The organism is Pseudomonas sp. NPDC090755, assembly GCF_044769005.1.
GTDB lineage: Bacteria > Pseudomonadota > Gammaproteobacteria > Pseudomonadales > Pseudomonadaceae > Aquipseudomonas.
The window spans coordinates 39,743-95,514 of record NZ_JBIVXC010000018.1 but is presented as its reverse complement, the minus strand read 5'-3'; the positions used below and the strand labels follow the sequence as shown (position 1 = coordinate 95,514).

Here is a 55,772-nt window from a genome sequence, read left to right as displayed (position 1 = left end):
CCAGGCCAGGCTTGAAGACTTCCAGGTGATATTCCGCCAGCAGCCCAAGCTATCGGTGGGCAATCACTTCGGTTCACGCCTGGTGTTCGACCGTGATGGCTACCTGTTCATCGCCCTGGGCGAGAACGATCAGCGGCCCACCTCCCAGGACCTGGACAAGCTGCAGGGCAAGGTGGTGCGCATCCTGCCGGATGGCACGGTGCCCAAGGACAACCCCTTCGTCGGGCGACCCAATGTGCGCCCGGAAATCTGGTCTTTCGGTCATCGCAACCAGCAGGGCGCGGCGCTCAACCCCTGGACGGGCGAGCTGTGGACCCACGAGCACGGCCCCCGCGGTGGTGATGAAATCAACATTCCCAAGCCCGGCAAGAACTATGGCTGGCCGATAGCGACCCATGGCATCAACTATTCGCTGTTGCCGATTCCCGAGGCCAGGGGGGAACACATGGATGGCATGGTCGACCCGCACCATGTCTGGGAGAAGTCGCCGGCCATCAGTGGCATGGCCTTCTACGACAACCCGCGCTTCAAACCCTGGGAGCACAACCTGTTCATCGGTGCCCTGGCCGGCCAGGAACTGATCCGCCTGGAGCTGGACGGCGACAAGGTGGTCCATGAAGAGCGCCTGCTGGGCGAGCTCAAGGCGCGGATCCGTGATGTGCGGGTGGGACCGGATGGCTACCTCTATCTGCTCACCGATGACGCCGACGGGGCATTGCTCAAGGTAGGCCTGGTTTTGTAGGTGAACCTGTGGGAGCTGGCGAAGCCTGCGATGCAGACGCCGCGTACAGCCTGGCTGCGCACCGATCCGATCGCCGGCTACGCCGGCTCCCACATCGCGGGCTTGCCCCGCGATGCTGTTGAGCGCCAGAATGGATCCCTTTTCGACAGGCGCTCTTCATGACCTGTTTCACCGAACAGTCCCCCCTGCGGCTGTACCAGCAGGCCATCGAGCGTGATGGCTTTGTCAGTGACCCTGCCCAGTTGCAGGCTGCCACCGCCCTGCAACGCTGCTTCGAAACCCTGCAACAGGGTGAGCTGGCGCAGGGCGTCTACCTCTGGGGACCGGTAGGGCGCGGCAAGACCTGGCTGATGGACCAGTTCCACCAGTGCCTGCAGGTGCCCGCCCGGCGTCAGCATTTCCACCACTTCATGCGCTGGGTGCATCAGCGCCTGTTCCAGCTCAACGGTACCGCCGACCCGTTGCAGGCCCTGGCCTTGTCCCTGGCCGAAGAGATCCGGGTGCTGTGTTTCGATGAGCTGTTCGTCAACGACATCGGTGATGCGATCATTCTCGGGCGTCTGTTCCAGGTGCTGTTCGAGGCCGGTGTGGTGATCGTCGCCACGTCCAACCAGCCACCCGACCAACTCTATCGCGATGGCTTCAACCGCGAGCGCTTCCTGCCGGCCATTATCGCCATCGAGCAGCATATGCAGGTGCTGGCCGTGGCCGGCGAGCAGGACCATCGCTTGCACCCCGGGGCTGCACAGCAGCGCTACTGGGTGCAGGATCCGAACGCGCTGTCTGGCGTGTTCGCCGAACTGGGCAGCGGCCTGCCCGCCACCGATGCACCGCTGCTGATCGGTTCCCGCCCACTGGGCGTGGTGCAGCGCTGCGACAAGGTCATCTGGTGCCGCTACACCGACCTGTGCGAGCAACCCTTCGCCGCCATGGATTTCATGAGCCTGTGCGACGACTTCCAGGCGATCCTGCTGGGCGAGGTACCGGCCCTGGGCGCACGCCAGCGCCCGGCCAAAATTGCCCGGGGCACTGAAGACGCTGCCAGCCGGGTGCTGGCTGGGGACCGGGAGTTGCCGCAGTTGTCGGTGTTCGACGACAGCGTGCGGCGCTTCATCGCGTTGGTCGATGAATGCTACGACCGTCGGATCGCCCTGTACCTTGAAGCCGAGGTCGCCCTCGAAGCGCTCTACACTCAAGGGTATCTGGAGTTCCCGTTCCGACGTACCCTGAGTCGTTTGCGGGAGATGCAACTGCAACGCTTCTGTTGAAGGAGTCGATCATGCAGCCGCTATCGCACCATTTGCTGACCATGGCCTACCACAACGGCTGGGCCAACCACAGGCTCTACAAGGCCTGCCTGCAACTGACCCAGGACGAGTTCGTGGCCCCGCGTTGCAGCTTCTTCGGCTCGATCAAGGCCACGCTCAACCATATCCTCACGGTGGACTGGTACTACCTCAATGCCTTGGAGGCCGAGCAGCGCGGCGAGGCGCCGCAGGCCGACAGCGAGTGCTTTTTCGAACCCCAGGAGCCGTTTGCCAACTGTAGCGATCTCATGGAAGAGCAGGCCCAGGCCGATCATCGGTTGATCGCCTATTGCAGCCAGCTGAGCGACGACCAGTTGCAGCGTTATGTGAGTATCGTGCGGCCCGACTGGGTACAGCGTGAACAGCGCTTGCGTCTGCTTTCGCACCTGTTCGAGCACCAGATCCACCATCGCGGGCAGGTGCATGCGATGCTCAGCGACACCGAGGTGCGACCACCGCAGCTGGACGAGTTCTTCTGTGAGGAGGAAGCGCACCTGCGTGCCCAGGATTTTGCCGAGCTGGGCTGGACCGAAGCGCAGATATGGGGGCGCTAGGGGTCAGTGCTGCAGCCAGCCCAGGGTCACCAGGGCCAGCACGGCATAACGCCCGGCCTTGGCCAGGGTGACCAGCAGCACGAAGCGCCAGAAGGGTTCGCGCATGATGCCGGCGATCAGGGTCAGCGGGTCGCCGATCACCGGCATCCAGCTCAGCAGCAATGACCACTGGCCGTAGCGTTGGTAGCGTTGCTGGGCCTTGTCGAGCTGGGTCGGGGTGAAGGGAAACCAGCGCCGCTCACGCAGGTGTTCGATGCCGCGGCCCAGCACCCAGTTGACGATCGAACCCAGCACATTGCCGGCGGTGGCGATCAGCAACAGGCTCCAGACCGACTCGGGGGCACGCACCAGCAAGCCGACCAGCACGGCTTCCGATTGCAGCGGCAACAGCGTCGCTGCGCCAAAGGCGCTGAAGAACAGCGCCCATTCACTCAACATCGAGGGCTGATCAGTACGTGGCGACCACTTCGTCGCGCCCGTCGCGGGTCAAGCCGATGACGTCATAGGCATCCTTGTGATCGCCCATTTCCATGCCCGGCGAACCCATGGGCATACCCGGCACGGCCAGGCCGCGCAGGTCACTGCGCTTGGCCAGCAGCTTGACCTGCTCGGCCGGTACGTGGCCTTCGACGAACTTGCCGTCGATCACGCCGGTGTGGCAGGACGCCAGGCGTGGAGCAACGCCCAGGCGCTGCTTGACCGCGCTCATGTTCGGCTCGACATGGTCGTTGACGGTGAAACCGTTGTCGCGCAGGTGGCTGATCCACTCCTTGCAGCAGCCGCAGTTGGGGTCGCGGTAAACGTCGATGGTCTGGCCGGCCTGGGCCAGGGTGCTCAGGGCCAGCAGGCCGAAGGCGACGATTTTCTTGCTCAGCATGGTGATTCTCCGATTCTAGAAACGCAGGCGCACACCGGCGACCAGGCGGGTCTGGCCGATATCGCCGTCGTCATCGCGCAGCTGCTCGGCGGCATTGCCGTAACTGCGGTTGAAACTGACGCCCAGGTACGGGGCGAAGCCGCGGGTGATCTCGTAGCGCAGGCGCAGGCCGATCTCGCTGTCGGCAAGGCCGCTGCCCTGATCGCGGCTCGCATCATTGCGGCCAAAGAAGTTGGCCTCCAGGGACGGCTCGAGTATCCAGCGGTTGGTCAGCAGGATAGCGTAACTGCTCTCCAGCCGCAGCGCGGTTTGTTGTCGCTCGCCAACATACGCGGTGGCCTCCAGCTCCAGGCCATACAGCGGCGTGCCCTGGATACCGAACGCGGCCCAGGCCTGGCCACTGGCCGGTTTGAAATCCTGGCGCAGCCCGCCGACCAGCTCCCACCAGGGGCTGATGGCGTGTCCCCAGAGCGCCTGCAGTTCGGCCTTGTGGGTGATGCCTTCTTCGCGTTCGCCTTCGGTGCGCAGCCAGAGGCGGTCGATGTCGCCGCCGATCCAGGCATTGGCATTCCAGTTCAGGACGCTGGTGTCCTCGAAGTTCTGGTATTCAAGCTGTTCGACGATGACCGCCCAGTTGACCTGCCGATCATGGACCTGATGCCCGGGCAGGGGCGGGAAGGCGGCCTGGCGGTCCGCCTCGGTGATCGGGCGCAGGGCTGTGCGCGGTGCCTGTGTGGCCGGGCCGTGGCCCATGGCACTGTGGTCCATGACCTGACCGTGGCCCATGGCACTGTGATCCATGCCTGAAGGGTTCATGCTGCCATGACCCATCGCGCCGTGATCCATCGCCTGTGCCCGGACCTCTTCGCTGGCCAGCAGGGCCAGCAGGGCCAGGCTGCCCAGCAGTGGACGATTGAAGACTTCATTCATCGACGCGTACCTCGCGGAACATGCCCATCTCCATGTGGTAGAGCAGGTGGCAGTGATAGGCCCAGCGGCCCAGGGCATCGGCGCTGACCCGATAGCTGCGGCGGCTGCCCGGCGGGATATCGACGGTGTGCTTGCGGACCAGAAAGCGGCCCTGTTCATCCTCCAGGTCGCTCCACAGCCCGTGAAGGTGGATCGGGTGGGCCATCATGGTGTCGTTGACCAGGGTGATGCGCAGGCGCTCGCCGTAGGTCAGGCGCAAGGGCTGGGCGTCGGAGAACTTGATGCCGTTGAACGACCAGGCGAAGCGTTCCATATGGCCGGTCAGGTGCAGTTCGATTTCCCGCGACGGTTCACGGCCATCCGGGTCGGCGAAGGTGCTGCGCAGGTCGGCATAGGTCAGCACCCGGCGGCCGTTGTTGCGCAGGCCGATGCCGGGGTCGGCCAGGTTGGGCTTGGGGCTCATGGTCTGCATGTCGACCAGCGGGTTGCCGGTTTCGCTGGCCGGATGGGTCTGCATGCCGGTCATCGCCGCGTGGTCCATGCCTTCCATCCCCGCCATCTGGCTGTGGTCCATGTTGCCCATCTGGCTGTGATCCATGCCCCCCATGGCGTCCATGCCACCGTGGCCCATGTCGGCCATGGTCAGGATCGGTCGTGGGTCGGGCGCAGGCACCGGGGCGCTGAGGCCGGCGCTGCGGGCCAGGGTGCCGCGTGCATAGCCGGTGCGGTCCATGCTCTGGGCATACAGGGTGTAGGCGGGCAGGTCGCCGGTCTGCACCAGCACGTCATAGGTTTCGGCCACGGCAATGCGCAGTTCATCGACGCTGACCGGTTGCACCGGCTGGCCGTCAGCAGCGATCACCGTCAGCTTCAGGCCCGGGATGCGAAAGTCGAAGTAGCTCATGGCCGAGCCGTTGATCAGGCGCAGGCGCACGGTTTCGCCCGGCTGGAACAGGCAGGTGAAGTTGCCGTCCGGTGGCTGGCCGTTGAGCAGGTAGGTGTAGGTCGCTGCGCTGATGTCGGCAAGGTCGGTGGGGCTCATGCGCATCTGGGCCCAGGTCTTGCGCTCGGCCAGGGTTTTCGACCAACCCTGTTCGGCCACGTCATCGATGAAGTCACCGACCGTGCGCTTGTGGTAGTTGAAGGCGTCGGACTGTTTCTTCAGGGTCGCCATCAGCGCCTCGGGCGTCTGGTCGCTCCAGTCACTCAATAGCAGCACGTAGTCACGCTGGTAGCGGTGAGGTTCGGGCGTCTTCGGCTCGATGACGATCGCCCCGTACACACCGGCCTGCTCCTGCAAGCCGGAGTGGCTGTGGTACCAGTAGGTGCCGTTCTGCTCCAGGGTGAAGCGGTAGAGGTAGTCGCCACCGGGCTCGATGCCGGCAAAACTCAGGCCCGGCACGCCGTCCATGTTGGCCGGCAGGATGATGCCGTGCCAGTGCAGCGAGGTCGGCTCGGCCAGGCGATTGCGCACCCGCAGGGTCACGGTGTCGCCTTCGCGCCAGCGCAGCACCGGGCCGGGCAGGCTGTTGTTGATGGTCAGGGCCGTGCGCGGCTTGCCGGTGATGTTGACCGGCGTCTGGCCGATGAACAGCTCGAAGTCGCGGCCGCTCAATTCATTGCCCAGGGGCGCGCCAGCCGCAAAGGCAGGCAGGCGCCACAGGCCCAGGCCGGCCAGGGCGCTGCCGGCGGCGAAGCCTTTGACGAAGGTACGACGGGTCGGGTTTCGCAGCATGTCGTTGCCAGTCCAGTGACGAAGATGGACTCGACATTAGCCAGCGACGACTGTCAGCAAACTGAGCTGCAGATTACAGATTTGTCAGCCGGTGGGCGCTTTTCGCCTGCCCCCTTCCTGCGTTAGCCTTGGGAGATACAGGCCATCGAGGGCGAGCTAGGAGTAACCATGGACAAAGTCATCGTGATCACGGGTGCCAGCCGCGGCATCGGCGCCGCCACCGCACGCCTGGCGGCCCACGAAGGGTATCGCATCTGCATCAACTACCTCAGTGACGACGAGGCGGCCCAGCGGGTGCTGGCCGAGGTCCGCGAGCTGGGTGCCGAAGCCATAGCGGTCAAGGCCGACGTCAGTGTCGAGGACGAGATCGTTCGTCTGTTCCAGCGGGTCGACGCCGAGCTGGGCCCGATCACCGCCCTGGTCAACAATGCCGGGACCATCGGCCACAAGAGCCGGGTCGAGGAAATGTCGGAGTTTCGCCTGCTCAAGTTGATGAAAACCAACGTGGTCGGGCCGATGCTGTGCGCCAAGCACGCACTGCAGCGCATGTCGACCCGTCATGGCGGGCGCGGTGGCAGCATCGTCAACGTGTCGTCGGTCGCCGCCCGGCTCGGCTCGCCCAACGAGTATGTCGACTATGCCGCCTCCAAAGGTGCGCTGGACACCTTCACCCTGGGGCTGGCCAAGGAGGTCGCCGCCGAAGGCGTGCGGGTCAATGCGGTGCGGCCGGGCTACATCTTCACCGATTTTCATGCCCTGAGCGGTGATGCCGAACGCGTCAGCAAGCTCGAACCGGGCATTCCCATGGGCCGTGGCGGACAGGCCGAAGAAGTCGCCGAGGCTATCCTCTGGTTGCTGTCCGACAAGGCATCCTATTCCACTGGCAGCTTCGTCGATCTGGGCGGCGGGCGTTAGGCCTGCTGCGGCTGCGACCCTTCGAGCATTTGCGCGATCCGTTCGGTGAGGGTGTCGAAGCCAAAGGGCTTGGTCAGCACCCGGGTCGAGGCGTCGAACTGGATGTTGCCGAATATCGAGTGTTCGGCGTAACCGGTGATGAACAGCACTTTGAGATCCGGTCGCAGTTTGCGGCCGGCGCTGACCAACTGATTGCCGTTCATCCCTCCCGGCATGCCGACATCGCTGATCAGCAGGTCGACCACCCGGTCTTCCTGCAACGCCTGCAGGGCGCTATGGCCATCGCCGAACACCAGGGTGGTGTAGCCCAGGTCGTTGAGGACTTCGCCGACCAGCAGGCGAATGGTCGAATCATCATCCACCAGCATCACGGTCCTGCCCTGCAGTGCGCGCGGTATGTGGGGGATAGGGGAGGACATCTCCGCCAGCATGGCTGCAAGGTTCATGCGCGGCAGGTACAGGTGCACAGCCGTACCTTGGCCCGGTTCCGACTTGATGCGTACCTGTCCACCAGACTGACGAACGAAACCATAGGCCATCGACAGCCCCAGGCCCGTCCCCTGTCCGGGCGGTTTGGTGGTGAAAAATGGATCGAATGCCCGCGCCTGCACCTCGGCAGACATGCCGGTGCCGTTGTCCGAGACACTCAGGCACAGGTACTGTCCAGGCGCCATATCCAGTGACGTCGCACCCTGTTCGTCCACTTCCCGGTTACTGGTCTCGATGAGGATCCGTCCACCCCGGGGCAGTGCATCACGGGCGTTGATACACAGGTTGAGCAGGGCGCTTTCCAGTTGCGGCGGATCGATGCAGGCTCGCCACAGGTCGGCATCGGTGAGCACCTTGACCTCGATCTGTGGGCCGACACTGCGACGGATCAGGTCTGCCATTGCACGCACCAGCCGGTTCACATCAGTGGGGCGGGGCTCCAGGGTCTGGCGTCGGGAGAACGCCAGCAGCCGGTGAATCAGTGAGGCGGCGCGGTTGGAGGCCTCTTCGGCAGTGGTGAGCAAGCGGTCCAGATCCCGGTAGCGGCCTTTGGCGATGTGGTTGCGGGCCATTTCCAAAGCGCCGAGCGTGCCGGTGAGCAGGTTGTTGAAGTCATGGGCAATACCGCCGGTCAGCTGTCCCACTGCCTCCATTTTCTGTGACTGGCGCAGCGCCTCTTCGGCTTTGTGCAGGCGCTCCTGTTCATGGACTCGCTCGGTGATGTCATAGGCGAACAGGTAGGCACCGATCAGGCGGGCCTGGCTGTCATGCAGGGCACTGAAGCGCATTTCGTAGTGCCGGGTCTGGGTGCCGTTGCTGAACGCTGTGACCTCGACAAATCGCTCTCCTGCCAGGGCACGTTTCCATAACGCCAGTAGGCGCGTGCAATCCTCGGGACGGTGGCGGATGCATTCGAGCAGCTCGTCGCCGACACCGGGCGTCACGTCGAGCATGCGCCGGAACTCCTCCCGAGCAGCGCTGTTGATTGCCAGCCAGCGCATGTCAAGGCCCATGACCTGGATCTGTGCCAGGGTGGCTTCGACCACGTCGGTGAGGATCTTGCGCTCGGCCACGGCCTGGGCAACGCGCTCTTCCAGATCCTCATTGAGTTGCTTGAGCGCGAACTCGGCGCGCTTGCGTGCGGTGGCGTCCTGGAACAAGACGGCCACCTGCTTGCGGCTGGCCGGTTCCATGCGAAAGGCGCAGATGTCCAGGTATCGACCGGTCGCCACCAGCTCCTGTTCGAAGCGCACCGGCTGACCGGTCAGGAGTACGGGGCCGTAGCGGGCGATCCAGTCATCGGCTTCGGCGGGTACCATTTCCCGCAACTTCTGCCCGACCACATTCTCGATGCCCGCATGTTTGGCGTAGGCGCTGTTGGCTTCGATGTGGATGTAGTCACTGAGCGGGCCGTGGGGGCCATCGAAGAACTCGATGATGCAATACCCCTCGTCCATGGTGTCGAACAAAAAGCGATAACGCTGCTGGGTTTCGGCCAGGTCCTGGTCGAGGGGCGGCTGCTGCGAACCATGCCGCTCGGCCAGTTGCGCCTTGAGCTGCTCGTTGTGCTGTTGCAGCGCCTGCAGCTGTTGGCGCAAGTTCTGGAGTTCGCTCGGCGGCATGCTGGTGTTCCGGCCAGGGGTATCCAGAAAATGTAGCGTTCCCTGGGGCGATGGACAACTTGGGCGGCACGCTGAGCGCTCAGAAAGACCGCACGATCCTGCCCAGGGTTTCCATGGCCTTTTCCGACTGTTCGGACCAGGGGCTGCCGTAGTTCAGGCGGATGCAGTTACGAAAGCGCTGGGTCGGCGAAAAGATCGGTCCGGGCGCGATGCTGATGCCCTGGGCCAGGGCCATCTGGAACAGCTTGAGCGAGTCCATCTGCTCCGGTAGCTCCAGCCACAGGAAATAGCCGCCTGCCGGGTGGCTGACCCGGGTCTGTGCCGGAAAGTGGCGGGCAATGGCGGCGAGCATGGCGTTTTGCTGTTCTTCCAGCGCGTAGCGCAGCTTGCGCAGGTGACGGTCATAGCCACCGTGCTGCAGGTAGTCGGCGATCGCCGCCTGGGCCGGCATCGAGGCGCAGAGCGAGGTCATCAGTTTCAACCGTTCGATTTTCTGCGCGAAGCGTCCTGCCGCCACCCAGCCGATCCGGTAGCCGGGGGCCAGGCTCTTGGAGAAGGAGCCGCAATGCATCACCAGGCCGTCGGTATCGAAGGCCTTGGCAGGCTTGGGGGCCTGCTGGGCGTAGTACAGCTCGGCATAGACGTCGTCTTCGATCAGTGGCACCTGATGCTGGCGCAGCAGTTCCACCAGTTGCTGTTTTTTCTCCTCCGGCATGCTGGCGCCTACCGGGTTCTGGAAGTTGGTCATGCACCACACGGCCTTGACCGGGTGTTTGGCCAGGGTTTGCGCCAGTACGCCCAGGTCGATGCCTTCGCGTGGATGCACCGGGATTTCCACCGCCTTGAGTTTCAGGCGCTCGAGCACTTGCAGGCAGGCATAGAACGCCGGCGCCTCGATCGCCACCAGATCACCGGGCTCGGTCACCGCCTGCAGGCACAGGTTCAGGGCCTCCAGCGCACCGTTGGTGATCAGCAGTTCCTCCATCGGCAGCATCAGCCCGCCGACCATGTAGCGCAGGGCAATCTGCCGGCGCAGTTGCGGGTTGCCCGGCGACAGGTCGGTGACTACCATGCGCGGGTCCATCTCGCGACTGGCGCTGGCCATGGAACGGGCCAGGCGCGGCAGCGGGAACAGGTGGGGGCTGGGGAAGGCCGAGCCAAAGGCGACGGTTTGCGGATCCTTGATCGAGTCGAGGATCGAGAACACCAGTGCGCTGACATCCACCTCGGTGGACTCGCTGGCCTGCTCGATGATCTGCGGTTCGTTGAACTGGCGCGGGGCATGGGCGTTGACGAAATAGCCCGAGCGCGGCCGCGCCCGGATCAGCCCGCGCCGTTCCAGCAGGTAATAGGCCTGGAACACCGTGGACGGGCTGACCCCGTGGGTCTGGCTGGCGTAGCGCACGGACGGCACCCGCTGGCCGGGGCCCAGGACCCCGGAGCGAATCAGTTCGGCGATGTCGTCGGCAAATTTTTCGTAGCGTTTCATCATGGCTCAGGACGTTTCGATTGCTGCGAAGTGTATGTGATCAACGGTTCAAAGGGGCGACAAAACGGCTGTGGGCGATTGTCGAGATACCCGGCTGGTCGCTGTCGATCACTTCAAAGGCCAATTCCCGGGAGCTGCTTTCGGCACGCTCGGCCAGCATTGCCACGGACACCGGCATCTCACCCATTTCGCCGGCGGCCAGGGTGAACTCGGTCTTGCCGTGCAGTTCGAAGCCCTGGGCATCGACCAGACGCAGGCGGTAATGCTGGGGTTGCTGGGTCTTGTTGATGACCTTGAGGGTGTAGATGTTCTCGATCTGGCCCAGGTTGTTCTCGCGGAACAGGCCGCGGTCCTTGATCACATCCATCGACACCATCGGCCGCTGCTGCAGGGCGATGACCAGGGCGCCGATCATCACCACCAGCACCGTCACGTAACCGAGCAGGCGCGGACGCAGCCAATGGGTCTTGCCGCCTTGCAGGTTGTGCTCGGACTTGTAGCCGACCAGGCCACGGGCGTAGCCCATCTTGTCCATGATCGAGTCACAGGCGTCGATGCAGGCCGCGCAGCCGATACATTCCATCTGCAGCCCGTCGCGGATGTCGATGCCGGTAGGGCAGACCTGCACGCACATCTGACAGTCGATGCAGTCGCCCAGGCCCTTGGCCTTGTAGTCGCTGTCTTTCTTGCGCGGGCCGCGGGACTCGCCACGCGCCGGATCGTAGGCAATGGCCAGGGTGTCCTTGTCGAACATCACGCTCTGGAAGCGCGCGTAGGGGCACATGTGCATGCACACCGCTTCACGCAACCAGCCGGCGTTGAGGTAGGTGGCGCCTGTGAAGAACAGGATCCAGAACAGGCTGACGCCGCCCAGTTGCAGGGTGAAGAGTTCTGTGGTCAATGGCCGGATCGGTGTGAAGTAGCCGACGAAGGTCAGGCCGGTCAGCAGGCTGATTGCCAGCCACAGGGTGTGCTTGGCCGAGCGGCGGGCCAGCTTGTTGAGGCTCCAGGGGGCGGCCGCGAGCTTGATCCGCTGGTTGCGGTCACCTTCGGTGACCTTCTCGCACCACATGAAGATCCAGGTCCAGGAACTCTGCGGGCAGGTGTAGCCGCACCAGACCCGGCCGGCGAACACGGTGATGGCGAACAGGCCGAATGCACAGATAATCAGCAGGGCCGAAAGGAGGATGAAGTCCTGGGGCCAGAAGGTCGCACCAAAAATGTGGAACTTGCTGTCGGCCAGGTCCCACAGCACTGCCTGGCGACCGTTCCAGTCCAGCCACACGGTGCCGAAGAACAGCAGGAACAGGAAACCCGCGCCAACCAGGCGCAGGTTACGGAAAAAGCCGGTGAAGCTGCGGGTGTGGATCTGTCTGTCGCTGCTGGCGACCTTCTTCTTGAGGGGGGAAGGCTCGGCTACTTCAACGATCTGGACGGGGATTCTATCGCTCATGGTTCGTCGCTCATCAGGCCTCGATCAGGCCAGAGCACTATGGCGCCCCATCTGTTTGCATAACAGGCTCAGGTATTTCGATAAAAACCGTATCAGATTAACGGTGAATTCTGCGCAGGCCTTGGATTATCGAGCCTGGCGTGGTGCCTCTTGATAGCCCTGCGACTATCCACCGCACCCACTACAGGCAGGGCGTGGCCTGTGCTTCGGGCGCTCACCGATCGGCGGATCAGGGTGCACTTTTGTCTGTGCCTGGCGGTCCATGCTTTAACGACCCTGAATCGGAATCATGCCGATGGACGCCTGGTGGCATCAAGCCTGGTTGACCCTGGTGGCCGAGTTCGCTGACATCGAAGATGCCCGGCAACTGACCCAGGTGACGGTGCGCTTGCTGGTGGCCGCGTTGCTCGGCGCGGTGCTGGGCTTCGAGCGCGAGCTCAAGGGCAAGGCCGCCGGGGTGCGCACGCACATGTTGGTGGCCCTGGGCGCCGCCCTGTTCGTGCTGGTGCCGCGCATGGCCGGGGTCGACGATGCGGCCTTGAGCCGGGTGGTGCAAGGCATTGTCGCCGGGATCGGCTTTCTGGGGGCAGGGACGATTCTCAAGGGCCGCGACCAGGAGGACGTCAGTCACGTCAAAGGACTGACCACCGCTGCCGGGCTGTGGATGACGGCGGCCATTGGTGTGGCGGCGGGCATGGGGCGCGAGGCCACGGCGGTGATCAGCACGGTGCTGGCACTGCTGGTGCTGGGCGTGATGCCCTGGGTGGTGGACAAGCTGGAGAATGGCAAGGATGAAAACGAGGAGGGCAGGAAGCACTGAGGGGAGCCGAAGCTCCCCTCAAAGATTGTTGCGTGCTCTTTTTTTGTTATTGGAGGGCGGCCTGTTGTTGTTTTTGGCGACCGTTGCCTCTGTGTCACTGGCGATCCCCATTCGGGATCAAGAGCAAACGTATTTTTTTGAGCGCGGATAGACATTCATCATTACTGATCCAACCGTGACAGGCGCTACCTTGGGGTAGTTTTATTGTTCTGTGTCAGGTTGCGGGGCACGCCCCTGGAACGTACATCCTCTCCAAAAAAATCTGTTAGCTGCGTCTCTGCCGTGTTGTTTTTGTTATGTCAGAGTCGTTACGTCTTATTTTTATTGGGTGTGTCGTTGTTTTTATTGTTCTTGTACCAAAGATATAGCAGGTGCCGTGCCAACTTTTTAAATCTCAATAAAATCAACGACTTATCATTTTCGGCGAGAAAGGGGGGCGGGAGAATTTGTCGATTTGTTTCCGTGTTACCCGGTTTTTTCCCGCAACGTGCGGGGGCGGTAACACCCAGGTCGTTGCCTGGCTGTTACCGCACGGGGTCATTGCGCGTTACGTGCCCGCGCGACCCGCGAACCACTGGCACGGTTGAGCACCTGGCTGATACGCAGGCCTGCCTCGATCAGGCGGTCCAGGTCGATACCGGTGTCGATACCCAGGCCCTGGAGCATGTACAGCACGTCTTCGCTGGCGACGTTGCCGCTGGCGCCCTTGGCATAAGGGCAGCCGCCGAGGCCTGCGACAGAGCTGTCGAACACATTGATGCCTTCGAGCAGGCTGGCATAGATATTGGCCAGGGCCTGGCCGTAGGTGTCATGGAAGTGGCCGGCCAGCTGGTTGCGCGGCACATGCTTGCCAACCACTTCGAACAGGCGGCGGGTGGCACCAGGGGTGCCGGTGCCGATGGTGTCGCCCAGGGACACTTCATAACAGCCCATGTTGTACAGCTCGCGCGCAACCGGCGCGACCTGCTCGGCGCTTACGGCGCCTTCATAGGGACAACCCAGCACGCAAGACACGTAACCGCGCACGCGCACGCCTTCGGCGCGGGCGGCCTCCATGATCGGCACGAAGCGTTGCAGGCTTTCACTGATCGAGCAGTTGATGTTGCGCTGGGAGAAGGCTTCTGAGGCCGCAGCGAAAACCGCAACCTCCTTGACCCCGGCCGCCAGGGCGTCTTCAAAGCCGCGCAGGTTCGGTGCCAGGGCGGCGTAGGTGACGCCAGCCTGCTGCCTGATACCGGCGAAGACCTCAGCCGAGCCGGCCATCTGCGGTACCCACTTGGGCGAAACGAAACTGCCCACTTCTATATAGGACAGGCCCGCTGCCGTCAGGTCATCGACCAGTCGGACCTTGTCCGCCACGCTGATAGGCTGGGCTTCGTTCTGCAGGCCGTCGCGCGGGCCGACTTCGACCAGACGGACTTTTTCAGGCAATGACATGGCGCGGTTCCTCAGGGCTCAATGGCTGTTTTTTTCTGATTGTTCAAGGTGGCGGCCAGCGCTTGTTCGCAGCGCTCTTCGGCGGTGTCGAGTTCCAGCTGCATCTGCTGGATATCGAGCAGTTGCTGTTCGAGTTGGGCGCGGCGTTCGGCAATCTTGGCCAGCATGCTGTGCAACTGCTTGAGGTTGCCACTGGAAGGGTCGTAGAGTTCGATCAGTTCGCGGCATTCGGCCAGGGAAAAACCGATGCGCTTGCCGCGCAGGATCAGCTTCAGGCTGACCTTGTCGCGGGCCGAATAGACACGCTCCAGGCCCCGGCGCTCGGGGCTTAGCAGGCCTTGCTCTTCATAGAAGCGGATGGCCCGGGTGGTGATGTCCAGTTCGCGGGACAGGTCGGAAATGCTGTAGGTCTGGCTGCTCATGGTCAGGCTCGGAAAAGGGGCATGAGCTAACCTAATTGCAGGTTGACGTATACGTCAAGCAAGTCTTGCGGACCTGATCGCGGGGCAAGCCCGCTCCTACGGGAATTGTAGGAGCGGGCTTGCCCCGCGATAGGGCTTATGCTGCCCGCTCATCCTGCGCCACCACCGCCTGGCACAACTCGATGATCTGCTCGCGCATCCAGCGGTTGGCGGGGTCCTGGTCGGTGCTTTCGTGCCAGTACAGATGGGTTTCCAGTGGCGGCACGTGGTTGACCGGCAGGCTCAGGTAATTCAGTTGATGGCGGCGGGCGAAGCGCTCCGGCACGGTCATCACCATGTCGGTCTGCTGTAGCACTTGCGTGGCCATCAGGTAGTGCTGCGAGCGCAAGGCGATTTTGCGTTGCACGCCCATCTTGCCCAGCGCCAGGTCGACATAGCCCAGGCCGTTGCGCCGGCTGGAGATATGGATGTGGGTCAGGCCCAGGTAGTCGTCCAGGCTGAGCGTGTCCTTGGCCATCGGGTGGCCCTGGCGCATGGCGCAGACATACTGGTCCTGCATCAGTTTGACATGGCGCATCTGCGGGTCGGTGTTCAGCGGCGCATCGACGGCGAAGTCCAGGCGCCCGGCGGCCAGTTCCTTGGTGGTCTCTCGGCGCTTGCACAGGAAGCTTTCGATGACCACCGCCGGCGCCAGGCGCCGCAGGCGCTGGAACAGCGGCGGCAGGATCACCGCCTCGGTCAGGTCGGTCATGCTGATGCGGAAGGTCTTGTTCGCCTGCAAGGGGTTGAAGATGCGGCTTTCCTGCACCGACACGCGCAGCAGCGACAGGGCATTGCGCACCGGACCGATGATGTTTTGCGCCATGGGCGTGGGCACCATGCCCTGGGCCGTGCGCACGAACAGCGGGTCGTTGAAGGTTTCCCGCAGCCGCGCCAGGGCGTTGGACACCGCAGGCTGGGTAATGCCGACGATCTGCCCGGCCCGGGTCAGGTTGGCTTCGGTGTAGATAGCATCGAAGACGATGAACAGATTCAGGTCGACCTTGCTCAGGTTCATGGGCGCTGCTCTTGTTGGAGTTATAGGTGGATCATATATTGGTTATGAATGTTTATACACGCCGAGAATAGACTAGGTGGATTTTACCGGCTGATCTAGGCTCTTCATCAGATCCTCTTTCCACTGAAGGTACTGCCCATGGATTTCGCCTATTCACCCAAGGTCCAGGCGTTGCGCGAACGTGTCACGGCGTTCATGGACGCTTATGTCTATCCCGCTGAGGCCGTGTTCGAGCGTCAGGTCGCCGAGGGTGACCGCTGGCAGCCGACGGCGATCATGGAAGAGCTCAAGGCCCGGGCCAAGGCCGAAGGGCTGTGGAACCTGTTCCTGCCGGAGTCGGAGCTGGGTGCGGGGCTGACCAACCTGGAATATGCGCCGCTGGCAGAAATCATGGGCCGCTCCTTGCTCGGCCCCGAGCCGTTCAACTGCTCGGCGCCGGACACCGGCAACATGGAAGTGCTGGTGCGCTATGGCAGCGAGGCGCAGAAGCGCCAGTGGCTGGAACCGCTGCTGCGCGGCGACATCCGTTCGGCCTTTGCCATGACCGAACCGGACGTGGCGTCCTCCGATGCCACCAATATGGCGGCCCGTGCCGTGCGTGATGGCGATGAGTGGGTCATCAACGGTCGCAAGTGGTGGACGTCCGGTGCCTGCGACCCACGTTGCAAGATCATGATCTTCATGGGCCTGAGCAATCCGGACGGGCCGCGTCACCAGCAGCACTCGATGATCCTGGTACCCACCGACACCCCCGGGGTGAAGATCGTCCGCCCGCTGCCGGTGTTCGGCTACGACGACGCTCCCCATGGTCACGCCGAAGTGCTGTTCGAGAACGTGCGCGTGCCTTACGAGAACGTGCTGCTGGGCGAGGGTCGAGGCTTCGAGATTGCCCAGGGGCGTCTTGGCCCTGGCCGTATCCATCACTGCATGCGCTCGATCGGCATGGCCGAGCGGGCCCTGGAACTGATGTGCAAGCGTTCGGTGGAACGTACCGCCTTTGGCCGGCCACTGGCGCGGCTGGGCGGTAACGTCGACAAGATTGCCGACTCGCGCATGGAAATCGACATGGCCCGCCTGCTGACACTCAAGGCTGCCTACATGATGGATACCGTGGGCAACAAGGTAGCGCGCAGCGAAATCGCCCAGATCAAGGTGGTGGCGCCGAACGTGGCGCTGAAGGTGATCGACCGGGCCATCCAGATCCACGGTGGGGCCGGGGTCAGCGGCGACTTCCCGCTGGCCTACATGTATGCCATGCAGCGCACCCTGCGCCTGGCCGACGGCCCGGACGAAGTGCACCGGGCGGCGATCGGCAAGTACGAAATCGGCAAGTACGTGCCCCGGGACATGCTGCGCAGCGAGCATTGATCCACACCGCAGCACCCTCAGGCCCGCCCGTGCGGGCCTGATTCACTTATGGCTGTTGGAGCTGGCCGCCTGCTGCGGGCGCTCGCGGGTGCGCAGCAGCGACAGCACCACGCCACCGCTCAACAGCCCCAGGGTCACGCCCAGGGACAGCAGCGCCGGAACCGCGCCGACCAGGCCGTGATAGAAAATCTTGGTGCCGATGAATATCAGCACCAGGGCCAGTGCGTACTTGAGGTAGACGAAGCGGTGCATCAGCGCCGCGAGGGCGAAATACAGCGCCCGCAGGCCAAGGATCGCGAAGATGTTCGAGGTGTAGACAATGAAGGGGTCCTGGGTAATGGCGAAGATGGCCGGCACGCTGTCGACGGCGAACACCAGGTCGGCCAGCTCGATCAACACCAGCGCCAGGAACAGCGGCGTGGCGTACAGCATGGCCTTGTGCTGGCCGGCCGGTTTGAGTCGCACGAAAAAGTGCGGGCCGTGGATTTGCTCGCTGACCCGCAGGTGGCTGCGTACGAAGCGCAGTACCGGGTTGTTGGCAAGGTCCGGGTGGGCTTGTTCGCGGGTAAACAGCATCTTCACCCCGGTGAACAGCAGGAAGGCGCCAAACAGGTAGAGGATCCAGGCGAACTCGCGGACCAGCGCGCTGCCGACGCCAATCATGATCGCGCGCAGCACCACCACCCCGAGGATGCCCCAGAACAGTACCCGGTGCTGATAGAGGCGAGGGATGGCGAAGTAGCTGAAGATCATCGCCATGACGAAGACGTTGTCCATGGACAACGACTGCTCGACCAGAAACCCGGTGTAGAACTCCAGGGCACTTTGCGCGCCCAGCTCGAACCACACCCAGACCCCGAACAGCACGCCGACGCTGAAATAGCCGCCGTACAACAGCAGGCTTTCGCGCATCTCGATGGTGTGGGCCTTGCGGTGCAGCACGCCGAGGTCGAGCACCAGCAGGGTCAGGACAATAGCGATGAAGGCCAGCCAGAACCAGATGCTGGTGCCGAGAAATTCATGGGTGAGAAATGCCTGTAGAGCCGCCATGCGCCCCTCCTTGATTGTCGTCGTTGCCAGAAAGCAACAGTGACTCCGACATGGCGGCTTGGCAGCCGTCAGAGGGGCCCGGCGTCACTTATAAAAGCCTAGACCCGATGACGACGGCCGCCCACACGAGGCTGTAACAAATGGTTGCGCAGCGCTTCAGTAGATCCAGACTTCCACCCGCCGGTTGCGGATCCGGCCCTCTGCGGCGCTGTTGGTCGCTACCGGCAGTTCATCACCAAGGCCGATGACTTCGCGCAGGTCGATCCCGGACCTGGCCAGCTCACGACGCACCGCCATGGCACGCAGGCGCGAGAGCAGGGCGGCGCGCTCGGGATCGCTCTTGGCATCGCCAAAACCGACCAATACCGCCCGTTGTTGCACCTTGCCATGCTGGCGCAGGAAGTCGGCCACCCGTTGCACATCGCGCAGTGCCTTGTTGTCCAGGCTGGCATTGCCTTCCTGGAAACGGAAGTTCACCGACAGGCGCTGGGCGTTGCGGGCCAGTGCCTGGTAACGCGCCGGCATGTCGTCAGCAGGCGTCACCTTGAGGACCTGGACCTGCTGGCCGACAAAACCGCTGCCGGTGACGATGGCCTGGCCTTGGGGGCTCTGGGCAAACTCCAGCAGGGCCCGGGCCCAGGGGTTGCCCTGATCCGGTGGCAGGTAGAAGTACAGACGCCGCGACAGGGGGTAGTCTTCGCTGGCTACCAGCGCGGCACTGGGCTGCATCGGTTTCGAGGCGCCATCGGCGATGGCCAGCACCTTGGCCCCATGGACCGACGCCAGGCTGCTGAAACCAATGGCCTGGCGGTCGTCCTGCACGGCGCGGGACAGCTGTTCACTGGACTCGAAACGCCGGGCGCAGGTGCTCAGGGACTGGTCCTTGGGGTCGAGCACCAGCGCCTTGAAGGTTTCGAAGGTGCCGGAGCGATCGTCACGGGCGTACAGGTGGATCGGCCCGCGGTCCAGGCCCAGTGCCTGCCAGTCGGTGATCTGGCCGGCAAAGACCTGGGCCAGTTGTTCGGTGGTCAGGTGTGGCAGGGGATTGTCGGGGTGGACGATGACGGCGACGCCATCCAGGCCGATGACCTGTTCGGCGGCGGCACTGTTGAGGTCGCCCAGTGCCTGCAGATCATCCCGCTCACTGGCCTTGATCGGCCGTGAGGCGGCGGCCAGGTCGGCCTGGCCGGCCTTGAGTGCGCCAAAGCCGGTGCTCGAACCGTGGGCGGCGATGTCGATGCGCAGCGGCTGGCCTGCGGCGTCCCGTGCTCGTACCTGAATCTCATTGGCCCGGTCGGTGGCCCCGATCGACACCTCGCTGGCGCCCCTGGCCTCCAGCAACCCCTTGACCAGGGCCGGAGCCAGTACCGCGCCGATGGTGTTCGAGCCCTGGATGCGCAGTTGCGCCGGAGTGTCTGCCCAGGCAAGCAGGGGGCACAGGCAAAGCAGGAGCAGGCTGAGGTGGCGGAGCATGCCGGCGGGCACTCGTCAGGCGGAGGATGTGCGGCACAATAAGACGGTTGGATGACCGTTAAATGACAGTGGCTCGCCCCTGGCTTGAGGTTCCTGTAGCCGTAGCCTGGCGGCAGCGGCTACGGCATGCGGCGGTGACGCCGGCGTTACGCCAGTTCGAGCCAGATCGGTGCGTGGTCCGACGGTTTTTCCATGGCCCGCAGGTCATAGTCGACACCGGCGGCCTTGACCCGGTGCAGCAAGCCCTGGGAGGCCAGGATCAGGTCGATGCGCAGGCCGCGCTTGGGTTCGTCTTCAAAGCCGCGGCTGCGGTAGTCGAACCAGCTGAAGCGGTCGCTGACTTCCGGGTACAGGTGACGGAAGCTGTCGACCAGTCCCCAGTTCTTCAGGCGCTCCATCCACTCGCGCTCTTCAGGCAGGAAGCTGCACTTGCCGGTCTTGAGCCAGCGCTTGGCGTTGTCGGCGCCGATACCGATGTCGCAGTCCTGGGGCGAGATGTTCACGTCACCCATCACCAACAGCGGCTGGTCGTTCTTGAACTGGCTTTCCAGCAGGGCCTGCAGGTCACTGTAGAAGCGCTGCTTGGCCGGGAACTTGGTGGGGTGGTCGCGGTTTTCGCCCTGGGGGAAGTAGCCGTTCATGATGGTCACCGGCGTGCCATCGGCGTCGGCGAAGGTGCCCCAGATGAAGCGTCGCTGGGCGTCTTCTTCATCACTGGCAAACCCTTTGTGCAGGGACAGCGGTGCCTGGCGCGAAAGCAGGGCGACACCGTAGTGGCCCTTTTGCCCATGAAAGTGCACGTGGTAGCCCAGGGCCTGGATCTCGGCCAACGGGAACTGATCGTCGCTGACCTTGGTTTCCTGCAGGCCGATCACGTCCGGTTGGTGCTTTTCGATCAACGCCGCCAACTGATGGGGCCGGGCGCGCAGGCCGTTGATGTTGAACGAGACGATCTTCATGGCAGACACAATCCTGGTAAAACCCAGGATGCTAGCCGACATCGTCGCCTGCGGCCAGCGTGGCGCGTCACCCCGTCGGCTGCTAACGTGTTGTTCGGGGTGAACGTCGGCGCAACGTACACCTCAAAGGCAATGAGTGCCCATTTGCGGAGGTCCGCCAGCATGCCCGAATCGACTGCCGCCCCGGCCCAGGTCCGCCTGCTTGATGGCGGCTACAGCCGCGAGGCGCGTTCTTTGCTGTACCACGCCTATCGTCATGAACCGACGTTTTCCTTCCTGTTCGAGGCCCAGCGGCCCGGCTACGACCAGCGCATCCGCGCCACGGTGCGCGAGCTGGTCAAGCAGCACTTTCTCCAGGAGCTGCCGGCACTGGGGTTGCTGGTGGATGACCGTCTGATCGGTATCGCCCTGATCGCTCCGCCGCAGCGGCGCCTGGGGATCACCGAAAGTTGGGCCTGGCGCATGCGCATGGTGCTCAGTACCGGCTTTCGTTGCACCCGGCGTTACCTGGATTACCAGGCCGCGCTGATGACCTGCCTGCCGGGTGATGCGGTGCATGTGCTGCCGCTGTTGGGGATTCACCCGCAGTTCCAGGGCCGGCATTACGGTGAGCAATTGCTACAGGCCGTTCACGACTGGTGTGCCGAAGACGAGCATTCCCACGGCGTGGTGCTGGACACCGGAAATCCGTACTACCTGGACTTCTATCAGCGACAGGGGTACCAGGAAATTGGCGAAATTGCGGTAGGACCTGTCCGCGAACACGTGTTTTTCCATCCCAACCCCCAGTCATCGCAACGTGCATCGGCCGTGCCTGCCTAGTCGGCGGGAGCGCCTTGGGCTCCATGCTGCCGCCAAGCTCTGGTAGCATCCGCGCCTATGAAGTATTCAGGACGATTCACCTGCGGTTTGATTCTATGGATTGCCAGCATTGCCGCCCATGCGCAGAGCGAGCTGGTTGTACGCGTCAAACCTGCCAACAACGAACTCAAGGCCAACGTCGAAGGGTATATCGGCAGCCTTGGTAAACGCGATGAAGAGGCGCTGCTGCGTTTTAGCCGTGGCGCCGTGGAGCAGGCGCGCAAGGCGGCCCAGGCCCTGGGTTACTACCAGGCGCAGATCGACAGCGAGGTCAAACCTGCGACCAAGGCCGACAAGGGACCGCAACTGGTCCTCAAGATCGACCCCGGCGAGCCTGTGCGCCTGCGCGATGTCACCATCCGCATCGATGGCCCGGCCAGCGAGATGAAGGCCTTCCGCATTCCCGACAGCAAGGCACTGCGCTCGGGCGAAGTGCTCAACCATGGCCATTACGAAGACGCCAAGCGCTTGATCCAGAACCAGGCCTCGCGCTATGGCTTTTTCAGCGGGCGCTTCGTGCGCCAGCGCCTGGCCGTCGACCCCATGGCCGGTGTGGCCGATATCGAGCTGATCTATGACAGCGGCCCGCGCTATCGCCTGGGCAAGGTCAGCTTTGCCGGCGACACGCCGTTCGACGAGACCCTGCTGCAGCGCATGGTGCCGTTCAAACCCGATACCCCCTACGACTCCGAATTGATCGCCGAACTTAACAACGCCCTGCAATCGAGCGGCTATTTCGAAGGCGTGCGGGTCGATGCAGCGCCCACTGCGGCCGTGGCGCAGAACATACCGGTGGCCGTCCAGCTGCAAACCCGCAAACCGCGGACCATGGGCCTGGGCCTGGGGTTCTCCACCGACGTCGGTCCGCGCGGCAAGGCCAACTGGACCCGCCACTGGGTCAACCCCCAGGGCCACAGCTATGGTTGGGAAACCGAGCTGTCGGCGCCCCGGCAGAACGTCGGGTTGTGGTATGACATCCCCCTCGACCCGCCGCTGACCGACAAGCTGCGCTTTGCCGGGGGCTACCAGAACGAAGAGATCGCCGGCACCGACACCTTGAGCAAGCTGCTCACCGTCGGCCCGGAGTGGCACAGCAAACTGCCCAGTGGCTGGCAGCGGGTGCTGTCGCTCAAGTACCAGCGCGAAGAGTACAAGCTGGGTGATGATTCGGGCCTGAGCAATCTGTTGATGCCTGGCGTGAGCTATTCCTACCTGCGCAGCGACAACCGCATCGACCCGCACAACGGCTATCGCCTGCAGTTCGATGTGCAGGCGGCGAAGGAGGGGCTGGGGTCCGACACCAACCTGCTGCGCGGCAACGTGGTGCTCAAGGGCTTGACCACACTGGGACACAATCACCGTTTCCTGGGCCGTGTGCAGGTTGGCGGCAGCGCCACCAATGACTACCAGAGCTCGATACCGCCGTCGTTGCGCTTTTTCGCCGGTGGTGACCAGAGCGTACGTGGCTATGACTACCAGAGCCTGTCGCCGAAAAACTCCGATGGCGACCGTATCGGTGGCCGTTACCTGGTGGCCGGCAGTGTCGAGTACCAGTATGAAGTCGTGGAAAAGTGGCGGGTGGCGACCTTCGTCGACCAGGGCAATTCCTTCAACGACCTGGAGTTTCCAAGTCTCAAGACCGGCGTCGGCATCGGCGTGCGCTGGGTCTCTCCGGTGGGGCCGCTGCGTCTTGATCTGGCCCATGCGCTGGATGACGACGGCGGGTTCCGTCTGCACTTTTCCATGGGGCCTGAACTGTGAGTCGCGTTTTCAAGATCATCCTTTGCGGCCTGCTGACGCTGGTGCTGTTGCTGCTGCTCAGCGTGGGCCTGCTGCTGGGGACCCAGGCGGGAAGTCGCTGGGTGCTGGGGCTGGTGCCAGGCTTGCAGCTTGAGGACTTCCAGGGCCACCTGGCCGGCGAATGGCAAGCCGGGCGCGTGTTGTGGGAGCAGGGCGCTGATCGGGTGGAACTGGTTGCGCCGGTATTCGACTGGTCGCCTGCTTGCCTGCTGCGCATGACGGTGTGCATCGAGCGCCTCCAGGCCGATCAGGTCAACCTGGCCTTCGCCCCCACCGCGCCGGCGGCCGATAGCGGGCCGTTGCAGTTACCTGCCCTGAAACTGCCGCTGGCGATCGAGTTGGGCGAGGTGCGTGTGGGGCATCTGCGCCTGGACGGTACCGAGCAGTTGAGTCAGTTGCAGCTGGCGGCCCACTGGACGCTCGACGGGCTGAAGATCGACAGCCTGCACGTGCAGCGCGACGACCTGCGTCTGTCCTTGCAGGGGCTGCTCAAGCCTGAAGGCGACTGGCCGCTGCAGGCGCAGGGGCAGTTGCAGTTGCCCCAGGTGGATGGCCAGGTGTGGCAGTTGGCGCTGCAGGTCAATGGCGAGTTGCAAAAAAACCTCAAACTTACCGCCGAAAGCAGCGGCTACCTCAATGCCCGGCTCAGCGGCGAACTGCAGCCCCTGGCCGACAACCTGCCGGCCAGGCTGCAGATTCATGCCGATGCGTTCAAACCCGCTGCCGACTTGCCCGACACCTTGCAGTTGAACACGCTCGACCTGAGTGCCAAGGGCAACCTGGAAAGTGGATATCAATTATCCGGCTCGGCCAGCCTGCCAGCCGAGCAGGCGCCGGTGGCGCTGATCCTGCAAGGCCGGGTCGATGCCAAGGGCGCCCAACTGAGTGCCCTGGACCTCACTGCCGGCGCGGACCAGCACCTCAAGCTCACCGCCAGCGCCGACTGGCAACAAGGCCTGGGTGCCGAAGCGACCGTCGACTGGCTGGATTTTCCCTGGTTGCGCCTGTACCCGCTGGAGCAGGCGCCACAAGTGACCCTACGTCGTTTCAACGGCCAGGTGAGCTACCGCGACGGCAACTACCAGGGCGAATTCAAGGGTGATCTGGATGGCCCGGCCGGCGCCTTCAGCCTGGCCAGCCCGTTCAACGGCAACCTTGCACAGATCGCTTTGCCACAGTTGGTCCTCAACGCCGGCCAGGGCAAGGCCGCCGGCAGTGTCAGCGTGCAGTTCGCCGACGCCATTGCCTGGGACGCGTCGCTGGAACTGTCGGCGCTCAATCCGGCCTACTGGTTGGCCGAACTGCCGGGCACCCTGGCCGGCCCGCTGCGCAGCAAGGGGCAGATGAACAATGGCGAGCTGAGCCTGGAGGCCGACCTTGACCTCAAGGGTCGCCTGCGCGGCCAGACCGCCGTGCTCAAGGCCGTCGCCCAGGGCGCCGGACAGAACTGGACCCTGGGCACCCTGGATATCCGCCTGGGTGACAACCGTATCAACGGCAGCGGTAGCCTGCAGCAACGCCTGGCCGGTCAGCTGGACCTCAACCTGCCACGGCTCGGCCAGCTGTGGCCGCACCTGCGCGGTCAGCTCAAGGGCAAGCTTGACGTGGCCGGTACCCTGAACGCGCCGCAAGGCACGCTGACCCTGCAAGGCCAGCAACTGGCCCAGGCCGACAATCACCTGCAACGCCTGACCCTGGACGCGCGGCTGGACGCTGCCCAGCGCGCATTGATCGAGTTGCAGGCAAGCGGTATCGAGCTGGGCGATACCCGCCTGGGCGTACTCACTGCCAAAGGACAGGGCGATATTCGTCGGCAGCAACTGGACCTGGCACTGGACGGGCCGCAGTTGAAGCTCGACCTGGGCCTGGATGGGCAACTGGACAAGGGCAACTGGCGTGGCCGCCTGGCCAACGGCCAGATCCAGGCCGGCGGTCAGGACTGGCGCTTGCAGGCCCCGGCCAGTCTGCAGCGCCTGGCCAGCGGGCAGCTGGACTTCGGTGCGCATTGCTGGCGCTCCGGACAGGCCAGCCTGTGCGGCGAGGATCAGCGCCTGGCGCCTGAGCCGCGCCTGCGTTATCACCTCAAGCAGTTCCCGCTGCAGAGCCTGGCACAGTGGCTGCCCAAGGATTTTGCCTGGCAAGGATTGCTCAATGCCGACATCAACCTCGATGTACCGGCCAGCGGCCCCAAAGGCACCGTGGTGGTCGATGCCAGCGGTGGTGTGCTGCGTTTGCGTGAGAAAGACCAATGGCTGGATTTCCCCTACCAGACCCTGCGCCTGGAAAGCACCCTGGCGCCGAACCGGATCGATACCCGCCTGGATTTTCGCGGCACGCGCCTGGGCGAGCTGGCGCTGGTCACCCGACTTGACCCGGTGGCACGCAACAAGCCGTTGTCCGGCGATTTCCGCCTCAGCGGCCTGGACCTGGCCATTGCCCGTCCCTTCGCGCCGATGGTCGAGCGCCTGAACGGTCAACTCAACGGCAGCGGGCAACTGTCCGGCACCTTGTTGGCACCGCAGGTCAATGGCAGCCTGAACCTGACAGGGGGAGAGGTCAGCGGCGCCGAATTGCCGGTCAGCCTGAAGGACTTGAGCCTGCAGGCGCTGATTGCCGGCGAGCAGGTGCAGTTGCGCGGCAACTGGAAAAGCGGCGAGGCCGGGCAGGGCAGCCTGCACGGCCAGATCGGCTGGGGCCAGGCCCTGGCCATGGACCTGCAGTTGCAGGGCCAGCGCCTGCCGGTCACCGTCGAGCCCTATGCGAACCTGGAAATGGCGCCGAACCTGAAAATCAGCCTGGTCGACGACAAACTGGCCGTGACCGGCAAGGTGCTGCTGCCCAAGGGCAAGATCACCGTGCGCGAGCTGCCACCGTCGACGGTCAAGGTCTCCGATGACACGGTGATCGTCGGCCACCAGACCGAGGAGGGCAAGGCCCCCATGGCGGTGGCCATGGATATCGATGTCGAGGTGGGCCAGGAAAAGCTGTCGTTCAGTGGCTTCGGCCTGACCGCCAACCTGCTGGGGCATGTGCACATTGGCGACAACCTCGATACCCGGGGTGAGTTGAGCCTGGCCGACGGTCGCTACCGTGCCTACGGCCAGCGCCTGACCATTCGCCGTGCCCGGTTGCTGTTTGCAGGCCCCATCGACCAGCCTTACCTGGATATCGAAGCCATCCGTCAGACCGATGACGTGATTGCCGGCATCCGCCTGAGCGGCAGCGCCGAACAGCCCACCACCCAGGTGTTTTCGGAGCCGGCCATGAGCCAGGAGCAGGCGCTGTCCTATCTGGTACTGGGGCGTCCGCTGGGCACTACCGGCGAGGACAACAACATGCTGGCCGAAGCTGCCCTGGGCCTGGGCCTGGCCGGCAGTGCGGGCATCACCGGCAGTCTTGCTTCGAGCCTGGGCATCGATGACTTCCAGCTCGACACCCAGGGCAGCGGCACCACCACCAGTGTGGTGGCCAGCGGCAATCTGACCGAGCGGTTGAGCCTGCGCTATGGCGTGGGGGTGTTCGAGCCGGTCAACACGGTGGCCTTGCGTTACAAGTTGAGCAAGAAGGTCTACCTGGAGGCCGCCAGTGGATTGGCAAGCTCGCTGGATATTTTCTACAAGCGGGATTTCTGATCACCTCTATCGACGGGGGGTGGCAGCTTCGATGAATTCGTTGCTGTCATCCGTCGGGGCAGGGGGATTCATGCGTTGCGGGCTGATCAGGTTGGTGTATTCCTCGATCAGGCGGTTCAGGGCCTCAGGGGGCTCGCACGCCTGGAACTGCATGCGGATCTGCACTTCATCGGGGTCACGGGCATCGCCGTTGCGTTTTGTGTGACCGCCAACGGTCACATAGAAGCGTTCGTGCTGGGGGCACTCGGTGGCTTGTATGGTGTCGGTGTTCTGGATTCTCACTGACAAATCCACCTGCATGCGCTCCAGCGCCAACCCCCGGGGTGAAACCAGGGCGATCAGCGGCACTTGCATCGTGTGCTGCCCGTCCATCGCCACTTCAACCATCTTGGCCTTCATGGGCGTGCCCAGCGCGTTCACATCGTAGTCGAAGAACTGATCGAAGAGTTTGATGTACTGCTGGGCGATCAGGTTGTTGGTGGCTGCGGCGGCTTCCTGCAGGCCGCGGGTAATGTCACAAAGATCACTGGCGGTAATGGGGGCGTTTTTCGAGGAGAGATCATCCAAGCGTCGCACTCCGGGCATGTGTGGTAGAAGGCCCCTCGCCGGGGAGGGGCCAGGTGTGTCGGCGATCTGGCCGGATCAGACTGGGCCCTGCACCTGTGTGGTCCGATTGGCCTGGTCGGGCATTGGCAGTGCTGAGGCCGGCAGTGCATCGATGTTCTGCGCTGTGGTATCGCTCATCACCACCGGCTTGGTGGCCGCGTCTGTCAGGAAGTCGATCACACGCAGCAACGCCTCGGGCGGTTCCTGGCGTCGGACCTTGGTGTTGAAGGCATAGCGTGCCCGGGTGTCGGTCTTGCGGGTTTGGCTGGATTTGTGGCTGACCTGACCCTTGACGTTGAGCCTGAAGGGTCCCCAGCCGAGTGAGGCGCCAAACGTGGATGATGTGGCGGTTTCGCGGGTTTCCTCGGCTTGCTGGCTGATGGTCAGTTCAAAGTCGATGCTGCCCTCTTCTATGCATATGTTGGGGTGGGTAATGGCGGCCAGCAGCGGGATCTGCATTTTCTTGGCGACAGTCCCTTTGTAGACCCCTTGTTCATCCGTGATGGTTTCGTCGTAGTCAAACTGTATCGCGACGGCCTTGCCGTCCTGGATGCAAACGCCCATGAGAAAGTCGGCGTAGGACTTGCTCGCCAAAACCTGCGCCTGAATCATCGCCTGCAAGGGGCCGGAGATCATCCGCTCCAGCGGCAGGGCATTCATTACTGAGCCGACCAGGCTGTTGTCGATGGTTGCCATAGGGGAACTCCATGTCATGGATGCACATCATTGTGCGGGGATTGCCTTGAGCACCGGGGTGGTGGGTTCAAGGTGTGGGTCCCGGATGCGTGCACGATTCCAGCCGGCGGATGTTGCCGATCTGGCGCAGGCTCAAACCGTACTTGTTGGCCAGCACGCTGCGTGAAAGGCCTTCGGCGCTTTCCTGTTGGATCTGTTGATTGCGCAACTGGCGGAAAAAGTGATCGGCCTTGGGAATCTCCAGGGCCATGCCGGCAAACCGCTTGATCAGTGCATCGAGGGCTTGCGGTGGCAGTACCTCTGCCAGGGCCGTACGTTCGCGATGCTTGGGAATGTACTTGGGACGTCCGCCGAAGGCACAGGTCAAGTTGTAGGCGTTTTCGATACCCAGGCATTCGATCAGCATCTGCAACGAATGGGGCAACTGGTGGATGTCGATTCGATCGAGGTCGCGCGTTTCCATGGTGACTTCCTTGTAGGGGATGGCTTGACACCGACATGGTTGAACATCCGGGCGGGTCGCAACAGGCTGCAAGCGCGGCAGGAAGGGTGGGCATCGGCCTTGTGGTGTGTAGGCAGGTGGGGGCGAGACCTTGGGAAAGCAGCGGCTGAATTGCCCAGGCCCTTTGTATCACCGTTGTTGCCAGGATCAGGAGGCGCCAAGGTCAGGCAACCCATCGTCAATGGCAGGGACGCGTCAGCAACAGGCTGACCTGGCCCAGGTAGGCATCGGGCCGGTTCAGTGCGTGGGCAGGCAGACTGCGCCAGTCGACCCAGATGCAGAGGGCGCTGAGCGTAGCGCCTGCCTGCTTGCCCACCGCCTGGGGGCTAAAACTGCGACGGTACATCACCTGGGTCTGCCGGACGGGCGTGGTCTGGTCGGGCGCTGCCAGGGTCAGGGCAACTGCGTCAAGGAGTCGGGCGGGGGCGAGGTCGAAATAGGCGGTGCCGGGCTGTGCGCCCAGATGGCCGGCCTGGCGCGTGCGTTGCCAGAGCTGCTGCCATTGGCTGGCGCCAGCCTGGTCGGCCAGTAGCGCACCCAGCGTCTGGCGTTGTTCGGCAGTCAAGTTGGCGGTGGGCAGTGCATTGGCTTGGAGGCCAGCCAGCAGGGCAGCGCAGCTTATCAACCGGCGAATGAGCATGGCGATCTTCCGTTCATCAGGGGGAGCCCGGAATGCCATGGTTTCAGCTGCAAGGTGGGTGCAGAAGGAGGAAATTGTCCGCTCGCGCCCGGCTGCGTTGTATGATGCGCCCGGGTCGTTCCGGACCTTTATCCCGATGTCGCAAGGAAATACCAATGACTCAAGGTCAACGCTTGAAATACTCCCTACTGATCGCCCTGGCGGTGCTGGCGATCATGCTCGGCCTGTCCTACTTGCAGAAACAGGGCGTCATCACTGAGCAGGTGTTCCAGTACATCGCCATCGCCGTGGCCGTCGTGGTCGTGGTGATCAACGGCATCATGCGCCGCAAGGTCAAGTTCTGAGCCACACCGCGCGGCCGGCATCTGCCGGCCTTGCACTTAGCGTGGGCTGGCCTGCGCCAGGATGCTGCGGGCCTCGGGGTTGAGGCTGTAGCACTTGTCGTTGCCCAGGCTGATCACGCCTTCGGCACACAAACGCTTGAGCACTTCGCGAACGCTGAGGAACGACAACGGGATATCCAGTTGCTCAAGCTGGCTGTGAATCCCGCGCACACCGATGCTGCGACCCTCCCGGTCGGCCACGTGCAAGGCATCGATGACCTTGAGGCGGATCAGGCTGGTACGCAGCCCGAAACACCTGAGCAGTTCGCGAATATGTTCATTGCCCGGGCGCTCGTTGTCGCCGCTGTCGGCTTTTGCCGTCAGGGGTTGCCGAGGTTTTCGCTCGGGTCTGCTGGCGATCATCGCCTGTTGCTGGTTGTACATGTGAATGCTCCCTTCCGTGGCCAGTCCATTTACCATCATGTTTGATGCCTTCACCCTATAAGACGAATGAGAAGGGCAAAACTGCAGTGCCTGGCGAAAAAAATTTCTCGGGTCACTCAGGTAAAGACGTTTCGAACCTGCCTTTCCCGTAAATTTATCCCCTGTACTTCGTTCAATCAGGATCAACCCTGATTGGTGCAGGAGTACCCGTGATCAAACCCCGTCCCTTGGCCTGCATCTGTCTGGCCGGCCTGCTGTGCGGTTTCAGTCTTCCCTCCCAGGCCCGCGCCGTCGCCGGTGATGCCAGCGCCGAAATCCGTCGCACCAGTTTTGGCGTCCCCCATATCCTGGCCAAGGATGAACAGGGCCTGGGTTACGGTATCGGTTACGCCTATGCCCAGGACAACCTGTGCCTGCTGGCCAATGAGGTGGTCACGGTCAATGGCGAGCGTTCACGCTACTTCGGCGCTGACCAGGTGACCGTTGAACAGCGCAAGAACCTGGCCAGCGACCTGTTCTTCAGCTGGCTGAATACGCCCGCCGCGGTGGCGGGCTTCTGGCAGGCGCAACCGGCCCAGGTACGGGCGCTGCTGGAGGGGTACGCCAAGGGCTACAACCGCGCGCTGGCCGAGCGCACGGCCCAGGGACCGGGTGCCGAGTGCCTGCAAGCGCGGTGGCTGCGGCCCATCACTCCCCAGGACCTGGTCAAGCTGACCCGCCGCCTGCTGGTCGAAGGCGGCGTGGGGCAATTCGCCGAGGCGCTGGCAGGTGCCGTGCCGCCCACTGACGTGGCCGGCCTGACGCTGGACATGAGCGTCGCCCAGGCGCGCCAGGACAACTTCGCCCTGGAGCGCGGCAGCAACGCGGTGGCTGTCGGCCGTGAGCGATCGGCCACAGGACGCGGCATGTTGCTGGCCAATCCCCACTTTCCGTGGTCCGGGGGCATGCGCTTTTATCAGATGCAACTGACCGTGCCCGGCAAGCTGGACGTCATGGGCGCCGCGCTGCCCGGGCTGCCGCTGATCAACATCGGTTTCAACCGTCACCTGGCCTGGACCCATACGGTGGATACCTCCCGACATTTCACCTTGTACCGGCTCGAACTCGATCCCAAGGACCCGACCCGCTACCTGCTCGATGGCAAGTCGCTACCCATGACCCGCCAGCGCGTGACGGTGACGGTCAAGGGCGAGGACGGCAAGCAGTCGACGATGAGCCGTGAGGTTTATGCTTCGGTGTTCGGTCCGGTGGTGCACTGGCCAGGAAAGCTGGACTGGAACAAAGAGCACGCCTACAGCCTGCGTGATGCAAACCTGGACAACACCCGGGTATTGCAGCAGTGGTACAGCATGAACCAGGCCGACAGCCTCAAGGCACTTCAGGGTTCGGTGGAGCAGTTGCAGGGCATTCCCTGGGTCAACACCTTGGCGGTGGACGCCAAGGGCAGCACCTTGTACCTGAACCAGTCGGTGGTGCCCTACGTGGATGCCGCGCTGCTGGCACAGTGCAGCGATCCGGCCGCCGGGCAGGCATTGATCGTGCTCGATGGATCACGCAGTGCCTGCAACTGGAAAAACGACCCTCGGGCAGCCCAGCCCGGCATCTTCCCGGCCCAGTTGCAACCCAGCCTGAGCCGCGGCGACTTCATCCAGCACGCCAATGATTCGGCCTGGATGGTCAACCCGGCGCAGCCTCTGCGAGGTTTTTCACCGCTGATCAGCCGTGACGAGCAGCCCCTGGGGCCACGCAGCCGCTTTGCCCTGCAGCGCCTGACCCAGGGTGGCAAGCTCACAGGCACGGATTTGCAGCAGATGGTCATGGACAATCAGGTGTATCTGGCCGAGCTGCTGATGCCGGATGTGTTGCAATGGTGTGGTGGGCAGGCGTCCGATGCCCGGCTGAGCGCGCTGTGCGGCAGCCTGAAAGCCTGGAACGGGCGCGCGGACCTGGACAGCGGTATCGGTCTGGTGCATTTCCAGAACATCCTGCAAACCCTGCTCAAGCGTCCGGATATCTGGCGCGTGGCATTCGATCCGCAGGATCCGCTGCACACGCCCCGTGGTCTTGCGGTCGAGCGTGCGCAAGTGGCGACAGCGCTCAAGGACGCGGCGCTGGCATCAAAGGCCCTGGTGGAAAAGGCCGGCCTGGGTGCCGATGTGCGCTGGGGGCAGATCCAGCAGGCCGCCGATGGCACGCCGATTCACGGCGGCCCTGCGGCCCTTGGTGTCTACAATGCGATCCAGAGTGTGCCGACCGCCGGGGGCAAGCGTGTCGTGGTCAGTGGCACCAGTTACCTGCAACTGGTGACGTTTGATGACAAGGGGCCCCAGGCCCTGGGGTTGCTGGCGTTTTCGCAGTCCAGCGAAGCAGGGGCGGTCCATGCTGCGGACCAGACCCGCGCCTTCTCGGCCAAGCAATGGCATGTGATTCCGTTCACCGAGGCGCAGATCAAGGCCGATCCGCAGTATCGCCTGCAGGTGATTCGTGAGGTGGATACGGCGGCGGTGGCGACAGCGCCTTGAACCGCAGGGCCTGATCACTGCACCAACTCACGCAACAACAAGCCGTACGCAAGGTCCACCTGCTCAGGGATAGGCAGGTAGACCGTATGGCCATCTCCCGGCGCCACTTCGATCGCCGCGCCCTGGCGATCGCGCAGCTGATGCAGGTCGAAATGATAGTTGCCCCGTGGCGTCATCAGCTCCAGGTGATCGCCCAGGGCAAAACGGTTCTTGACCCGCACTTCGGCCAGGCCATCGACCCGTGCACCGGTCAGTTCACCGACGAACTGCTGGCGATCCGAGACGGAGTTGCCCCGCTGGTAGTTCTGGTATTCGTCGTGCACGTGGCGGCGCAGGAAACCCTCGGTATAGCCACGCTGGGCCAGTGACTCGAGGTTGAGCATCAGGCTGCGGTCGAACGCGCGGCCGGCCACCGCATCATCGATGGCCTGGCGATAGGCCTGGGTGGTACGCGCGCAGTAGAAGTGCGACTTGGTCCGTCCTTCGATCTTCAGCGAGTGCACACCCATGCGCGTCAATCGCTCGACATGCTGCACGGCGCGCAGGTCCTTGGCGTTCATGATGTAGGTGCCATGCTCGTCCTCGAAGGCCGGCATGTCTTCGTCCGGGCGGTTGCTCTCTTGCAGCAGGAACACCTGGTCGGTGGGCGCGCCGATGCCCAGCGTCGGCTGCACTTCGCGGACGATGTCGCCGCTGGCGTCCTCGGTGGCCGGGGTGGCGCTGTATTTCCAGCGGCAGGCATTGGTGCAGCTGCCCTGGTTGGCGTCGCGGCGGTTGAGGTAGCCCGACAGCAGGCAGCGGCCGGAATAAGCCATGCACAGCGCGCCATGGACAAAAACCTCCAGCTCCATCTGTGGTACCTGCTGGCGGATCTCCTCGATCTCTTCCAACGACAGCTCGCGGGACAGGATCACCCGGCTCAGGCCCTGGCTGCGCCAGAACTCGACGCTGGCCCAGTTCACCGTGTTGGCCTGCACCGACAGGTGAATCGGCATCTGCGGGAAATGCTGGCGTACCAGCATGATCAACCCGGGATCGGACATGATCAGCGCATCGGGGGCCATTTCGATCACCGGTGCCAGGTCCTTGAGGAAGGTCTTGAGCTTGGCGTTGTGCGGGGCGATGTTGACCACCACATAGAAGCGCTTGCCCTGCGCCTGGGCTTCCTTGATGCCCAACGCAAGGTTGGCGTGATCGAACTCGTTGTTGCGCACCCGCAGGCTGTAGCGCGGCTGGCCGGCGTAGACCGCATCGGCACCGTAGGCGAAGGCGTAGCGCATGTTCTTCAGGGTGCCGGCAGGGGCGAGCAATTCAGGTTTGGCTGGCTGGGTCATGATCGGGTCGCGGCAAAAGGCGCGGATGCTACCGCTGTCGCGGCGCGCTTTTATTGATCTGGATCAAGGGCACTTTTGCCTGCGCGCTGCGCACTAATGTTCAGAGCAGCCAAGGAGCCGCCCATGAGCGAAACCGTCCAGCAGCACAAGGCCCTGCTTCTGTTCTTGACCCTGGTGACCCTCGCGTTCATCTGGATACTGCTGCCGTTCTACGGGGCGGTGTTCTGGGCGGTGATCCTTGGCATCCTCTTCGCCCCCCTGCAGCGACGGCTGTTGCTGCGCCTGGGCTGGCGACGCAACCTGGCGGCCGGGGCGACCCTGCTGGTGTGCGTGCTGATCGCCATCTTGCCGGTGATCGTCATCAGTACCTTGCTGGTGCAGGAAGGCGCGGCCCTGTACAAAAGCATCGAGAGCGGCCAGCTGGATATTGCCGGTTACATCGAGCGCTTCAAGGACATGCTCCCGGCCTTTGTCCAGAATGGCCTGGAACGCATGGGCATGGCCAACCTGGAGGGCCTGCGCGACAAGATCGCCAAAAGTGCGATGCAGGGCAGCCAGTTCTTCGCCAGCCAGGCCGTCAGCTTTGGCCAGGGCACGTTCGACCTGCTGGTGAGCTTCGGGGTGATGCTGTACCTGCTGTTCTTCTTTCTGCGTGACGGTGCCGAGCTTGCCCGCAAGGTCCGCGCTTCGCTGCCTCTGGCCGAGCAGCAGAAGCGTCGCCTGCAACTGAAGTTCAACCGCGTGGTGCGCGCCACGGTCAAGGGCAATCTGGTGGTGGCGCTAACCCAGGGGGCACTGGGCGGGATTATCTTTGGCATGTTAGGCATTCCGAGCCCACTGGTCTGGGCCGTACTGATGGCCTTTCTCTCATTGCTGCCGGCGGTGGGGGCGGGGATTGTCTGGGTGCCGGTGGCCATTTACTTCCTGGCCACCGGCGCCCTCTGGAAAGGCGTGGTGCTGATCGCGTTCGGGCTGTTCGTCATCGGTCTGGTGGACAACCTGTTGCGACCGATCCTGGTGGGCAAGGACACGAAAATGCCCGACTACCTGATCCTGCTTTCCACCCTGGGCGGCCTGGCGGTGTTCGGCCTCAATGGCTTTGTGATCGGTCCGTTGATCGCCGCGCTGTTCATGTCCAGCTGGGCGATCTTCGTCTCGACCAAACCGCAGGTGCAACTGCCCAGCTAGCGGAAGCTGTAGGAGACCCCGGCGTAGACAGCAAAGCCTTCGCCCGGGGTCGAACGGGCAATATCCTGGCCCTTGTCGTTGTAGCCCGGGGTGACAGTGGCGGCGTAGCGCTTGTTGGTCAGGTTGCGCAAGTCGAGCCAGGCTTGCCAGTCCTGTTTCGGCGAGTTGTAGCCCAGCGTGGCGCCGAGCAGTGCATAGGCATCGGCCGAGTAGCTGTTGGCGTAGTCGACCTGGACTTTGGACGCCATCTGGGTATTGAGCCCGGCGTACAGGCCGCTGGGCAGGTCGAAGCGCAGTTCGGCCTGGTAGTAGTGCATGGGGATGCCAGGCAGGCGGTTGTCACCGAACACCTCGTCATCGCGATAGTGGAAGTCGCTGAAGGTGTAGGCCTGGCGCAACGACAGCTTGCCGACGGCCGAGCGCTCCCAGAGCAGGGAGTCGAGTCCGGCTTCGACACCCTGGTGGACGGTGGCGCTGGCGTTGAATTCGGCTGCGGGAAGGCCGGGCACGATCTCGACGGCCAGTAGTTCATGGCGCACTTGCGAGTAGTACCAGGCCAGGTCCCAACGTCCGATCATCGACTCACCCCGGGCGCCGAGCTCAAGGGTGGTGGCGGTCTGATTCTGCATTTCGATCGGCTGGATCTGCTGGCCGTTGACCCGCGGCGAGCTCCAGATCAAGGCCCATGGGTGGGGCGGCTCCACCGAGCGGCTGAGGTTTCCATACAGTTGCAGGTTGGGGCTCAGGTCATAGCGAAGCCCCAGGCGCGGCGCGTAGTCCCAGTCGTGCTGGCTGACCTTGCCGCCATTGTCGGGGTAGGTCACCGCACTTTCGCGGCGGGTGTAGATCATCGCAAGGCCCGTGGTCAGCCACAGGTCGGGGATCAACTCCAGCTCATTAGCCCAATGCACGACACTGTCGGAGCCTTGGTAACTGAAGTCGCGGGTGCGGGTGCCGACGGGCAGGTTGCCGTTGCTGGCTTCCGATACCCGGACGAACTCGGAGGCACCGCTGTTGGGCAGGTGCTTGGTGGTACGCCAGCCGACCGTGGTCTTGCTTTCGTGACCGAGCAGCGTGTCACGCCGCATGTAATTCAGGGTGCCACTGACATCGGTGTAGGCAACCTTCAGTCGATTGGCACCTTCGCGCAGGTCCATCGGGTAGTCGTGGTAGACCAGGCCGGCCTCCAGGCGAGCGTCGTCGTCCAGGTAGAAAGTCGTCTTGTTGCCCAGCCAGGTACTGCCCGGTTGCGGGCGACTGGCATCGCGGCTCAGGTACAGGGGATTGGCCGCGCGCGGGTCATGCTCGATCTGCGCTTTGGTCAGGCGTCCGGCCAGGTCGTTCTCGGTTTCCCGGTAGCGCAGGTAGAAGCGGGTTTCCAGGTTGGGGTTGAAGCGATAGCCGACATTGGCAGCGATCCCCTTGCTGCTGCCACTGCTGTGGTCCTGGTAACCGTCGTACTCCGAGTCGGTCAACGCCACGTAGTAATCCAGGTCGCCCAGCGCCTGGCCCGAGCTGACCTGGCGCTTGGCGTAACCGTGGCTGCCCAGCTCATAGCGCACCTGCAAGGGGGCGGCGTCACGGCCGGTATGCGTGATGTAGTCGATGGCGCCACCCAGGGCCAGGGCACCACGGTCGAAACCGTTGGCGCCGCGCAACACTTCGGCGCGGCTCAGCCACAGCGGTTCGAACAGCTCATAGGGGGTGCCGCCGGGGCCGGTCAGCGGCAGGCCGTCGAACATCGTGTACACGCCCGAGCCGTGGCTGCCCGGTGCGCGGTTGATGCCTGAGCCGCGGATCGACAATTTGATGCCATCGTTGCCGGCCGACTGGGCGAATACGCCGGGCTGATAGGCAAGTACATCCTGGTTGCTGGCTACCCGGCCTTGCTCTACCCGTTGCATATCGATCAGGTTGCTGGCGCCAGGTACCTGGTACAGGCGCTCCCCGGCCGCCTCCAGTTCACTGTGCTGCTGGTCTTCGATCAGGATCTGTCCCAGCTCCAGGGGGGCAGCCGCCTGGGCCTGGCTCGCTGCGACGAACACGCCCAGCAGGCCAAGGGAAGACGGAAAGGGTAAAGCGGGACGCATCGTACGACTCCAACGACAGAGGGCGGCAGGCAATGAGGGTCAGACGCAGGAAATGCAGCCCGGAGCACGCAAGGTACTGCCCAAATTTGTGCGTGTGTTGGTAAGACGAATTTGTAGCCTTGTTCCTTACAGGTTGAGCGACTGGCTCCCATATCGCTGCTGTTCGTAAATTGACGGCACATCCTGATCCGGAAATGTTCCGGCCACGAATTTGCGGAGTACCACCATGACCGCCTGTAACCTTTTACATCCTTCGACCGGTAGCCCTGTCGATGACTTGTCCAACCCGATCCGCCTGACGCCGCGGGAGCAGCAGGTGCTGCTCTGGTGCGCCTATGCCAAGAGCTCCTGGGAAATTGGCCAGATACTCCAATGCAAGGAATCGACTGTTAATTATCATGTCGGCAACATTCTCCGGAAGTTTGACGTGGATTCACGGGTGGCCGCCGTGATCAAGGCACTGCGCTATGGAATGCTGCAGCATCAGTGATGCGGCGCCTGCAACGATGAACGGGAAGGAATGCTTCATGCACAGCGAAAACGATACAACGGGGCCTGGGGTACGCTGCCGCAGGCTGGCGTGGCAGGACCCCTTCTGGCCTCCTGTCGACCTCGACGGGCTGCGCGCACAGTTGCAGCTGTCGACGCAGATCAGCGAAGCGCGACTGGAGGTCGCCGCACGGTTTGCCGCTCATAAAGCAGCGGACGAATTCGCGATCTGGCGCAGGGTGCTGCGGGCCCGGGGCTACCAGCAACTCGGTGAGCTGCCGTCCCATGAGCGCCTGGGCCACCGCTACCTGCGCGCAGTGCAGGTACATACCCAGTGGGCGCTGGCACGGGATCTGACGGTCGTCGACCGCCAGCCGGATGCAGGTGGGGGGCAAGGGCATGAGTGAGCCAACCAGTGCCAGCCTCTCCAGCCTGTTCGTGGGCCTGGGCCTGGCCTCGTCCATGCCGGTGGTGGATGGCGATACCGTGTTCGGGGCGCTGCTTGGCGCCTGGCTGGTGGCCAGTACTCGAGGATTCCTGAAAGCCTGGCAGCGCCTGGGCTCTTTGTTCCTGTCAGCGGGGGTGGGTTACCTGTTCACTCCGCTGGTGCTTCTCATGGCACCCTTTCTTTCATCTGGAGTCGCGGCGTTCATTGGTGCCGTGGTAGTGATTCCGATCAGCATCAAGGTGATGATCTGGCTCGATTCAACGGACCTGCGCGAAATCCTCCAGCGACTTCGCAACGGCTCCTGAGCCGGCGCTTTTCAGGACCTGGGGTGCAGGTGCCTGGACAGTTCCTCGACCTGGCGCTCCAGCTGGCGTAGCCGTCGTTTTTCATCCACTGCCTGGGCGATCGCCTGCTGGTCTTGCCGGCTCAAGGTCCGCATCTGGGTGAGCAACTGTACTTCCCACTGCGCAATCGGCTCGGCGCTGGCGGTGTGGGCTGCAGGAGCGGCGGGTTGCGGCTCTTGCCCGAGCAACAGCCAGTCCAGCGATACCCCGTGGCGCGCAGCCAGGTCTATGCAGACTGAGTAGGGAATGCTGTCTCGACTCTTCCAGCTGCTCAGGGTCTGCGGACTCACATCCAGGACACAGGACAGCTCGGTGTCAGTTCGGGTGGCAGTGACCTGCTTCATGCGGTGCAGTACGGCAGCAAATCCATTTGTACTCATATCGAGTAATCTCTTGAGGTGTCGGTATAATTGCTAGCAAATAATTACTCAAAATGAGTAATTTCGATCTGTAACATCAACGGCTACTCATTAGGGGAATATCTATCGATGGGAAATACCGAGAAAAAAAGGCAACGGCCCTCACTTCATTCTGGTTTGAGCTTACATCAGTTCGAGAAGTGTATGAATTTTTACTGGGCGTGTAGGGGGGCGTGCAATTCAATTGTGGGGCATTTTCAATGGCTAAACAGCTTATGCAGGAGGCGCACGTGAGTACCTACAAATTGGTCTGCCCCCATTGCAAAAGCCGCATGCGCATCCGTACCAGCGAGGGGCGACACATTTTCCTGAGGGTGGCTTATCTACAGTGCACCACCGAGGCCTGCGGTTGGTCGGTACGCGCCGAGTTCGAGATGACCCATGAGCTGTCTCCCAGCGGCATGCCCGATCCTGCGGTTCATTTACCTCGCGCTGGAGGCGAGTTGCGTCAGGCGGCAATGGCGCCTGCCATTGAGAAACGCTGTCCGTCCCGTCGCGGCGATAGCGCTCAGTGCAAAGACGAAAACGGCCAGGGGCAGGGATTGTCCAAACAAGAGGCCTGAAAACAAAACACCCCGCCGAGGCGGGGTGTCTGTCATTGCGTGATCGATCAACCGATCAGTTGCAGGCCTGCATGCTGGACCATGTCCAGCAACGGCTGCGGGTACACACCCAGGACGAAGGCCAGGATGGCGATCGCCAGCAGCATCACGCCACCGGTGCGCTGTTCCCAGTTCAGCGGAGCATCGTGACGACGCAGGTTCGGCTCGATCAGGAACAGGGTAACCATGACGCGCAGGTAGTAGAACACGCCGATGGCGCTACCGATCACCAGGGCGCCAACCAGCCACCACAGCTGCGACTCGACGCCGGTGGCGATGATGTAGAACTTGCCGATGAAGCCCGCGGTCAGCGGGATACCGGCCAGCGACAGCATCATCACGGTCAGCACCGCGGTCAGGTACGGACGGCGCCAGAACAGGCCGCGGTACTCGTACAGGGCATCGGCGTCACGGCCGCTGTAAGGCGAGGACATCAGGGTGATCACACCGAAGGCGCCGAGGCTGGTGATCACGTAGGTGACCAGGTACACACCGATGGCTTCCACGGCCAGGCCCTTGCTCGCCACCAGGGCGATCAGCAGGTAACCGAAGTGGGCGATCGACGAGTAACCGAGCAGACGCTTGAGGTTGCTCTGGGTCAGGGCCAGCAGGTTGCCGATCAGGATCGAGGCGACCGCGATCACCGACAGTACGGTGGTCAGCACGCCGCTGCTGGCAGCAGGGGAGAGCATGAACAGACGCACGACGACGGCGAACACCGCGACCTTGCTGGCGGTGGCCAGGAAGGCGGCGACCGGTGCCGGAGCACCTTCGTACACGTCCGGGGTCCACAGGTGGAACGGCACCAGCGACAGTTTGAAGGCCAGGCCGACCAGCATCATGCCCAGGCCCAGTTGGGCCAGCAGGCTTGGCATGCTGGTGGCGGCCAGGGCCTTGCCGATACCGTCGAAGCTCAGGCTGCCGGCGTCGGCGTACAGCAGGGCCATACCGAACAGCAGGAAGGCGGAACCGGCGGCCGACAGCACCATGTATTTGATGCCGGCTTCCAGCGAACGCTTGTTGAAGAAGGCGTAGGCCACCAGGCCGTAGACCGGCACCGAGAGCAGTTCCAGGCCGATGAACAGGCCCGCCAGGTGTTGCGCGCTGACCAGCACCAGGCCACCCAGGGCAGCCATGAGGATCAGCAGGTACAGCTCTTCGCGGTTGCCCGGGTAGCCTTTGCCGCCATCACCCAGGTAGGCGTGGGCGAGAGTGACGCAGGCCAGGGTGGCGACCAGGATCAGTGCCATGTACAGGCAGGCGAACTTGTCGATGGTCAGCAGCGGGGTGACCGCCAGTGGAACGATCTTGAGTACCGGCAGGATCGACAGCAGGGCCAGGTTCAGGCCCACGGTCGACAGCAGGAAGGTTTGCGAGTGGTTGCGGCGCCAGGCGATCGCCAGCATCACCACGACAACGGTGATGGTGGTGATCAGCAGTGGCGCAAGCGCGATAAAGTGTTGAATCGTCAGGTCCATAGCGCTCTTACCGGGCCGAAGCGAGTTGAGTGATAGCGGAGCCGAACCACTGCTGCACACCGCTCATGGTGGCAGCGGAAGTGTCCAGGAACGGCTGCGGGTAGATGCCCAGCAGGATCAGCAGGCCGGCCAGGCCCAGCACCATGATCATTTCGCGGGTATCCATGCCGGCCAGGACTTCTTCGGATTTCGCCGGGCCGAAGTAGGCACGGTGAATCATGATCAGCGAGTAGACCGAACCGAACACCAGGCCACTGGTGGCGATCACGGTGACCCATGGCGAGCTGACGAAAGCGCCGATCAGGATCAGGAACTCGCCGACGAAGTTACCGGTGCCCGGCAGGCCCAGCGACGCGGCAGCGAAGAACAGGCTGATGGCCGGCAGGTAGGCGATGCGGTGCCACAGGCCACCCATCTGACGCATGTCACGGGTGTGCAGGCGCTCGTACAGCTGGCCGGCCAGGATAAAGAGTGCCGCCGCCGACAGGCCGTGGGCCAGCATCTGGATCACCGCGCCTTGCAGGGCTTGCTGGCTGCCGGAGTAGATACCGATCAGTACGAAGCCCATGTGCGAAACGCTGGAGAAGGCGACCAGGCGCTTGATGTCGGTCTGGGCGAAGGCCAGGAAGGCACCGTAGAAGATACCGATCAGGCCCAGGGTCATGGCGATTGGCGCAAACTCTGCCGACGCGTTCGGGAACAGCGGCAGGGCGAAACGCAGCAGGCCGTAGGCCGCAGTCTTCAGCAAGATACCGGCCAGGTCCACGGAACCTGCGGTCGGTGCCTGGGCGTGGGCATCAGGCAGCCAGGAGTGGAAGGGTACGACCGGCAGCTTGACCGCGAAGGCGATGAAGAAGCCGAGCATCAGCACGTATTCGGTGCCGGCCGGCAGTTCGGCCTTGAGCAACTGGGTGTAGTCGAAGGTGATCACACCGGTATTGCTGTAGTTGACCAGTACCAGACCGAGGATCGCCACCAGCATGATCAGGCCGCTGGCCTGGGTGAAGATGAAGAACTTGGTCGCGGCGTAGATCCGGGTCTTCTTGCCGTCCGAGGAGCTGTGACCCCAGAGCGCGATGAGGAAATACATCGGCACCAGCATCATTTCCCAGAAGAAGAAGAACAGGAACAGGTCCAGGGCCAGGAACACACCGACCACGCCGCCCAGGATCCACATCAGGTTGAGGTGGAAGAAGCCGACGTGACGCTGGATCTCTTTCCAGGAGCACAGTACCGAGAGCACACCGAGCAGGCCGGTGAGCAGGATCATCAGCAGCGACAGGCCGTCCAGGGCCAGGTGCAGGCTGATGCCGAAGCGCTCGATCCATTGCACTTTGAATTCGAGCGCCCACTCGGGCGCGGCGCCCGGGGCAGGGGCCAGGGTGTAGTCCCCGTTGGCCCACAGCCAGAGGCCGATACCAAGGAGCAGGGACATGGTCAGCAGCGCAATCCAGCGCGGCAGGGTGGCGCCGAAGCGCTCACCCAGCCAGCACAGCAGGCCGCCGATGAAGGGGATCAGGATCAGCCAAGGCAAAATCATGACGGGCTCAATTCCTTTCGCAAAGTCGCAAGGTTCATATCAGACCGCAGCCATCAACACGGCGCCGAGTACAAGCACGGCACCCACGGCGATCGAGGCGGTATACCAGCGCAGCTGACCGGTTTCGGTTTTGCTCATGGCGGCGTGTCCGCCACGGGCCATACGCGGAATCAGGCCGATGCTGCGGTCAACCGGATCCTTGCGCAGGATGTGGGCGATCAGCAGGTAAGGTTTGACGAACAGCTTGTCGTAGATCCAGTCGAAGCCCCAGGCGGCGAACCACCAGGCCGACAGGACGCGGCCGATGCCGCTGTTGGCAATGGCGGTGACGACGCGACGCTTGCCCAGGAACAGCACCGCGGCCAGCAGGATACCGGCGATGGCGATGGCGCCCGAGGCGATCTCCAGGCTGTGCTTGGCTTCACCGCCGGCATGGCCGGCACTTTCCGGCAGCACGCCGGCCAGTGGTGGGTGGATCCAGGCGCCGACGAAGGTCGACAGTACGATCAGCACGCCCAGCGGCAGCCAGTGGGAGATACCGTGGCCGGCGTGGGCTTCGGTCTTGGCTTCGCCGTGGAAGGTGATGAAGATCAGGCGGAAGGTGTACAGCGAGGTCATGAACGCACCCACCAGGCCTGCATACAGCAGGTTGGTGTTGCCGCTGGCGAAGGCTTCCCAGAGGATCTCGTCCTTGGAGTAGAAGCCGACGGTCAGGATCGGCAGGGCAGCCAGGGCGGCACCACCGACGACGAAGCTGGCGTAGGCCAGCGGCAGTTTCTTCCACAGGCCGCCCATCTTGAAGATGTTCTGCTCGTGGTGGCAGGCAACGATCACCGCACCGGAAGCAAGGAACAGCAGGGCCTTGAAGAAGGCGTGGGTCATCAGGTGGAAGATCGCCGCGTCCCAGGCGCCAACGCCCAGGGCCAGGAACATGTAGCCGATCTGGCTCATGGTCGAGTAGGCGAGGATACGCTTGATGTCGGTCTGCACCAGCGCGGCGAAGCCGGCAAGCACCAGCGTGATTCCGCCGACCACGCCTACAAGGTGCAGGATGTCCGGCGCCAGGGTGAACAGGCCGTGGGTACGGGCGATCAGGTAGACACCGGCGGTCACCATGGTTGCGGCGTGGATCAGTGCCGAAACCGGGGTAGGGCCGGCCATCGCGTCCGCAAGCCAGGTCTGCAGCGGCAGCTGGGCCGATTTACCGACCGCACCACCGAGCAGCATCAGGGTAGCCAGGACCATCCAGAAATCACCGGCCTGGAACTTCTGCGGCGCCAGGACCAGCAGCTCCTGTACGTTCAGGGTGCCGAGCTGGGCGAACAGGATGAACAGGCCGATGGCCATGAACACGTCGCCGATACGGGTGACGATGAAGGCTTTCAGTGCTGCGTTACCGTTGTTGCGGTTGCTGTAGTAGAAACCGATCAACAGGTAGGAGCACAGGCCTACGCCTTCCCAACCGAAGTAGATGAACAGCAGGTTGTCGCCCAGCACCAGGAACAGCATGCTGGCGATGAACAGGTTGGTGTAGGCGAAGAAGCGCGAGTAGCCGGCTTCACCACGCATGTACCAGGAGGCGAACAGGTGGATCAGGAAACCGACACCGGTGACCACACCGAGCATGGTGATCGAAAGACCATCCACGTACAGGGTGAAGTTCGGTGCAAAGCCGTCCACCGACATCCACTGCCACAGCAGCTGGCTGTATGCACCGCCTTCAGGCGGGGCAACGTTGAACTGCCAGATCACATAGGCGGCCACGGCGGCCGAGAGGCCCACCGAACCGACACCGACCAGCGCCGACAGGTTTTCGGACCACCGACCGCGCGAGAACGACAGCAGCAGGAAGCCGATCAGGGGGAATAAGAACGTCAGGAAGATAAGGTTCATCCGCGCATCTCACTGGCAGCATCGATGTCGAGAGTGTGGAAGCGGCGATACAGCTGCAGCAGGATCGCAAGGCCGATACTGGCCTCGGCGGCTGCCAGGCTGATCACCAGGATGAACATGATCTGTCCATCCGGCTGCGCCCAGCGGCTGCCGGCGACGATGAACGCCAGTGCCGAGGCGTTCATCATGATTTCCAGGCTCATCAACACGAAAAGAATGTTGCGGCGCACCATCAGGCCGACCAGACCGAGGCAGAACAGGATGCCGGCGACCGCCAGCCCGTGCTCGAGAGGAATTGCAGGCATGTGATTACTCCTTCGCCTCGTTGCGGCCGAGGTGGAAAGCCGTCACCGCTGCGGCGAGCAGCAGCATCGAGGCCAGTTCCACCACCAGCAGGTAAGGACCATACAGGCTGATGCCGACCGCCTTGGCGTCGACCGTGGTGTGGCCGATGCCGCCACCGCTTTCGCTGCCGAACAGTACGTACAGCAGTTCGAGCAGCAGCAGCGCAGCCAGGACCACCGGTCCCAGCCAGATGCCCGGCTTGAGCCAGCCACGTTCCTGGGCGACCGAGGCCGGCCCCAGGTTGAGCATCATCACCACGAAGACGAACAGCACCATGATGGCGCCAGCGTAGGCGATCACTTCCAGGACACCGGCGAACGGGGCGCCGAGGGCGAAGAAGGTCATCGCCACGGAGATCAGCGAAATGATCAGGTAGAGCAGGGCGTGCACGGGGTTGGTGTTGGTGATCACCCGAAGGGTGGACACCACAGCGACACCGGATGCGAAATAGAAAGCGAATTCCATCTTTCTTCCTTAAGGGAGCAAGCTCTTCACGTTGATCGGCTCGGCTTCGTTCTGCGCGGCGCCTTTCGGCTTGCCGGCAACAGCCATACCTGCAACACGGTAGAAGTTGTAGTCAGGGTTCTTGCCGGGGCCGGAGATCAGCAGATCTTCTTTCTCGTACACCAGGTCCTGACGTTTGAACTCGGCCATTTCGAAATCCGGTGTCAGCTGGATTGCGGTGGTCGGGCAGGCTTCCTCGCAGAGGCCGCAGAAAATGCAACGGGAGAAGTTGATGCGGAAGAACTCCGGGTACCAACGACCGTCTTCTGTCTCGGCTTTCTGCAGCGAGATGCAACCGACCGGGCAAGCCACGGCACACAGGTTGCACGCTACGCAGCGCTCTTCGCCATCCGGGTCGCGGGTCAGGACGATGCGACCACGGTAGCGTGGTGGCAGGTAGACCGGCTCTTCCGGGTACTGCAGGGTGTCACGTTTGCGAAACCCGTGAGAGAACACCATCACCAGGCTGCGCAGCTGGGTGCCGGTGCCCTTAACGATGTCGCCAATATACTTGAACATGGGTCAAATCCTCACTGGGCCGCAACAGCTGGCGCGTTGTAGAGCACGAGCGCAGCGGTCACCAGCAAATTGATCAGGGTCAGCGGCAGGCAGAACTTCCAGCTGAAGTCCATCACCTGGTCATAGCGCGGGCGCGGGATCGAGGCGCGCAGCAGGATGAACAGCATGATGAAGAACGCGGTTTTCAGGGCGAACCAGATGAACGGGATCTGCGGCAGGATGCCGAACGGACCGTGCCAGCCACCGAAGAACAGGGTCACCAGCAGCGCCGAGACCAGGATGATGCCGATGTACTCACCCACGAAGAACATGCCCCATTTCATGCCGGCGTATTCAATGTGGTAACCGTCGGCCAGTTCCTGTTCCGCTTCCGGCTGGTCGAAGGGGTGACGGTGAGTCACGGCCACGCCAGCGATGAAGAAGGTGCAGAAGCCGAAGAACTGCGGAATGATGAACCACAGGTTCTGGGCCTGGTAGTCGACGATGTCACGCATGTTGAACGAGCCGACCTGGGCAACGATACCCATCAGCGCCAGGCCCATGAACACTTCGTACGACACGGTCTGGGCCGAGGCCCGCAGGCTGCCGAGCAGGGCGTACTTGTTGTTCGACGACCAGCCGGCGAAGAGCACGGCGTAGACCGACAGACCGGCCATGGCGAAGAAGAACAGCAGGCCGATGTTCAGGTCCGCCACGCCCCAGGTCGGGGTGATCGGGATGATCACGAAGGCGATCAGCAAGGCACTCATGGCCACGACCGGCGCCAGGGTGAAGATCATCTTGTCGACAAAGGGCGGGTTCCAGTCTTCCTTGAAGAACATTTTCAGCATGTCGGCAGCGATCTGGAACATGCCGAACGGGCCGACGCGGTTCGGACCGTAACGGTCCTGCCACCAGCCCAGCAGGCGCCGCTCGACGAAGCTGAGCAGCGCGCCGCAGACCACCACCGCCAGCAGGACCACGATGGCCTTGACGACAGCGATGATCACATCGATCACTTCGGGGGTGAACCAGGTCATTGTGCTGCCTCCTGCAGGCCTTCGACGGATGCACCGAAGATGGCTGGCGGGATACCGGCCAGGCCTTTCGGCAGGGCAACCAGGCCTGCGCCCAGTTCTTCATTGATGCGCAGCGGCAGGCGCAGGGTCACGCCTGCCACGTTCAGGCTCAGCAGTGCACCGTCGTTGACACCCAGGCGGTCGGCTTCGGACTTGGCCAGGCCGACGTAGGCTTGCGGGATGCGCTCTTGCACCGGTGCTGCGCGCGAGGAGTTCTCCTCGCTGCCGAACAGGTGGTAGAACGGCACGGCCTGCCAGGTACCACGGGCCGGGGCGAAGGCGCCCGGAATGGTGGTGAACCACTTGAGCTTGTCGCCCTCGGATTCGATCAGGCGGGTACCCGGGTCACCGGCGCGCAGGCTGCCACCGACTTCGTCCTGGAACTTGTTCCAGGCCTGTGGCGAGTTCCAGCCCGGCGACCAGGCGAACGGCACTTGCGAGCGCGGTTCGGCCGAGCCCGAGTAACCTTCCATGGAGAAGGCGAACGGGGTGTCCTTGTCTTGCGGAGTACGCGGCTCGTGCACGCTGATGTTGGCGCGCATGGCGGTACGGCCGGAGTAGCGCAGCGGCTCACGGGCCATCTTCATGCCCTTGATGCGGAATGCGGCGCTTGGCGCGGCATTGACGATGCCGGTCAGTTGCGCTGCAGCCGAGGCGCAGGCGCTGGTGACGTGGTCCAGCTGGGTCCAGTCCACCGGTTTGTTGAGCAGGGTGGCACGCAGGGCGTGCATCCAGCGCCAGCCTTCGTGGACCAGGATGCTGCTGTCCAGGTAGGTCGGATCGAACACCTGGAAGAAGCGCTGGGCGCGGCCTTCCTGGCTGACCAGGGTACCGTCGCCTTCGGCGAAGCTCGCCGCCGGCAGCACCAGCTGGGCGCGGTCGGTGGTGGCGGTCTTCTGGTGGTCGGCAACGATGATCACCTTGGCAGCGGCCAGGGCAGCGTCGACCTTGGCGGCCGGGACGCGGCTGTACAGGTCGTTTTCCAGGACGACGATGGCGTCGGCCTTGCCGGAAATCACGGCGTCCAGGGCCGCATCGACCGACTCGCCACCGAGCATGGCCAGACCCAGGCTGTTGGCCTCAGGTACCACCAGGCTCAGGGAGCCGTTCTTCGCGCGCAGCTTCAAGGCCTTGGCAATGTTGGCGGCGGCTTCGATCAGGGCCTTGGAGCCCAGCGAGGTACCGGCGACCACCAGCGGACGGTTGGCGGCGACCAGAGCATCGGCGATGCGCTTGGCCAGTTCCAGGGCCTCGGCATCCAGGCCTTCGACGGCCGGGGCGCTCGGGTCGATGGCGTGGGCCACGGCGAAACCGATACGGGCCAGGTCATCCGGCGCTGCGTGTACGCATTCCTCGGCGACGTCGTCGAGCTTGGTCTCGGCCAGGCTTGCGATGAACAGCGGGTACAGGGCGTGCTGGCCGATGTTCTTCACCGCGGCATCCAGCCATGGCTGAACGCGCATGGCATCGGCCATGGCTTCGGCCTTGCCCTTGACCGACTGGCGCAGGGCCAGGGCGACGCGGGCGGCGGTCTGGGTCAGGTCTTCACCGAGGACGAACACGGCGTCGTGGTCTTCCATCTCGCGCAGGGTAGGGACCGGCAGCGGGCTGTCGTTCAGAACCTGCAGGGCCAGGCGCACGCGCTCCAGCTCACCGGCTTCCATACCCGAGTAGAAGTGCTCGGCGCCGACCAGCTCGCGCAGGCCGTAGTTGCTTTCCAGGCTGGCGCGTGGCGAGCCGATACCGACGATGTTGCGACCGCGCAGCATGTCGGCGGCCTTGTCCAGCGCCGCGTCCAGGCTCAGCTTGGTGCCGTCGGCCAGCAATGGCTGACGTGGGCGGTCTTCGCGGTTGACGTAGCCATAACCGAAACGGCCACGGTCGCAGAGGAAGTACTGGTTGACCGAACCGTTGTAGCGGTTCTCGATGCGGCGCAGTTCGCCGTAACGCTCACCGGGGCTGATGTTGCAACCGCTGGAGCAGCCATGGCAGATGCTCGGGGCGAACTGCATGTCCCACTTGCGGTTGTAGCGCTCGGAGTGGGTCTTGTCGGTGAACACACCGGTCGGGCAGACCTCGGTGAGGTTGCCGGAGAACTCGCTTTCCAGCACGCCGTCTTCGACACGGCCGAAGTAGACGTTGTCGTGGGCACCGTAGACGCCAAGGTCAGTGCCGCCGGCGTAGTCCTTGTAGTAGCGCACGCAGCGGTAGCAGGCGATGCAGCGGTTCATCTCGTGGGCGATGAACGGGCCGAGTTCCTGGTTCTGGTGGGTACGCTTGGTGAAACGGTAGCGGCGCTCGTTATGGCCGGTCATTACCGTCATGTCCTGCAGGTGGCAGTGACCGCCTTCCTCGCACACCGGGCAGTCGTGCGGGTGGTTGGTCATCAGCCATTCGACGACGCTGGCGCGGAATGCCTTGGACTCGTCGTCGTCGATGGAAATCCAGGTGCCATCGGAGGCCGGGGTCATGCAGGACATGACGATACGACCACGGGTGTCGTTCTCGTCGGTGTACTGCTTGACCGCGCACTGGCGGCAGGCGCCGACGCTACCGAGCGCCGGGTGCCAGCAGAAATAGGGGATGTCGAGGCCGAGCGACAGACACGCCTGTAACAGGTTGTCTGCACCATTGACTTCGAGCGCTTTGCCGTCTACGTGGATAGTGGCCATGGTTCAAAGTTCTTCGTTGGCCCGCGTCTGCGGGCGTGGCTAATGGAAATCTGTGTGCCTGCGGCCCGCGCAGGGAGTACCTGGCGAGCCGCGTTGGCAGCGGGTGGCACGGACCACCCGCATTTGATTCTTATGCGCCGACTACAATCGGCTTCGCCAGGTTCGGGCGCAGGGCTTCGCTGCCTGGTGTTACAGGTGCGACGCCGGCCTCGAACTCCGGACGGAAATACTTGATGGCACTGCCCAGCGGCTCCACGGCGCCCGGTGCGTGGGCGCAGAAAGTGCGGCCAGGGCCGAGGAAGTTGACCAGGCCCAACAGGGTCTCGATGTCTTCCGCCTTGCCTTGACCCTTCTCCAGGGCGCGTAGCATCTTCACGCTCCATGGCAGGCCGTCGCGGCACGGGGTGCACCAGCCGCAGGATTCGCGGGCGAAGAACTCTTCCATGTTGCGCAGCAGCGAGACCATGTTGATGCTGTCGTCGACCGCCATGGCAAGGCCGGTACCCATCCGGGTGCCGACCTTGGCGATGCCACCGGCGTACATCTGTGCATCCAGGTGCTCGGGCAGCAGGAAACCGGTACCGGCGCCGCCGGGCTGCCAGCACTTGAGCTTGTAGCCGTCGCGCATGCCACCGGCGTAGTCTTCGAACAGCTCGCGGGCGGTGACGCCGAACGGCAGCTCCCACAGGCCAGGGTTCTTGACCTTGCCCGAGAAGCCCATCAGCTTGGTGCCGTGGTCTTCGGAGCCTTCGCGGGCCAGCGACTTGTACCAGTCGATGCCGTTGCCGACGATGGCCGGCACGTTGCACAGGGTCTCGACGTTGTTCACGCAGGTCGGCTTGCCCCAGACGCCAACGGCGGCAGGGAAGGGCGGCTTGGAGCGCGGGTTGGCGCGGCGGCCTTCCAGGGAGTTGATCAGTGCGGTTTCTTCACCGCAGATGTAACGCCCGGCGCCGGTGTGCACGAACAGCTCGAAGTCGAAACCGCTGCCCAGGATGTTCTTGCCCAGAAGGCCTGCGGCCTTGGCTTCCTCGATGGCGCGGTTGAGGTTGCGCGCCGCGGTGGTGTATTCGCCACGCAGGAAGATGTAGCCGCGGTAGGCTTTCAGCGCGCGGGCGCTGATCAGCATGCCTTCGACCAGCAGATGGGGCTGTTGCTCCATCAGCATGCGGTCCTTCCAGGTGTTGGGCTCCATTTCGTCCGCGTTGCACAGCAGGTAGCGGATGTTCATGGATTCGTCTTTGGGCATCAGGCCCCATTTGACGCCGGTGGGGAAGCCCGCACCGCCACGGCCCTTGAGGCCGGAATCTTTCACGGTCTGGACGATATCGTCCTGGGACATCTGTGCCAGGGCCCTGCGGGCGGCGGCATAGCCGTCCTTGGCCTGGTACTCGTCGATCCACACCGGTTCGCCGTCGTCACGCAGGCGCCAGGTCAGCGGGTGCGTCTCGGCCGAACGGGCGATGCGGTTGGCCGGGCCGAAGGAAGTGATGGTCATACGTAACCCTCCAGCAGCTTGGAAACGCCAGCAGGCTGGACATCGCCAAAGGTGTCGTCGTCGATCATCAGCGCCGGGGCCTTGTCGCAGTTGCCCAGGCAGCACACCGGCAGCAGGGTGAAGCGGCCGTCGGCGGTGGTCTGGCCCAGGCCAATGCCCAGCTCGCTCTGGATCTGGCTGACCACGGACTCGTGGCCGCCGATGTAGCAGACCATGCTGTCGCAGACGCGGATGATGTGCCGGCCAACCGGCTGACGGAAGATCTGACTATAGAAGGTAGCCACGCCTTCGACATCGCTGGCAGGAATGCCGAGCACTTCGCCGATGGCATAGATGGCGCCGTCCGGCACCCAGCCGCGTTCCTTCTGGACGATCTTGAGGGCTTCGATGGACGCCGCGCGCGGGTCCTCGTAGTGATGCATTTCGTGCTCGATGGCCGAGCGCTCGGTTTCGCTCAGGACGAAACGGTCAGTCTGGATAAGCGTGCTGTTCATGCTTAGCGGTCCACGTCAGCCATAACGAAGTCGATACTGCCCAGGTACGCAATGAGGTCGGCGACCATGCTGCCGCGGATCACCGAAGGGATCTGCTGCAGGTGCGGGTAGCTCGGGGTGCGGATCCGGGTGCGGTAGCTCATGGTGCCGCCATCGCTCGTCAGGTAGTAACTGTTGATGCCCTTGGTCGCCTCGATCATCTGGAAGGATTCGTTGGCCGGCATGACCGGGCCCCACGAAACCTGCAGGAAGTGGGTGATCAGGGTTTCGATGTGCTGCAGGGTGCGCTCTTTGGGCGGCGGCGTGGTCAGCGGGTGATCCGCCTTGTACGGGCCTTCCGGCATGTTGCGCAGGCACTGGTCGATGATGCGGATACTCTGGCGCATCTCCTCGACACGGACCATGCAGCGATCGTAGGCATCGCCGTTGTGGGCCAGCGGCACTTCGAACTCGAAGTTCTCGTAGCCGGAGTATGGACGGGCCTTGCGCAGGTCGAAGTCAAGACCGGTGGAACGCAGGCCGGCACCGGTGACGCCCCATTCCAAGGCCTGCTTGGTGTTGTACTGGGCAACGCCAATGGTACGACCCTTGAGGATGCTGTTCTGCAGGGCAGCCTTGGTGTACTCGTCGAGGCGCTTGGGCAGCCATTCGACGAAGTCTTTCACCAGTTTGTCCCAGCCGCGCGGCAGGTCGTGGGCGACGCCGCCGATGCGGTACCAGGCCGGGTGCAGGCGGAAACCGGTGATCGCTTCGATCACGGTGTAGGCGCGCTGGCGGTCGGTGAAGGTGAAGAACACCGGGGTCATGGCGCCGACGTCCTGGATGTAGGTACCCAGGAACAGCAGGTGGCTGGTGATCCGGAAGAACTCGGCGAGCATGATGCGGATCACGTCGACCTTCTGCGGCACCTGGATGCCGGCCAGCTTCTCGACGGCGAGCACGTACGGCAGGTTGTTCATCACCCCGCCGAGGTAGTCGATACGGTCGGTGTAGGGGATGAAGCTGTGCCAGGACTGACGCTCGGCCATCTTCTCGGCGCCACGGTGGTGGTAGCCGATGTCCGGTACGCAGTCGACGATCTCTTCACCGTCCAGCTGCAGGACGATACGGAAGGCACCGTGGGCCGAAGGGTGGTTCGGGCCCAGGTTGAGGAACATGTAGTCCTCGTTGGTGCCATGACGCTTCATGCCCCAGGCTTCAGGGTTGAAGCGCGCGGCTTCTTCCTCGAGCTGTTGCTTGGCCAGGGTCAGGCTGTACGGATCGAACTCGGTGGCGCGGGCAGGGTAGTCCTTGCGCAGCGGGTGACCTTCCCAGGTCGGCGGCATCATGATACGGGTCAGGTGCGGGTGGCCGGCAAAGTCGATGCCGAACATGTCCCAGACTTCGCGCTCGTACCAGTTGGCGTTCGGCCAGATACCGGTCACGGTCGGCAGGTTCAGGTCGCCTTCGCTCAAGGCCACCTTGATCATCACGTCGCTGTTACGTTCAACCGACAGCAGGTGGTAGAACACGCTGAAGTCGGCAGCCGGCAGGCCGCGGCGTTGAGTGCGCAGGCGCTCGTCCACCCCGTGCAGGTCGAAGAGCATGCTGTACGGCTTGGCGACATTGCGCAGGAAGCTCAAAACTTCCTTGAGTTTGGCGCGGGTAACCCAAAGCACCGGCATGCCGGTGCGGGTTTCCTGGGCAACGAACGCCTCGGGGCCGAATTTGTTGTTCAGTTCGACGACCACATCCTGGTCGTCAGCCTTGTAAGGCGGGATATAAATAGCGGTGTCCGCTGTCATGGTCTCGGTCGCTTTCGGTCAACGTAGAGAATGAAGCCAGGCTGCCTGTCGCACATGCGCAGGCAGCAGATAGCTGGATCAGACTTCGTCGGGGCTGCGCAGGTTGGTGACCTGGATGCGCTGTTCACGGCGTTGCTCTTTCTGCGACGGCATCTCGGCACGGTAAATGCCTTGATCGCCGACAACCCAGGAAAGAGGACGACGCTCCTGGCCAATCGACTCCTGCAACAGCATCAGGCCTTGCAGGAAGGCTTCAGGGCGAGGCGGGCAGCCAGGCACGTAGACATCCACGGGGAGGAACTTGTCGACCCCCTGAACGACCGAGTAAATGTCGTACATGCCACCGGAGTTGGCGCACGAACCCATGGAGATGACCCATTTGGGCTCGAGCATCTGCTCGTACAGGCGCTGGATGATCGGCGCCATCTTGATGAAGCAGGTGCCGGCGATGACCATGAAGTCGGCCTGACGCGGCGATGCCCGGATGACTTCGGCGCCGAAGCGGGCGATGTCGTGGGGCGCCGTGAAGGCCGTGGTCATTTCCACGTAGCAGCAGGAGAGGCCGAAGTTGTAGGGCCACAGGGAGTTTTTACGCCCCCAGTTGACCGCGCCACTGAGCACATCTTCAAGTTTGCCCATGAAGATGTTCTTGTGGACCTGGTCCTCTAGCAGCGAATCGGAGACGGTTTCCCGTTCTCCGATGGGATACTGCTCGTTAGGCGCATCCGGGTCGATTCTGGTGAGATTGTATTGCATTGCCAAAGCCTCATTGTTTCAGCTTCGCCTGCCGCATACGACGACCCACGGGTGCCCAATCGAGCGCCCCGACCCGCCATAGGTAGACAAGACCTGCCAACAGAATTGCTATGAAAACGAGTGCTTCGACGAATCCGGTCCAGCCGCTTTCGCGGACGGACACAGACCATGCAAAGAGAAAGAGGGCTTCGATATCGAAGATCACGAACAGCATCGCGACCAGATAGAATTTGGCCGACAGGCGCAAGCGGGCGCCGCCGGTGGGCAGCATGCCGGACTCGAAGGGTTCGTTCTTGCTGCGGCCCCAGGCCTTGCTACCGAGCAGGGCGGACAGACCGAGCATGAAGGCACAGAGGCCTACGACACCCAAAAGGAAAATGGCAAAGCCCCAGTTGTGGGCGATGAGTCCTGTCGAATCGGGCATGCTGAAAATCCTTATACAGAGACAGTCTCTGCGGCTTGGAAAGAAGTAGAGCAGTGACGATATGTCGCAGCGGAATCTATCGCGCTGATTTTATGGGTAAACCCGGTGCAAGTAAAATTTCTGCAGCAAATTTATTCGTAGGATTAAGAACAAAAATCTTTCGTAACTCGCTGAAAGCCCCGTGGAATGGGCATTGCCACGGGTTTTGTTAATTATGTTTCTTGTCGCGCGTAACGAACCTGTAATTTCGAAATGATAATTAATATCATTTGACCTTGTCTGAATAGTCCTACTGTTAGGCTCAACTACAAAGTTGTGCAACATTGACATCACCTGCAAGTTTTCCCGTGCAGTGTTCTAACCGGTTTTTTCCTCTCGCGCTGCGCTCTGGATCAAGGCTTTTGCAGATTGGCCGGGGTGGGCCGAGGCGGCGATCGCCCATTGGCCCAGCCAATAGGCGAGGATGATCAGGTAGGGGGCGGCCGTGAACGGGCTGACGAAGCGGTCGATGCCGATCAGGCTGTCGGAAAACACGAAGGCGATGGCGCCCAGGGCGGCAAGGCCGCCGCAGGCCAGGGCGCGCCAGAGCATGGCGCTGATGGCCAGGGCGTAGACGGTCACCGGCACCAGCAGCTCGCCCAGACCCTGGCTGATCAGCAAGCCCAGCAGCGCAGCGCCGACGATGGCCGAACCTGCCAGCGCCCGAGGGGCCCATTGGCGGTTTTCACCCAGGTAGCCGCGCAGGTAGGCCAGGTGGGCGCAAAGAAACGCCCCGAGACCGAACACGAACAGATCGCCCGGAACCGCCAGGAGCACATCGCCGAGCAGCGAGAAGCCCAGGCCGATCATGATCCAGCGGCGGTAGCGACCGGGGTTGGCGCCATTGAGCCAGGCCAGCAGGGCCAGCACGGGGATCGGTTTGGCGGCAAGGCCCAGCAGCGCATTGCCGCTGGCCAGTGCATATAGATAGACGGCGCCGCCAAGCAGGGCCAGGCAGAGCAGGGTGAGGGGGCGAGGCATGTCCGATCCTTGGTGTTGTTGTGTGCCTAGCATAGCCAACCGGAATTAATGTGTAGGAGCGGGCTTGCCCCGCGATTGCACTCTAGCACTGCAATCGCGGGGGCAGGCCGCTCCTACCGGGGGGGGTGACCCCCCAACCCCGGGATTG

51 protein-coding genes (1 of these 51 cut by a window edge) are annotated in these 55,772 nt (G+C 63.2%); 16 read left to right on the top strand and 35 right to left on the bottom strand.

Annotated features, from left to right (window positions below):
* The 3 genes from ACIQUS_RS22240 to ACIQUS_RS22230 form a co-directional block, all read left to right on the top strand.
* Positions 1 to 742: the 3' portion of a PQQ-dependent sugar dehydrogenase gene (locus ACIQUS_RS22240; RefSeq protein ID WP_403051526.1), read on the top strand. It extends 404 nt beyond the left edge of the window; the window shows 742 of its 1,146 coding nt (coding positions 405-1,146); the start codon falls outside the window, past its left edge; it ends in the stop codon at positions 740 to 742.
* A gap of 158 nt (positions 743 to 900) precedes the next feature.
* Positions 901 to 2,010: a cell division protein ZapE gene (gene zapE, locus ACIQUS_RS22235; RefSeq protein ID WP_403051523.1), complete on the top strand. Its 1,110-nt coding sequence runs from the start codon at positions 901 to 903 to the stop codon at positions 2,008 to 2,010.
* Between the two features lie 11 nt (positions 2,011 to 2,021).
* The gene (locus tag ACIQUS_RS22230) at positions 2,022 to 2,603 is read left to right on the top strand and encodes a DinB family protein (protein WP_403051520.1); all 582 of its coding nucleotides are present in this window, start codon (positions 2,022 to 2,024) and stop codon (positions 2,601 to 2,603) included.
* A 3-nt stretch (positions 2,604 to 2,606) separates the two neighbouring features.
* Here the strand turns inward: ACIQUS_RS22230 and ACIQUS_RS22225 are convergent, their stop codons facing one another.
* From ACIQUS_RS22225 to ACIQUS_RS22210, 4 genes are read right to left on the bottom strand one after another with little or no spacing between them, the layout of a single operon-like run.
* The gene (locus ACIQUS_RS22225; RefSeq protein WP_403051517.1) at positions 2,607 to 3,041 is read right to left on the bottom strand and encodes a YqaA family protein; all 435 of its coding nucleotides are present in this window, start codon (positions 3,039 to 3,041) and stop codon (positions 2,607 to 2,609) included.
* A 10-nt stretch (positions 3,042 to 3,051) separates the two neighbouring features.
* Positions 3,052 to 3,480 (bottom strand): DUF411 domain-containing protein, encoded by a 429-nt coding sequence (locus tag ACIQUS_RS22220; protein WP_403051514.1) that lies wholly within the window; start codon positions 3,478 to 3,480, stop codon positions 3,052 to 3,054.
* A gap of 15 nt (positions 3,481 to 3,495) precedes the next feature.
* On the bottom strand, positions 3,496 to 4,410 hold the full coding sequence (locus ACIQUS_RS22215) for a copper resistance protein B (RefSeq protein ID WP_403051511.1): 915 nt from the start codon (positions 4,408 to 4,410) through the stop codon (positions 3,496 to 3,498).
* Positions 4,403 to 6,142, bottom strand: a complete 1,740-nt coding sequence (locus ACIQUS_RS22210; protein ID WP_403051602.1) for a copper resistance system multicopper oxidase — start codon at positions 6,140 to 6,142, stop codon at positions 4,403 to 4,405. The genes ACIQUS_RS22215 and ACIQUS_RS22210 overlap by 8 nt, the downstream gene beginning before the upstream one ends.
* 171 nt (positions 6,143 to 6,313) lie before the next feature.
* Here ACIQUS_RS22210 and ACIQUS_RS22205 point away from each other — a divergent pair, with 171 nt between their 5' ends.
* Complete coding sequence (locus ACIQUS_RS22205; RefSeq protein ID WP_403051508.1) at positions 6,314 to 7,060, top strand: SDR family oxidoreductase; 747 nt, start codon at positions 6,314 to 6,316, stop codon at positions 7,058 to 7,060.
* Here the strand turns inward: ACIQUS_RS22205 and ACIQUS_RS22200 are convergent.
* From ACIQUS_RS22200 to ccoG, 3 genes are all read right to left on the bottom strand, one after another.
* Entirely contained in the window at positions 7,057 to 9,171 is a 2,115-nt protein-coding gene (locus tag ACIQUS_RS22200; RefSeq protein ID WP_403051505.1) for an ATP-binding protein, read from the bottom strand. The genes ACIQUS_RS22205 and ACIQUS_RS22200 overlap by 4 nt on opposite strands.
* A gap of 79 nt (positions 9,172 to 9,250) precedes the next feature.
* Positions 9,251 to 10,660, bottom strand: a complete 1,410-nt coding sequence (gene mapR / locus ACIQUS_RS22195; RefSeq protein WP_403051502.1) for a GntR family transcriptional regulator MpaR — start codon at positions 10,658 to 10,660, stop codon at positions 9,251 to 9,253.
* A 40-nt stretch (positions 10,661 to 10,700) separates the two neighbouring features.
* On the bottom strand, positions 10,701 to 12,113 hold the full coding sequence (gene ccoG / locus ACIQUS_RS22190) for a cytochrome c oxidase accessory protein CcoG (RefSeq protein WP_403051499.1): 1,413 nt from the start codon (positions 12,111 to 12,113) through the stop codon (positions 10,701 to 10,703).
* A 295-nt stretch (positions 12,114 to 12,408) separates the two neighbouring features.
* Here ccoG and ACIQUS_RS22185 point away from each other — a divergent pair, with 295 nt between their 5' ends.
* Entirely contained in the window at positions 12,409 to 12,933 is a 525-nt protein-coding gene (locus ACIQUS_RS22185; RefSeq protein ID WP_403051496.1) for an MgtC/SapB family protein, read from the top strand.
* Between the two features lie 537 nt (positions 12,934 to 13,470).
* On the opposite strand, the gene ACIQUS_RS22180 is transcribed toward ACIQUS_RS22185, so the two are convergent.
* The 3 genes from ACIQUS_RS22180 to ACIQUS_RS22170 all read right to left on the bottom strand — a co-directional run bounded on the left by ACIQUS_RS22180 (position 13,471) and on the right by ACIQUS_RS22170 (position 15,849).
* Positions 13,471 to 14,370, bottom strand: a complete 900-nt coding sequence (locus tag ACIQUS_RS22180) for a hydroxymethylglutaryl-CoA lyase (RefSeq protein ID WP_403051493.1) — start codon at positions 14,368 to 14,370, stop codon at positions 13,471 to 13,473.
* A gap of 11 nt (positions 14,371 to 14,381) precedes the next feature.
* Complete coding sequence (locus ACIQUS_RS22175) at positions 14,382 to 14,792, bottom strand: MerR family DNA-binding transcriptional regulator (RefSeq protein ID WP_403051490.1); 411 nt, start codon at positions 14,790 to 14,792, stop codon at positions 14,382 to 14,384.
* A 136-nt stretch (positions 14,793 to 14,928) separates the two neighbouring features.
* The gene (locus tag ACIQUS_RS22170) at positions 14,929 to 15,849 is read right to left on the bottom strand and encodes a LysR family transcriptional regulator (protein ID WP_403051487.1); all 921 of its coding nucleotides are present in this window, start codon (positions 15,847 to 15,849) and stop codon (positions 14,929 to 14,931) included.
* Between the two features lie 138 nt (positions 15,850 to 15,987).
* On the opposite strand from ACIQUS_RS22170, the gene ACIQUS_RS22165 reads away from it, so the two are divergent.
* Positions 15,988 to 17,217 (top strand): acyl-CoA dehydrogenase, encoded by a 1,230-nt coding sequence (locus ACIQUS_RS22165; protein WP_403051484.1) that lies wholly within the window; start codon positions 15,988 to 15,990, stop codon positions 17,215 to 17,217.
* Positions 17,218 to 17,259: 42 nt separating this feature from the next.
* Here ACIQUS_RS22165 and ACIQUS_RS22160 read toward each other — a convergent pair whose 3' ends face one another.
* The 3 genes from ACIQUS_RS22160 to xthA form a co-directional block, all read right to left on the bottom strand.
* Positions 17,260 to 18,267 carry a TerC family protein gene (locus ACIQUS_RS22160; RefSeq protein ID WP_403051481.1) on the bottom strand — a complete coding sequence of 336 codons (1,008 nt, stop codon included), beginning with the start codon at positions 18,265 to 18,267 and terminating at the stop codon, positions 17,260 to 17,262.
* A 156-nt stretch (positions 18,268 to 18,423) separates the two neighbouring features.
* Entirely contained in the window at positions 18,424 to 19,740 is a 1,317-nt protein-coding gene (locus ACIQUS_RS22155; RefSeq protein ID WP_403051478.1) for a substrate-binding domain-containing protein, read from the bottom strand.
* Between the two features lie 146 nt (positions 19,741 to 19,886).
* Entirely contained in the window at positions 19,887 to 20,699 is an 813-nt protein-coding gene (xthA, locus tag ACIQUS_RS22150) for an exodeoxyribonuclease III (RefSeq protein WP_403051475.1), read from the bottom strand.
* Between the two features lie 162 nt (positions 20,700 to 20,861).
* On the opposite strand from xthA, the gene ACIQUS_RS22145 reads away from it, so the two are divergent.
* Genes ACIQUS_RS22145 through ACIQUS_RS22135 form a run of 3 tightly spaced genes read left to right on the top strand, consistent with a single transcriptional unit; the run spans position 20,862 to position 26,992 of the window.
* Entirely contained in the window at positions 20,862 to 21,521 is a 660-nt protein-coding gene (locus ACIQUS_RS22145; protein ID WP_403051472.1) for a GNAT family N-acetyltransferase, read from the top strand.
* A 57-nt stretch (positions 21,522 to 21,578) separates the two neighbouring features.
* Positions 21,579 to 23,321 (top strand): autotransporter assembly complex family protein, encoded by a 1,743-nt coding sequence (locus ACIQUS_RS22140; protein WP_403051469.1) that lies wholly within the window; start codon positions 21,579 to 21,581, stop codon positions 23,319 to 23,321.
* Positions 23,318 to 26,992: a translocation/assembly module TamB domain-containing protein gene (locus tag ACIQUS_RS22135; protein ID WP_403051466.1), complete on the top strand. Its 3,675-nt coding sequence runs from the start codon at positions 23,318 to 23,320 to the stop codon at positions 26,990 to 26,992. Before ACIQUS_RS22140 ends, ACIQUS_RS22135 begins: the two co-directional genes overlap by 4 nt.
* A gap of 6 nt (positions 26,993 to 26,998) precedes the next feature.
* Here the strand turns inward: ACIQUS_RS22135 and ACIQUS_RS22130 are convergent, their stop codons facing one another.
* From ACIQUS_RS22130 to ACIQUS_RS22115, 4 genes are all read right to left on the bottom strand, one after another.
* Positions 26,999 to 27,529, bottom strand: coding sequence for a DUF2589 domain-containing protein (locus ACIQUS_RS22130; RefSeq protein WP_403051599.1), 531 nt, complete (start codon positions 27,527 to 27,529; stop codon positions 26,999 to 27,001).
* Between the two features lie 105 nt (positions 27,530 to 27,634).
* Positions 27,635 to 28,294, bottom strand: coding sequence for a DUF2589 domain-containing protein (locus tag ACIQUS_RS22125; protein ID WP_403051463.1), 660 nt, complete (start codon positions 28,292 to 28,294; stop codon positions 27,635 to 27,637).
* Positions 28,295 to 28,361: 67 nt separating this feature from the next.
* Positions 28,362 to 28,757, bottom strand: coding sequence for a Mor transcription activator family protein (locus ACIQUS_RS22120; protein WP_403051461.1), 396 nt, complete (start codon positions 28,755 to 28,757; stop codon positions 28,362 to 28,364).
* Between the two features lie 217 nt (positions 28,758 to 28,974).
* Positions 28,975 to 29,436, bottom strand: coding sequence for a hypothetical protein (locus ACIQUS_RS22115; RefSeq protein ID WP_403051458.1), 462 nt, complete (start codon positions 29,434 to 29,436; stop codon positions 28,975 to 28,977).
* Positions 29,437 to 29,591: 155 nt separating this feature from the next.
* On the opposite strand from ACIQUS_RS22115, the gene ACIQUS_RS22110 reads away from it, so the two are divergent.
* A complete protein-coding gene (locus ACIQUS_RS22110) occupies positions 29,592 to 29,780 on the top strand; it encodes a hypothetical protein (RefSeq protein WP_403051456.1) in 189 nt (62 codons plus the stop codon).
* A 36-nt stretch (positions 29,781 to 29,816) separates the two neighbouring features.
* Here ACIQUS_RS22110 and ACIQUS_RS22105 read toward each other — a convergent pair whose 3' ends face one another.
* Positions 29,817 to 30,203, bottom strand: coding sequence for a fe2+ zn2+ uptake regulation protein (locus ACIQUS_RS22105; protein ID WP_403051453.1), 387 nt, complete (start codon positions 30,201 to 30,203; stop codon positions 29,817 to 29,819).
* A gap of 209 nt (positions 30,204 to 30,412) precedes the next feature.
* On the opposite strand from ACIQUS_RS22105, the gene ACIQUS_RS22100 reads away from it, so the two are divergent.
* A complete protein-coding gene (locus tag ACIQUS_RS22100) occupies positions 30,413 to 32,725 on the top strand; it encodes an acylase (RefSeq protein WP_403051451.1) in 2,313 nt (770 codons plus the stop codon).
* A gap of 14 nt (positions 32,726 to 32,739) precedes the next feature.
* Here ACIQUS_RS22100 and yegQ read toward each other — a convergent pair whose 3' ends face one another.
* On the bottom strand, positions 32,740 to 34,059 hold the full coding sequence (gene yegQ / locus ACIQUS_RS22095; protein WP_403051448.1) for a tRNA 5-hydroxyuridine modification protein YegQ: 1,320 nt from the start codon (positions 34,057 to 34,059) through the stop codon (positions 32,740 to 32,742).
* 123 nt (positions 34,060 to 34,182) lie between these two features.
* Here yegQ and ACIQUS_RS22090 point away from each other — a divergent pair, with 123 nt between their 5' ends.
* Positions 34,183 to 35,247 (top strand): AI-2E family transporter, encoded by a 1,065-nt coding sequence (locus ACIQUS_RS22090; RefSeq protein WP_403051445.1) that lies wholly within the window; start codon positions 34,183 to 34,185, stop codon positions 35,245 to 35,247.
* Here the strand turns inward: ACIQUS_RS22090 and ACIQUS_RS22085 are convergent.
* Positions 35,244 to 37,337: a TonB-dependent receptor family protein gene (locus tag ACIQUS_RS22085; RefSeq protein ID WP_403051442.1), complete on the bottom strand. Its 2,094-nt coding sequence runs from the start codon at positions 37,335 to 37,337 to the stop codon at positions 35,244 to 35,246. The genes ACIQUS_RS22090 and ACIQUS_RS22085 overlap by 4 nt on opposite strands.
* Before the next feature lie 226 nt (positions 37,338 to 37,563).
* On the opposite strand from ACIQUS_RS22085, the gene ACIQUS_RS22080 reads away from it, so the two are divergent.
* Genes ACIQUS_RS22080 through ACIQUS_RS22070 form a run of 3 tightly spaced genes read left to right on the top strand, consistent with a single transcriptional unit; the run spans position 37,564 to position 38,579 of the window.
* A complete protein-coding gene (locus tag ACIQUS_RS22080) occupies positions 37,564 to 37,827 on the top strand; it encodes a LuxR C-terminal-related transcriptional regulator (protein WP_403051439.1) in 264 nt (87 codons plus the stop codon).
* Between the two features lie 37 nt (positions 37,828 to 37,864).
* On the top strand, positions 37,865 to 38,233 hold the full coding sequence (locus ACIQUS_RS22075; protein WP_403051436.1) for a head completion/stabilization protein: 369 nt from the start codon (positions 37,865 to 37,867) through the stop codon (positions 38,231 to 38,233).
* Positions 38,226 to 38,579 carry a putative holin gene (locus ACIQUS_RS22070; RefSeq protein ID WP_403051433.1) on the top strand — a complete coding sequence of 118 codons (354 nt, stop codon included), beginning with the start codon at positions 38,226 to 38,228 and terminating at the stop codon, positions 38,577 to 38,579. The genes ACIQUS_RS22075 and ACIQUS_RS22070 overlap by 8 nt, the downstream gene beginning before the upstream one ends.
* 11 nt (positions 38,580 to 38,590) lie before the next feature.
* Here ACIQUS_RS22070 and ACIQUS_RS22065 read toward each other — a convergent pair whose 3' ends face one another.
* Complete coding sequence (locus tag ACIQUS_RS22065; RefSeq protein ID WP_403051430.1) at positions 38,591 to 38,998, bottom strand: helix-turn-helix domain-containing protein; 408 nt, start codon at positions 38,996 to 38,998, stop codon at positions 38,591 to 38,593.
* A 269-nt stretch (positions 38,999 to 39,267) separates the two neighbouring features.
* Here ACIQUS_RS22065 and ACIQUS_RS22060 point away from each other — a divergent pair, with 269 nt between their 5' ends.
* The gene (locus tag ACIQUS_RS22060) at positions 39,268 to 39,600 is read left to right on the top strand and encodes an ogr/Delta-like zinc finger family protein (protein WP_403051427.1); all 333 of its coding nucleotides are present in this window, start codon (positions 39,268 to 39,270) and stop codon (positions 39,598 to 39,600) included.
* A gap of 47 nt (positions 39,601 to 39,647) precedes the next feature.
* On the opposite strand, the gene nuoN is transcribed toward ACIQUS_RS22060, so the two are convergent.
* From nuoN to ACIQUS_RS21990, 14 genes are all read right to left on the bottom strand, one after another.
* Positions 39,648 to 41,117, bottom strand: coding sequence for an NADH-quinone oxidoreductase subunit NuoN (nuoN, locus tag ACIQUS_RS22055; protein ID WP_285860836.1), 1,470 nt, complete (start codon positions 41,115 to 41,117; stop codon positions 39,648 to 39,650).
* A 7-nt stretch (positions 41,118 to 41,124) separates the two neighbouring features.
* Positions 41,125 to 42,657, bottom strand: a complete 1,533-nt coding sequence (nuoM, locus tag ACIQUS_RS22050) for an NADH-quinone oxidoreductase subunit M (RefSeq protein WP_403051423.1) — start codon at positions 42,655 to 42,657, stop codon at positions 41,125 to 41,127.
* A gap of 39 nt (positions 42,658 to 42,696) precedes the next feature.
* Entirely contained in the window at positions 42,697 to 44,550 is a 1,854-nt protein-coding gene (gene nuoL, locus ACIQUS_RS22045; RefSeq protein ID WP_403051420.1) for an NADH-quinone oxidoreductase subunit L, read from the bottom strand.
* Complete coding sequence (gene nuoK, locus ACIQUS_RS22040; protein WP_028944232.1) at positions 44,547 to 44,855, bottom strand: NADH-quinone oxidoreductase subunit NuoK; 309 nt, start codon at positions 44,853 to 44,855, stop codon at positions 44,547 to 44,549. The genes nuoL and nuoK overlap by 4 nt, the downstream gene beginning before the upstream one ends.
* Positions 44,856 to 44,859: 4 nt before the next feature.
* Positions 44,860 to 45,360 carry an NADH-quinone oxidoreductase subunit J gene (nuoJ, locus tag ACIQUS_RS22035; RefSeq protein ID WP_285860831.1) on the bottom strand — a complete coding sequence of 167 codons (501 nt, stop codon included), beginning with the start codon at positions 45,358 to 45,360 and terminating at the stop codon, positions 44,860 to 44,862.
* Positions 45,361 to 45,369: 9 nt separating this feature from the next.
* Positions 45,370 to 45,918, bottom strand: a complete 549-nt coding sequence (nuoI, locus tag ACIQUS_RS22030; RefSeq protein WP_009400993.1) for an NADH-quinone oxidoreductase subunit NuoI — start codon at positions 45,916 to 45,918, stop codon at positions 45,370 to 45,372.
* An 11-nt stretch (positions 45,919 to 45,929) separates the two neighbouring features.
* On the bottom strand, positions 45,930 to 46,937 hold the full coding sequence (gene nuoH / locus ACIQUS_RS22025) for an NADH-quinone oxidoreductase subunit NuoH (RefSeq protein ID WP_285860830.1): 1,008 nt from the start codon (positions 46,935 to 46,937) through the stop codon (positions 45,930 to 45,932).
* A complete protein-coding gene (gene nuoG, locus ACIQUS_RS22020) occupies positions 46,934 to 49,648 on the bottom strand; it encodes an NADH-quinone oxidoreductase subunit NuoG (RefSeq protein ID WP_403051415.1) in 2,715 nt (904 codons plus the stop codon). The genes nuoH and nuoG overlap by 4 nt, the downstream gene beginning before the upstream one ends.
* A gap of 130 nt (positions 49,649 to 49,778) precedes the next feature.
* Entirely contained in the window at positions 49,779 to 51,146 is a 1,368-nt protein-coding gene (gene nuoF, locus ACIQUS_RS22015) for an NADH-quinone oxidoreductase subunit NuoF (RefSeq protein WP_403051412.1), read from the bottom strand.
* Positions 51,143 to 51,640 (bottom strand): NADH-quinone oxidoreductase subunit NuoE, encoded by a 498-nt coding sequence (gene nuoE, locus ACIQUS_RS22010; RefSeq protein ID WP_285860826.1) that lies wholly within the window; start codon positions 51,638 to 51,640, stop codon positions 51,143 to 51,145. Before nuoE ends, nuoF begins: the two co-directional genes overlap by 4 nt.
* A gap of 2 nt (positions 51,641 to 51,642) precedes the next feature.
* Positions 51,643 to 53,424 carry an NADH-quinone oxidoreductase subunit C/D gene (nuoC, locus tag ACIQUS_RS22005; protein ID WP_403051409.1) on the bottom strand — a complete coding sequence of 594 codons (1,782 nt, stop codon included), beginning with the start codon at positions 53,422 to 53,424 and terminating at the stop codon, positions 51,643 to 51,645.
* 78 nt (positions 53,425 to 53,502) lie between these two features.
* The gene (locus ACIQUS_RS22000; RefSeq protein WP_010220398.1) at positions 53,503 to 54,180 is read right to left on the bottom strand and encodes an NADH-quinone oxidoreductase subunit B; all 678 of its coding nucleotides are present in this window, start codon (positions 54,178 to 54,180) and stop codon (positions 53,503 to 53,505) included.
* Positions 54,181 to 54,190: 10 nt separating this feature from the next.
* Positions 54,191 to 54,604, bottom strand: coding sequence for an NADH-quinone oxidoreductase subunit A (locus tag ACIQUS_RS21995; protein WP_285860819.1), 414 nt, complete (start codon positions 54,602 to 54,604; stop codon positions 54,191 to 54,193).
* A gap of 357 nt (positions 54,605 to 54,961) precedes the next feature.
* A complete protein-coding gene (locus tag ACIQUS_RS21990; protein WP_403051404.1) occupies positions 54,962 to 55,624 on the bottom strand; it encodes a lysoplasmalogenase in 663 nt (220 codons plus the stop codon).
* Positions 55,625 to 55,772: the final 148 nt, after the last annotated feature.

What these genes read in the sequence shown, in the direction of transcription:
- nuoE (WP_285860826.1), bottom strand. Translation starts at nt 51,640, where the DNA reads ATGAACAGCACGCTTATCCAGACTGACCGTTTCGTCCTGAGCGAAACC.
- ACIQUS_RS22110 (WP_403051456.1), top strand. Translation starts at nt 29,592, where the DNA reads ATGACTCAAGGTCAACGCTTGAAATACTCCCTACTGATCGCCCTGGCG.
- ACIQUS_RS22225 (WP_403051517.1), bottom strand. Translation starts at nt 3,041, where the DNA reads ATGTTGAGTGAATGGGCGCTGTTCTTCAGCGCCTTTGGCGCAGCGACG.
- ACIQUS_RS22180 (WP_403051493.1), bottom strand. Translation starts at nt 14,370, where the DNA reads ATGTCATTGCCTGAAAAAGTCCGTCTGGTCGAAGTCGGCCCGCGCGAC.
- ACIQUS_RS22140 (WP_403051469.1), top strand. Translation starts at nt 21,579, where the DNA reads ATGAAGTATTCAGGACGATTCACCTGCGGTTTGATTCTATGGATTGCC.
- ACIQUS_RS22105 (WP_403051453.1), bottom strand. Translation starts at nt 30,203, where the DNA reads ATGTACAACCAGCAACAGGCGATGATCGCCAGCAGACCCGAGCGAAAA.
- yegQ (WP_403051448.1), bottom strand. Translation starts at nt 34,059, where the DNA reads ATGACCCAGCCAGCCAAACCTGAATTGCTCGCCCCTGCCGGCACCCTG.
- xthA (WP_403051475.1), bottom strand. Translation starts at nt 20,699, where the DNA reads ATGAAGATCGTCTCGTTCAACATCAACGGCCTGCGCGCCCGGCCCCAT.
- nuoI (WP_009400993.1), bottom strand. Translation starts at nt 45,918, where the DNA reads ATGTTCAAGTATATTGGCGACATCGTTAAGGGCACCGGCACCCAGCTG.
- ACIQUS_RS22165 (WP_403051484.1), top strand. Translation starts at nt 15,988, where the DNA reads ATGGATTTCGCCTATTCACCCAAGGTCCAGGCGTTGCGCGAACGTGTC.
- ACIQUS_RS22085 (WP_403051442.1), bottom strand. Translation starts at nt 37,337, where the DNA reads ATGCGTCCCGCTTTACCCTTTCCGTCTTCCCTTGGCCTGCTGGGCGTG.
- ACIQUS_RS22160 (WP_403051481.1), bottom strand. Translation starts at nt 18,267, where the DNA reads ATGGCGGCTCTACAGGCATTTCTCACCCATGAATTTCTCGGCACCAGC.
- ACIQUS_RS21990 (WP_403051404.1), bottom strand. Translation starts at nt 55,624, where the DNA reads ATGCCTCGCCCCCTCACCCTGCTCTGCCTGGCCCTGCTTGGCGGCGCC.
- nuoM (WP_403051423.1), bottom strand. Translation starts at nt 42,657, where the DNA reads ATGATTTTGCCTTGGCTGATCCTGATCCCCTTCATCGGCGGCCTGCTG.
- ACIQUS_RS22090 (WP_403051445.1), top strand. Translation starts at nt 34,183, where the DNA reads ATGAGCGAAACCGTCCAGCAGCACAAGGCCCTGCTTCTGTTCTTGACC.
- nuoF (WP_403051412.1), bottom strand. Translation starts at nt 51,146, where the DNA reads ATGACCATCACTTCCTTCGGCCCGGCCAACCGCATCGCCCGTTCGGCC.
- ACIQUS_RS22220 (WP_403051514.1), bottom strand. Translation starts at nt 3,480, where the DNA reads ATGCTGAGCAAGAAAATCGTCGCCTTCGGCCTGCTGGCCCTGAGCACC.
- ACIQUS_RS22230 (WP_403051520.1), top strand. Translation starts at nt 2,022, where the DNA reads ATGCAGCCGCTATCGCACCATTTGCTGACCATGGCCTACCACAACGGC.
- ACIQUS_RS22200 (WP_403051505.1), bottom strand. Translation starts at nt 9,171, where the DNA reads ATGCCGCCGAGCGAACTCCAGAACTTGCGCCAACAGCTGCAGGCGCTG.
- ACIQUS_RS22115 (WP_403051458.1), bottom strand. Translation starts at nt 29,436, where the DNA reads ATGCTCATTCGCCGGTTGATAAGCTGCGCTGCCCTGCTGGCTGGCCTC.
- nuoL (WP_403051420.1), bottom strand. Translation starts at nt 44,550, where the DNA reads ATGAACCTTATCTTCCTGACGTTCTTATTCCCCCTGATCGGCTTCCTG.
- ACIQUS_RS22205 (WP_403051508.1), top strand. Translation starts at nt 6,314, where the DNA reads ATGGACAAAGTCATCGTGATCACGGGTGCCAGCCGCGGCATCGGCGCC.
- ACIQUS_RS22155 (WP_403051478.1), bottom strand. Translation starts at nt 19,740, where the DNA reads ATGCTCCGCCACCTCAGCCTGCTCCTGCTTTGCCTGTGCCCCCTGCTT.
- nuoN (WP_285860836.1), bottom strand. Translation starts at nt 41,117, where the DNA reads ATGGACCTGACGATTCAACACTTTATCGCGCTTGCGCCACTGCTGATC.
- nuoH (WP_285860830.1), bottom strand. Translation starts at nt 46,937, where the DNA reads ATGACCTGGTTCACCCCCGAAGTGATCGATGTGATCATCGCTGTCGTC.
- ACIQUS_RS22120 (WP_403051461.1), bottom strand. Translation starts at nt 28,757, where the DNA reads ATGGAAACGCGCGACCTCGATCGAATCGACATCCACCAGTTGCCCCAT.
- nuoG (WP_403051415.1), bottom strand. Translation starts at nt 49,648, where the DNA reads ATGGCCACTATCCACGTAGACGGCAAAGCGCTCGAAGTCAATGGTGCA.
- ACIQUS_RS22075 (WP_403051436.1), top strand. Translation starts at nt 37,865, where the DNA reads ATGCACAGCGAAAACGATACAACGGGGCCTGGGGTACGCTGCCGCAGG.
- ACIQUS_RS22175 (WP_403051490.1), bottom strand. Translation starts at nt 14,792, where the DNA reads ATGAGCAGCCAGACCTACAGCATTTCCGACCTGTCCCGCGAACTGGAC.
- ACIQUS_RS22185 (WP_403051496.1), top strand. Translation starts at nt 12,409, where the DNA reads ATGGACGCCTGGTGGCATCAAGCCTGGTTGACCCTGGTGGCCGAGTTC.
- ACIQUS_RS22125 (WP_403051463.1), bottom strand. Translation starts at nt 28,294, where the DNA reads ATGGCAACCATCGACAACAGCCTGGTCGGCTCAGTAATGAATGCCCTG.
- ccoG (WP_403051499.1), bottom strand. Translation starts at nt 12,113, where the DNA reads ATGAGCGATAGAATCCCCGTCCAGATCGTTGAAGTAGCCGAGCCTTCC.
- ACIQUS_RS22000 (WP_010220398.1), bottom strand. Translation starts at nt 54,180, where the DNA reads ATGCAATACAATCTCACCAGAATCGACCCGGATGCGCCTAACGAGCAG.
- nuoK (WP_028944232.1), bottom strand. Translation starts at nt 44,855, where the DNA reads ATGCCTGCAATTCCTCTCGAGCACGGGCTGGCGGTCGCCGGCATCCTG.
- nuoC (WP_403051409.1), bottom strand. Translation starts at nt 53,424, where the DNA reads ATGACAGCGGACACCGCTATTTATATCCCGCCTTACAAGGCTGACGAC.
- ACIQUS_RS22080 (WP_403051439.1), top strand. Translation starts at nt 37,564, where the DNA reads ATGACCGCCTGTAACCTTTTACATCCTTCGACCGGTAGCCCTGTCGAT.
- nuoJ (WP_285860831.1), bottom strand. Translation starts at nt 45,360, where the DNA reads ATGGAATTCGCTTTCTATTTCGCATCCGGTGTCGCTGTGGTGTCCACC.
- ACIQUS_RS22070 (WP_403051433.1), top strand. Translation starts at nt 38,226, where the DNA reads ATGAGTGAGCCAACCAGTGCCAGCCTCTCCAGCCTGTTCGTGGGCCTG.
- ACIQUS_RS22065 (WP_403051430.1), bottom strand. Translation starts at nt 38,998, where the DNA reads ATGAGTACAAATGGATTTGCTGCCGTACTGCACCGCATGAAGCAGGTC.
- ACIQUS_RS22215 (WP_403051511.1), bottom strand. Translation starts at nt 4,410, where the DNA reads ATGAATGAAGTCTTCAATCGTCCACTGCTGGGCAGCCTGGCCCTGCTG.
- ACIQUS_RS22170 (WP_403051487.1), bottom strand. Translation starts at nt 15,849, where the DNA reads ATGAACCTGAGCAAGGTCGACCTGAATCTGTTCATCGTCTTCGATGCT.
- ACIQUS_RS22145 (WP_403051472.1), top strand. Translation starts at nt 20,862, where the DNA reads ATGCCCGAATCGACTGCCGCCCCGGCCCAGGTCCGCCTGCTTGATGGC.
- zapE (WP_403051523.1), top strand. Translation starts at nt 901, where the DNA reads ATGACCTGTTTCACCGAACAGTCCCCCCTGCGGCTGTACCAGCAGGCC.
- ACIQUS_RS21995 (WP_285860819.1), bottom strand. Translation starts at nt 54,604, where the DNA reads ATGCCCGATTCGACAGGACTCATCGCCCACAACTGGGGCTTTGCCATT.
- mapR (WP_403051502.1), bottom strand. Translation starts at nt 10,660, where the DNA reads ATGAAACGCTACGAAAAATTTGCCGACGACATCGCCGAACTGATTCGC.